Consider the following 42,075-nt stretch of genomic DNA (forward strand, 5'->3'; position numbering starts at 1 on the left):
ACCAGGTCACGGCGGAACAGACGAGGCTGCTCAGGGAGCGGGCTCGGCGGGACGATCCGGAGTCTGCCGTTCACGAGCGTGGGTACTCGGCGGCCATGGACCACGAATACTGGAACATCGCGCTCTCGAACGCCGCGCTCGGCACGCTCGGTGCCCTGCTGGGCGGGCTCGTCATCGTCGGGGCCCTGGTGTGGGCGGTGGGGCTGGGCATCCGGGCGCGCCGTCGCGAGCCGAGCCCGCCCACGGCTCATGAGCAGCCCAAGCTTCCGCAATCGGGGCCCGCGCACGAGACCTCGGAGATCAGGGAACCGAATGAGGTGCCCCGCGCCGCGAACGAAGGCGAGCGGCTCACCCCGCATCAGCTCGGCGGTTCCGGCAACAGGCGCAGTGACCGGCAGGAACGTCCACGCTGGGGCTCCGGATCGAGCGGGTCGTTCGGCGGCGGGGGTTCGGACTGATGCCCAACCTGCCGGACCGCCCTGATCTTCCGAATGCCTGGAGCACCTAGAGCGCCGACCGGCTTTCGTCGCGGAGCGCACGTCTGCGTGCACTCGATCCGGGTACTCGGCGCCCCTCCCCCGAGCGAGGTGATGAAAGTGGCATCGACTCCAAGCCGGTCGGCTCTGGCCGGCCTGTCCGCATTGGTCACGGGCGGATCCAGGGGCCTCGGCCTGCTGCTGTCCGCACGGCTCGCCCAGCGCGGCTGCCTGGTCACGATGGCGGCCCGAGACGAGGACGAACTGCGACGCGGCGCCGAATGGGCCGAGGAAAGGACCGGCAAGACGTTCTCCACCGCGGTGTGTGACGTCCGTGACCGCAACGCCGTGGAGTCGGTGGTCCGGCAGGCGGATGGCCGGCACGGCGGCCTCGACATCGTCGTCGCCAACGCCGGTGTCATCCAGGTTGCCCCGGTGGCGTCGCTCGACAGCGGTGCCTTCGAGGACGCCATGGACACCATCTTCGGTGGCGCCGTGAACACGGCCATGGCGGCGCTCCCCTCTCTGCGCGCGAGCGAGGCGGGAGGCCGGCTGTGTCTCATCGGCTCGGTCGGCGGGCTGCTCGCCGTTCCACATCTGCTGCCGTACTCGTGCGCCAAGGCCGCCGTCGGAGCGTTGGGCGAGGGACTGCGGGCCGAGACGGCCGGAGACAGCCTCAGCGTCACGACCGTCCATCCCGGACTGATGCGCACCGGCTCGCATCTTCAGGCCGAGTTCGGCGGACGCTCGTCCCAGGAGTTCGCCTGGTTCTCCGCGCTGTCGGGGGCGCCCGTCGTCTCGATGGACGCCGATCGTGCGGCGGAGCGCATCGTAGGGGCGCTGGAGAAGCCCAGGACCCGCCTGGTGCTGACTCCCGCCGCGCGTGCCGCGTCGGTGGCGCACGGCGTGGCACCGGCCACGGTCACCCGGCTCAGCGGACTCGCCGCCCGGCTCCTACCCACTCCCCCGGTCGCACCCGGCGACGCCGGGCACGGCATCGAGCAGGGCCACCGCGTCGACCGGACCGCCTCCACCTGGACGGAGAAGGTACGCCGACTGGGCAGCGGCCTCAACGATCGGGCCGCCCGCCGCTACAACCAGCAGATCCCGGGCCCACCGACCAGCGCCTGACCGTTCGGCCGCGGTCGAAGCCGGCCCTCGCGACAGAAGGAGCTCCGATGCGCGCACTGACCTGGCACGGCAAGAGGGACGTCCGTGTGGAGACCGTGCCGGATCCACGGATCGAGAAGCCCGACGATGTGATCGTACGGATCACATCGAGCGGCATCTGTGGATCCGACCTTCATCTCTACGAGTTGTTCGGTCCCTATCTGGACCCCGGGGACATCTTGGGACACGAGCCCATGGGCGTGGTCGAGTATGTCGGGTCCGAGGTTCACGCCCTCAAGCCGGACGATCGCGTCGTGATCCCCTTCAATGTGTCGTGCCGCGACTGCCACATGTGCGACCGCGGGCTGCACTCGCAGTGCGAGACGACACAGGTCCGGGAACGCGGCACCGGTGCCTCGCTCTTCGGGTACACCAAGCTCTACGGCCAGGTCCCGGGCGGCCAGGCCGAGCTGCTGCGGGTCCCCTTCGGCAACAGGCTGCCCATCAAGGTCCCGGACGGGCCGCCGGACGACCGCTACGTCTATCTGTCCGACGTCCTGCCGACCGCCTGGCAGGCGGTCGAGTACGCCGACATCCCCGAAGGCGGCACGGTGACCGTCCTCGGGCTCGGCCCGATCGGTGACATGGCAACTCGGATCGCGCAGCACCGCGGGGCCGGCCTGGTCATCGGGATCGATCCGGTCACCGAGCGGCTCTCCCGCGCCTCCGCACACGGCGTCACATGCTTCGACGCCCGACGCGATGGTGCCGAACTGACCGAGGCCGTACAGGAGTTGACCGAGGGACGAGGCACCGATGCGGTCATCGACGCCGTCGGGATGGAGGCTCACGGAGCGCCGTTCGCCAAGGCCGCCCAGTGGGTCACCACCCTGCTTCCGGACAGCGTCGCGCAGCCGCTCATGGAGCGGGCCGGCGTGGACCGGCTGACCGCCCTGCACACGGCCATAAGGCTGGTACGGCGCGGGGGCACGGTCTCCGTCTCCGGCGTGTACGGCGGGGCGGCGAGCCCCATGCCGCTGCTGACCATGTTCGACAAGCAGATCCAGCTACGGATGGGCCAGGCGAACGTGTGGCGCTGGGTCAAGGACATCCTGCCGCTGCTGACCGACGCCGATCCGCTCGGCGTGGACTCCTTCAAGACCCACGATATGCCGCTGGAGGATGCCCCCAAGGCCTACGCGATGTTCCAGGCCAAGGAGGACGCCATGGTCAAGACGCTCCTTCACCCGTGACCCCGGATTCCACGGCTCGATCCGAATTCGACCCTGTCCACATGTTTGTGACCGCACGAATGACCTGGAGTTACCTGATGGAGGAACGACAGACTTCTGGCCAGAGCCGACGCATGGGCGTGTGCAAGGCGTGCGGGAGCAGGCCGGCCGTCCCCTCCGAGGGCGAGACGATGCTGTGCGAGCGCTGCTCCCGTGTGCTTGAACTGCCAGGCCAGGCAGCATTGGTGGACGATGAGGGGGCCGGGGTCCGGCGCGATTTCGAAAACCGCGACGGCCGCCCAGAGACCTGAGGCCGAAGACAGCGCGTAGGACGCGACATCCACCCCGAGGGCCACGAGAACAGCACGGCCCATCGGACAGAAGCGGCGAGGACAGATCAGCCCTCGGCCACGACCCGCACGGTTCTGAGGTGCGGGTCGGCGGCATCGGGCAGGAACATTCCGGCCGCGACGCCCGGGGTCAGGTACCGCAGTACAGGCTCGGTCAGTCGTTCGCCGGGCAGAGCCGCTGGGATGCCCGGCGGGTACGGGGTGATCATTTCCGCGGCGATGTGGCCGGAGGTCTCGGCGACCGGTACCTTCTCGTGCCGGGCGAAGTAGGCGTCGCGGGGCAGGCTTGTCTGTTCCACGCGCAGTTCGGCCGGTGAAGGCACGACGACCTGTGGCGCGTCGCACAGGATGTCGGCGTGGTCGGCGAGATCACGCAGGGCGGTCAACAGACGGCCGGCGGTCTCCTCGTCGTCGGCGTGTGTCAGCTGGGCGCTGATCCGCCGGTGATCGGACAGGTGCGCGTCGACGTGATGGTGCTCGCGCAGCCAGTCCGCCGCGCGGTAGCCGGTGGTGCCCAGTTCGCGGATGTCCGTCACGACCGGCAAGGGATCGAAATCCGCAGCGAGACCGGGGCCGCAGAAGTCGGCCGCGTCGTTGACGTGGAAGCCGTCGATGGTCTCGATGGCCGTTCCGGTGCGGGACGCCAACTCCAGTGCCCCGCCGATGAGTTTGCGGCCTTCTTGAACCATCTGCCGACGCCAGGCGTCGATGCCGGCGTAGAGCAGGACATTGGGGCTGGTCGTGCCGAGAAGGTCTGCCCGGGAGGCGGGCTCCGCCGGATCGATGAGATCGCCTCGCAGGTGGAACACGGAGCCCTGCTCCAGGCCGTGCCCATCTTGTGGACGCTGGTCACGCAGATGTCCGCGCCCGCGTCCATGGCCCACGACGGCAGGTCGTCGTGGAAGGGCAGGTGAGCGCCCCACGCCTCGTCCACGATGAGCGGTTTGCCGCGGCGGTGTCAGACCTCGGCGATGCCGGCCAGGTGGGCCGCCGCCCCGTACGGCGTCGGGCTGGTGACCAGGGCGCCGTCGGCGTCGGGGTGCTCCGAGAACGCCTTGTCGTTGGCGGCCGCAGACGGCGGATGGGCGATGTGGAGCGAGGCGTCCCACTGGGGCTCCACCCACACCGGCTCGACGCCGGAGAGAATGAGGCCCGCGATCACCGACTTGTGCGCGTCCCGGCCCACCAAGAGCCGGCTGCTGGGACAGGCCACCACCAGCATGGCGGCCTTCACCGAAAGTGAGCTGCCGCAGGTGGAGAAGAACGTGTGCTCGGCGTGAACCGCGTCGGCCATGAGGCGTTCGGCCCGCTCCAGGACTCCGCCCCGCGTCAGCCGGTCGTCAAGACCCCCGCCGACCGGGACGTCACCGAAGAAGACGGCGCCCCCCCAGCACAGCTCGCGCCCGCGGATCCGCACCCCGGGCCTGTTTGTGCCCCGGAGGCGTGAAGCCCAGCTCGTCGACATCGTGATAGCGAGTGAGCGCCTCAAGGACGGGTGCCTCATCGTGGTTCAGATCCCTAGGGATGGAGCGCCCGGGTTGGACGGCTCGATGTCAGACGCCGCGACGGAAGCACCCGCAGGCGAAGACCCGTCGACCAGAATCCCTGAAAACAAGACGCCGTCTGGCAGAGCACCGCCCTGGGAACGGGTACTCGGACGAAACCGATGGCCGGCCACGGCTTCCTCCCGGGCAGGGACGGACGCGACGGAAGGGAGGTCTCTGATGACACGGCGCGACGAGGGCATGTTGCGGATGCTGAGGAGCCTGCTGGCCGGCAGCCACGTGATGTCCTTCGAGCAGTTGCCGTCGCGGGTAGCTGAACAGGCTTCGGCGGCCGACTTCGACGACGTGCGCATCTACCTCGGCGATCTTCAGCGCGACGTTCTGCGCCTGCTCACCGGCGAGGGGGCGGACGCCGCGCGGAAGACCGGAGATGCGCAGCCGGAAATGCCGGTCGAGGGCACAGTCGCCGGGCGCGCCTATCAGTACGGACACATCGTGGCCGCCGCCTGCAGCGAGAACGGGCGCCAGACCTGGTGGGTGCCACTCCTGGACGGCACCGAGCGCCTCGGCGTCCTGCGCGTGACCAGTGCCCACGACGGTGACAGACTCTACGAGGACATGCTGACGCTGGCGTCGGTGGTGGCCATGCTGGTCGTCAGCAGCCGGGACACCAGCGACTCCCACGCCCGTCTGACCCGCATCAAGGCGATGAACGTCGCGGCCGAGATGCAGTGGACGCTGATGCCGCCGCGCACCTACGCCGACGACCGGGTCATGATCGGCGCGGCCCTGGAACCGGCCTACGAGGTGGGCGGCGATGCCTACGACTACGCCGTCGCCGGAGACACCATCCACTTCTCGGTCTTCGACGCCATGGGACACGACACCTCCGCCGGCCTCACCGCCAACCTCGCCGTGGCCGCCTGCCGCAACCACCGCAGTCAAGGCACTCCGCTGGACCAGCTCGGTGACCGCATCGAGCAGGTTCTGATGGAGCAGTTCGGCCACAGCCGTTACGTGACCGGGGTCCTCGCCGATCTGGACGCCAAGAGCGGCATCCTGACCTGGGTCAACCGCGGCCATGATCCGCCCGTCCTGATCCGCGGCGGACGCTGGTCCACGCTCCTGAAGTGCCCGCCGTCCCATCCCATGGGCACCGACCTGCATCTGCCCACCACTCTCTGCCATGAGCAGCTCGAACCCGGCGACCGCCTCGTCTTCTACACCGACGGCATCACCGAAGCCCGCGTCGGAGGTGGGGAGTTCGGCCTCGCGCGCTTCATCGACTTCCTCGTCCGCCACCACAGCGACGGCCTGCCCGTCCCCGAGACCCTGCGCCGCCTCATCCGCGCCCTGCTCCAACACCACAACCAGCAATTGCAGGACGACGCCACCATCCTGGTGTGCGAATGGTTCGGCCCGCAGCGCCGGAGCATCAGCGTCGTCGCACCACAGGCCGGCGTGCCACTTCCTGCATACCCCAAGTGATCGCAGTGTCACGGTCGCCGTAAGATCGGCTCGCGCCTCATCTTTCGCCACTCCAGCCCGTACCCGCGAGAGGCGGCCTCGCGGCCGGACCTGCCAGGTAGGTGCGCGCGGTGGCCAGGGCGTCGGCGATGTCGCGGGTGCCGGTGGACACGCACAAGGTGTAGGTGAGGTCGCGCAGGCGCCGACCGGTCGGCGGCTCCTCCTCGGCAACGAGCGTTTCGTACTCCGTGACGAGTCGGCGCAGGGTGGCGCGGTGAGGCGTCAGCATGGGTGCGCAACTCCCTGATTTCAAGGCCTCGCCGCCTTGGGCGGACCCTCGGTCGCCGCGCGGAGTACGTCCGTCCCTCAGAAAGGAGAAACCACGGCCGGAAAGATCGAGATCCCTCGGGCGTGCGCCTTCGCTCCGAAGCACCGCCCTCCGATTTCCCCACCACTCCGTCCGCAAACGCCCCGTCGAAGTACCGTCTCGCACCTGGCGCCATCGGGTCCGCGACCATCGCCACTCGCCCGGATGTGTGTTTCAGCCTGATTTGGTAACCCGGTCAGAGCGTGGTACTTCGAACGGCGGAGGCGAGCATGGCCGTACGGCATCGTCTGATCCGGAAGTCCCCCGAAGCCGTCTGGGATGTCCTGTCCGACGCCGATCGGTTCGAGGAATGGGTGGTCGGCACCTCCCGGGTCGAAGCGGACGAGGGAAGCTGGCCCGACCTGGACGCGACCCTCCGCTACGAGATTGCCATCGGGCCGATCACCTTGCACAACCGGACCATCGTGCGCCGCAGCGAGCCGAACACCGTCCTCGAACTGGAAGCGGACAGCGGAGCTCTGGGGACCGCGAGGATCGCGCTGGAGCTGCGGCCCTGGGGCGAACACACGTTGCTGATCCTGGACGAACACCCCTTGCGCGGCCCAGGTGGCGCCCTGCACAACGGCCTCCTGGACGCGGCGCTGCAGGTGCGGCACCGAGCGATTCTGCGCCGCCTCGCCAGGCTCTGCGAGGCGGCCGATGAGCCATCCCGCACCCCGGTTGGACAGGGCGGGCACCCGCGCCGTGCCTAAAGCGCAGGCGGTCACGCCACCCGGGCGCGACCCACCCATCGAGCCAGGAGCACGTCATGGCGGACGCAGTAGTGATCGGGGCGGGTCCCAACGGCCTTGTCGCGGCCAACCTCCTGGTCGACGCCGGCTGGAGTGTGGAGCTGCTGGAAGCCCAGGACACGCCCGGCGGGGCGGTGCGGCACGACCATGGGGTCGACCCCGATTTCACCAGCGACGTCTTCAGCGCCTTCTATCCCCTGGCTGCGGCCTCACGGGTTCTCGACGACCTGCATCTGGAACACGAGGAGCTGGCGTGGAGCCACGCCCCGAAGGTCCTCGCCCACCCACTGCCCGACGGCCGGTGCGCGGTCTTGAGCCGTGACCTGGAGGAGACGGCCGCGAGTCTGGACGTGTTCGCTCCGGGCGACGGCCCGGCCTGGGAGAGCCTCTGGCGCGTCTGGGAGAGGCTGCGCAAGGGCATCCTCGACGCCTTGTTCACCCCCTTCCCGCCGATCCGCGCCGGCGCCGGTCTGGCCCTGCGGCTGCGGGGCGCGGGAGGACTGCGGTTGGCCAGGACGATGATGCTGCCGGTGCGCCGGCTGGGCGAAGAGGAGTTCCGCGGCGAGGGCGGCCGGCTCCTGCTCGCGGGCAACGCCCTGCACGCCGACCTGGCGCCGGAGGCCGCGGGCAGCGGCGGATTCGGATGGCTCATGTCCATGCTGGGCCAGACGTACGGCTTCCCCGTTCCGGTCGGCGGCTCGGGAGCCCTCAGCGGCGCCCTCGCCCGCCGCCTGACACGACGCGGCGGAACCATCCGCTGCGGGGAACAGGTCACCGAGGTCGCCATCCGTGGCGGCCGCGCCGTCGGCGTCCGCACGGCGTCCGGCGAGGGAGTCCCGGCCCGCAGGGCGGTCCTGGCCGATGTGTCCGCACCCGCTCTGTACAGCTCGCTCGTGGCCGAGGAGCACCTTCCCTCACGCCTGCTCGCCGACCTGAAACGCTTCCAGTGGGACTTCGCCACCTTCAAAGTCGACTGGGCTCTGAACGACCGGGTGCCCTGGAGCTGCCCGGAGGCCGCTCAGGCGGGAACCATCCACCTCGCCGACGGAATCGACGCCCTCACGCGTTTCGCCTCCCAGATCGCCATGGGCCGCGTCCCCGACCAACCCTTCTGCCTCTTCGGCCAGATGACCACCGCCGACCCCAACCGCTCCCCCCGCGGAACCGAGGCCGCCTGGGCCTATACGCACGTACCGCAACAGGTGCGGGGCGACGCAGGGGACGACACGCTGACGGGATCGTGGGACACCCGAGAGCAGGCAGCCTTCGCGGATCGCGTCGAAGCACACGTCGAGCGCTACGCCCCCCGGGTTCCGCGGCCTCGTCCGGGCCCGGCGCATCCTCGCCCCGCCCACGCTGGAGAGCCTGGACGCCAACCTGCACCGCGGCGCCATCAACGGTGGCACCACCGCCCTGCACCAACAGCTCGTCTTCCGGCCCAGTCCCGGCACCGGCCGCCCGGAGACACCCGTCCCTGGCCTGTATCTGGCCTCCGCCTCCGCGCACCCGGGCGGCGGAGTCCACGGCGCCCCTGGGGCCAATGCCGCACGGGCCGCCCTGCGTCGACACCGAACCGCGGCTCTCTCCCGCCTCCAGAGCCGCCTGCCCCACCGCGACCACGGGGGCCGGCGGTGACGATCGCCGGACCCGGCGGTCGCACTGCTCGCGGACGCCCGGTCGCGGTGAACACGGGCTCGAGGGCTCGTCACCGCAGTAGACGGCTGGCTTCCACACCCCACTGCGAGTGCGGACCTCAGGGAAGGGGCCAGTCGGGCGGATGCCCAGTCATACTGGTGATCATCTGCGTGCACAGGTCGCGGAGCTCGACGTTGCCGTGTTGCGGGGCGGAGCGCCGAATGCCGAAGGCGACATCGGCGGTGCAGCGGCGCTGCCCCATGATCACCTCCAGGGCCTGGTCGATGATCGGGACGGGAATCTCAGCAGGGCCAGTCCCTTGGAACATGCTTCCGCGCACCCCGCCCCGGGACCGCGGCGTGAAAATCGGTGGACCATGGGTACTCGCGGTGCAGGAGCACGCCGGTGTGCACGGTCAGACGTCTGCACGCGTTCGTACGCGCGGAACCCCACAGGCGCTCGCGACGCTCCGGCGAACACCACGGCACCGATCCCGGCACACCGGTCAGTGAGGCCGATCATGAGTGACATCCCGACCCCATCGCAAGCAGAAGGCGAACGCACCGACGACGAGATGGAAGCGGCCCTTCACGACGTCCCCCGAACGACTCCGTCACAGGCGGAAGGCGAGGACACCGAGGAAGCGAACACGGGGAACGAGCAGCGCAGACATTCATCCGAGTCGAAGCACTGACCCGGCCCCGCCCGGCAGCGCTTCGGCGCCCCTATGAGGAAATCCTGGTGACGAGAGGCTGATCAGCGAACGCTCGCTGTTGGGCCGGAGACCACCTCACTAAATCGACGACGCTGAAAGGCAGGCCCGAAGTTCCGGTCTGCGGGTTCGTGTGCCTCAGTCTGTGGCCGCTCTTCAGCGTCTCGCGAGGCTGCCCCGGCAGGCACCGGCCGACGCACCGGAACGCCCGCACACCTCCTACAGCCACCCGGGCACCCGCCCACCCCGCAGGAAGCCCAGCGCCTGGCCGACCGGGTCCCGATACCCGCATCACCGTCGAAGCCTCAGGGGGGAGCGGTCACCAGGCCGAGCGCGCGAGGGATCCCTCGAAAGACGGAACTGGGCGCGGACCTCGACGCCAGCCGCAGCGCACGCATGGGGTAAAACCGCCGAGGGCGCGTCGCGGGAAGTCGCGCGGCCCAGCAGACGATCTCGACATGAGTACCCCAGGGGCCCACTCGGCCGGGGGATGTCTTCCTGTGCTCGGACCTCGGCTCATACATCCCCGGCAGTCGGCCCAGCGGCTCCCGATTACCTGGCCGAGCATCGCCCGAGCCACGCGCGGCCAGCCCGGCGGCGTCAACAGGCTGGCGACGCTCGACGAGAAGGTCGGGGCCAGGCAGTACACCAAGCAGTCAAGCCCCTGCTGATCAGAGGTATGCGATCGCAGACTCGCAACCGGCGGGCACCCGGATCGGCAGGCGAAACCGCAGGCGTGGTCGGGGCGTTTGAGTTGGTGTGGTGCGCCGCCGGTGCGCACCCGCGCTGGTGGCGCGTGGATCATAGGCGGATGACGATCAGGGCGACGTCGTCGCGGGTGCTGCTGCTGACGCCGAGGTTCGCGAGCAGGGCGTCGGCGAGGCGTTCGGGTTCGCGGCGGGCATGGCGGCCGAGCGCGTTGGTGAGGCGTTGCAGGCTGTCGTCGATGTCCTCGCCGGGGCGTTCGATGAGACCGTCGGTGTAGAGCACGAAGGTGTCACCGCGGGAATAGGGCAGGGCGGCCTGGGGGTGGGGGACGGGTTCGGGGCGGGTTCCCAGCGGTGGGTCGGTGGCCTGGTCGAGAAGGTCGAAGGTGCCGTCGGGGTGGACCAGGATGGCGGGCAGGTGGCCAGCGCTGCTGTACACGATGCGGCGAGCACGGGTGTCGACGACGGCTTGGACGACCGTAGTGGCCAGCGCGCCCTCCACGTCGCGTGCATACAGGCCCAGAACATCCAGGGCCTGCGCGGGCCACTCCACGGCCCGGACGACGGCGGACAACGCGCTGCGGAGCATACCCATGACGGCGGCGGCCTCCAGGCCGTGGCCGACGACATCGCCGACCGCGACGGCAAATCTGTCCTCGGGCAGGTCGACCACGTCATACCAGTCGCCGCACACGTTCAGCGACCCGACGGCGGGCAAGTAGCGCACCGCGGTCCCCCGGTGCCGAGCCAGATGAGGCGAGTGGAGCATGGCCTCCTGCAAGGTGAGGGCGATCTTGCGTTCCCGGGCATGGGCTTGGCGCAGTTCCTCGTTCAGCCGCTTGAGCTCACGCGCCCGCGCGTACAGTTCGACCTCCATCGCCTCCACGTCGCTGAGCGCCCCGCCTTCTCTCAGGCGAGGGTGGGAGCGGATGAACGAGGTCACGTCCTCCCCTCGGTGGAGGATCCACTCCACCTGCCCATCCGGCCCGAGCACCGGGGTGTTGATCGCGGACCACCAACGTTCCTCGAACACGCCGGGCCGCTCGGCCACGGAAATGTCGTACTTCATCGGCGCCACCGTGTCCGGCTCCTTCGAGCGCAGGACCCGGTGCAGGGAGGCGTGCAGATTCCGCACCCCGTCAGCATCCGGGTCCGCCGGATTCTCAGGAAAGGCATCGAAGAGATACCTCCCGAGCAGATCCTCCCGAGTACGGCCGGTCACCCGGCAGGCCGCCTCATTGATGTCGGCGAGCACCAGATCCGGGCCCAGCACCATACAGGGGCTGGGGGTGACCGCGAACAGCGCCTGGTAGTCGATCGCCGGCCTCGCCACACGGTGCGGCCTCGCATCCTCATCAGGGCTGCCCTCGTCCTTCACCCTTACGTTCTACCGGTCGTCGGCGCCCTCAGCACCTGCGCAGATCGCTGCCCTCGGGACCGGTACCCGCCCGGGCACCGTCTTCGAAGCCCCCGAGACCGTCATCTGCCCGCCCGGTGTCCACCCCGCCACGGCACGATGGCCCGATCGATCCCGGGACATCTCATCCGGGATCCCGGGATGGGGAGAAGAAGTGACGAACGCGCTGACCAAGGCGTGTGCACGCCCTCAGGGCGAGGAGACGGCATGACCGAGTCCAGCGATCGCAAAATCGAGTCCGTGTGACTCCTCCCCCGGTTGAAGCCGGGGGCTTCTCGTTACGTCGGGTTGACGCTGCGATGGACCAGCCCGGCCCGTAGAACATTGGTGGCTCCCACTGTGTCGGCGTGCGCGTGGTGGCCGCACGAGAGGCAGTGAAACTTTTCCTGGGTGGGCCGGTTCTCCTTCGCGGTGTGCCCACAGTGGGGGCAGGTGCGGGAGGTGTTGCGGGGGTCCACGGCGATCACTTCCCGTCCGGCGCTTTCAGCCTTGGCGTGCAGGATCGTCAAGAACACCCCCCATCCGGCATCGTTGATCGACTTGTTGAGCCCAGCCTTGGTGGCGGCCCCGTTGGGCAGGAAGCTGCCCGGCCGGTCGGGGTCGGGTTTCGGTGCGGGGGCCTTGCTCATGTTGCGGATCTTGAGGTCTTCGTGCGCGATGACGTCATGCCTGCGGACCAGGTCCAGGGCGGTCTTGTGCGCGTGATCCAGCCGCCGGCGGCGGACCTTGCCGTGCAGCCGGGCGACCTTCTCCACGGCACGCCGGTGGTTGGCGGTGCGGTCCTTGGCCTTGCAGCGCGGGAACCGGGACAGAGCCTGCTGCGCGGCCTGGAGATTGGCGGCCGCACGACGGCCGTGGCGCGGGTTGGGCACGAAGACGCCGCCCGAGTCGGCGAGGAAGTTCGCGATGCCCAGGTCGATCCCGACCACGCTGCCGGTCGTCGGCAGCGGCTGTGGCTGTTCCTGCTCGGCAGTGAGCACGACGAACCACGTGCGGCCCTCGCGCTTGACCGAGATCGTCTTGACCCTGCCGAGCACCGGCCGGTGCCGGTTGGCCTTCACGTGCCCGATGCCCTGCAGGCGGACGCGGGTGACGGCCTCGTGCGGGGTGGAGTCCCACCGGCAGCCGTCCCCGTCCTTCGGGAATTCCACCGTGTCGAACCGGTTCACCCCACGAAAGCGCGGGTAGCCCGGGGTGTCGCCGGACTTGATCCGGCGGAAGAACGCGGCGAACGCTTTGTCCAGACGGCGCAGGGTGGCCTGCTGCGAGCTGAAGGACCAGCGGCCCTGACGCTCCGGGTCGAACGCCCGGATCTCCTTGAGCTGCCCGGACTGCATCCCGTACTGGACGCTGGTCCTCGAGACGTGCCGCCAGGCATCGCGGCGCTCTTGCAGGGCCCCGTTGTAGAGAGAGCAGTGATCCCGCAGCATCTCCGACAATGCCTGCGCCTGACGGACGGTGGGCCGCAGAAGGAACTTATAAGCACGGATCATCCAGCCCACCCCCTCCAGCCGATTTCACTCGACCCTAACCACCCATGGCCCATGTCACCACGCTGGGAACCAGAACCGGACAACAGCCGAGGACATCATGTTGTCCACTTGTCCACCACCTCCACGCACACTTGGTGTTTGTCACGAAGTACCGGCGTGAGATCTTCAACGGCGAGATGCTGACCCGCTGCGAGGCGATCATGTGGGACGTGTGCGAGAGCTTCGGCGCGGAGTTGCGGGAGTTCAGCGGTGAAGGCGATCACGTCCACCTGCTCGTGCACCACCCGCCGAAAATCGCCTGTCCAAGCTCGTCAACTCCCTCAAGGGCGTCAGCTCCCGCTACCTGCGCGCGCAGCGCACCGGCCGGATCAACCGGATCGGGACCGGCTCGGCGTTCTGGTCCCCGCCCCGGCCGTGACCGCTGTGGCACCGGTGCCACAGGGGGTCACCCGTCTCTGCGGTCCAGGACACGACGGGCCGCCTCTGCTTCCGCCGCAGCGGGCGACAACTCGTCGAGCGTGTCGAGTTCGGCGTCCGCCTCCAACTCGCTTTCCCAGGCCGCAGCGAGGCGCTCCTGCTCATCACGTGGTGCGGCGTCGACAGTCTGCCGGTCCTCCGGGTTCAGAGCCGCCAGAAATCTAGTCACCGAGTCCATCGGCATGCCGTACTCCTCTTCGCTGGGCAGCGTGTTGATTCCCGCCCAGCATGGTCAGTCGGCCTTCGGTCGGTCGCCTGACACGGCTTCAGCACACTCGGATGGCCGCAGCCCGGACGAGCAGCTCTGACGGGCGCCCGTCAGACCGCCACGGGCCGAACCACAAACAGCCTGTCGGTCCAACCGCCAGGGTCCGGTGATGACAGCGCGGGCGCCGCGGCGCCCGCGCCTGTGGCGACAACGGGAAATCGGTGGTCATAGCCATCCACCCATCCGCCAGGCTGAAGAACGACAGCGCCGCCGCCGGCCGCACGGCTTCCACCACCGCCTGGTGCTGTCGCCTGCTGTCCTGCTCAGACTGGTACGGTGCCGGGCTCTCGGTGAGGGTGAACCACTTCGCGGTGCTGATACCGCGCGTCGCGACATCGGTCTGTCCGTTTCAGGCGGTGCGTACGGTCAGATCACCGGTCACGATCCCGGTCCCCGTCCGTGCGGGCACCTCCTCGCCCGGCGGACACACTTTTCGTCGTCCGCGCCGCTGGCCATGATGTCTTGGCTCCGGGTCATGACCGATGCGGCCCAGTCGATCAGCGGTCGGCCCCCTCGGAGTCGCTCTGCTCGTAGTTGGCCAGCGCCAGCCCGAGGGCGAAGAAGGTCGGCGCCCACTCCCCCACGAAGATGCCCCAACGGTCGGCCCGCTCCAGGTTCTCCTGTTTGTTGGAGGCCAGCCAGGAGACGAGCGAAAGGCCGATGGAGCCGAAGGCCGCGGCGTAGGCGTGTTCACTCTGGACGCCCGCATCGTGCAGCTTCTTCACGATCATTGCTTTCCCTCTCATCACGGACCAGTGACCCATTTTGGAACGCTTTCACCTCTTTTTCCGGTGTCATGGCGTCCGCGGATGCGGGGCTGGCCGCACGCACTCTTCTCCGCGACGGAGCCCGGCCGCATCGCGAAGGAGCAGGCGCGCCGCTGTCTGCCGCCGCCGCGCGGTCCTGCGCGCTTGTGTGAACTGGGCTCCACGAGGCGGGACATGACGGGGGTGGGTCGGGATGACGGGGCCGGACTGCGCGGTCCCAGGCGCGAATGTCGGCCGGTCGCCACAGCCGGCGGGCGCAGCTCACGGGTCACACGCTCGTGGGCCGGAACGAAGGGCGGGCGTGAATTGCCTGCGGCCGGTCCACTGCCGCATCCAGGGATCGATCACCTGCCGAAGAAGGGAGGCGAGTCGTCCGATGCCCCGGGGCCATCCGGGGCGCGGGAGGTGTGGCATGGTCATCAGCCGTGCGGGGATCCTGGTTCCCGGCGCAACGGGAGTCCTCGGCACTGCCCTGGCTCTGCGGCTGCACGAGCGGGGCGCCGCCGTGGCCGTTGCAGGCCGCGACCACGAAGGCCTCACCCGCGTGTCCCGGGCCTGCGGCGACGCCCCCGCCCGCGCTTTCGACGCATACGACCTCGAACAGTGCGCACGCACGGCGACCTGGGCCGCCGGTGAACTCGGTGGGCTGGACGCGGTCGTCGTCTGCGTCGGCGTTGCCGCATTCGGACCGGCCGAGTCGGTGAGCGACGCCGTGGCCGAGCGTCTGTTCACCGTCAATACGCTGGCCCCCCTGGCGTTCCTGCGAGCCGCCCTTCCCGTCGTCAAGCCGGGCGGCGTGATCGCGGCGATCACGGGCGTCGTCGCCGACTCACCCTCGGCGGGCATGGCCGACTACTCCGCGTCGAAGGCGGGCCTCGCCGCGTGGCTGCGGGGGGTCCGGCGCGAGCAGCGGACGTCCGGGGTCACGGTGCTGGAGATCCGTCTGCCCCATGTGGAGACGGGATTCGCCGGCCGAGCCGTTCTCGGAACACCTCCTGTGCTGCCGCCAGGACTGGCTGTCGCCGAGGCGGTGGACGCGATCGTCGCCGCGCTCTCGGCCGGCGCCCCTCTGGTGAAGCCGGGCCGTGACGCCCCGCTCGACGTCGAGCGGTAGGGCGGGCGGCCGAGGAGCAACCGTGCCCGACAGTGGATCGCCCCGCCGGTACCACCGGACCATGCACCCCGTGGAGCCGGTGACCCCTCGCGCGCCGCGGGAATTGCGGCGGATGCTGTTCCGGCAGAACTGGCGCGACCTGGTGTTCTTGCACTGGCCCGCGGACCCGTTCCAGGTGGCCGGGCTTCTGCCGCCCGGAACCGTCCCCGACCTTCACAACGGCCGCGCGTACGTCGGCCTGGTCTTCTTCCGTATGCGCGATCTCGCCTTCGGCGGTACCCCGGCGATCCCGTATTTCGGGTCCTTCGACGAGGTCAACGTCCGTCTCTACAGCCGGGACGCGCTGGGGCGCCGCGGAGTGGTGTTCCGCTCGCTGGAATGCGACCGCCTGGTGCCCGTCCTGGCCGCCGACGCGTCCTTCCGCCTCCCGTACCGGTGGTCCCGCATCCATAGCCAGTGGTTCGACAACCGCCTGCTGTACCGGACCAGCCGCCGCGGAACGCCGAACGCCGGGGCTCGCGTGTGGCTCGAGGTAACCAGCACCCCCATGGCTCCGGACCCCGTCGAGGAGTTCCTCACGAACCGCTGGGGACTGCACGGACACGCATTCGGACGCTCCTACTACCTCCCCAACACCCACCCCGAGTGGTCCTTCCGCCGCTGCTCCCTGCTCGGCTGGGACGACTCGCTCATCGCAGCCGCAGGTCTGTCCCGGCCCAAGGAGGCGCCGGTCAGCGTGTTGTACGCGCCCGGTGTGCCAGTGCGGTTCGGAACACCAGTGTCATTGCCCGGCACCTGATGCGTCTGTGCCTGAGGCCGTTGGGCCTGCCGTGCCGGTGCCCGCTCCCGCATGACCGTGAGCAGGCGCGCGGCTCCCCATCGGGGCCCGCGCTCACGGACCCGGTCGGCCAGCTCGGCGACCCGTGGACCGGCCGTGACCGACAAGGCCTCCAGAGCGTCACCGATCTCGGCCGGCCCTGCGGCGTTCGGGTCGGCGACAATACCCGCGCCCGAGCGCTCCGCGTCGCGCGCGACGGAGAACTGATCGCTGGAAAAGGGCAGGACCAGGGCGGGGACACCCGCCCTGACACACTCCGTGAAAGAAGTGCGCGGCAGAGCTCGGCCAGGGGTCGGGCATGGGACAGGAAGGGTGGACTGACGACCAGGATGCGCGGCATGGAATCCCTTCAGTCCCCCGCCGCGCCGGGCAGGCCCGGGTGCGAAGCACGAGCATCTTGAATTGCTCCTCGGGCTGAATCCCGAGGATTCTGGCCTTCTCAATCGTTGCTGTGCCGCTATGCGGCAGGGGGTTCGGTCGGGAATCCGTGGCTTCCTGTTTCTTCGCGTCGTGCCGGGATTGCTCCTGGTCTTACCGGCGCCCCGCTCGCTATGGTCAGGCAGTCCATCGAACAGCAGAACCGGCCAGTGTGAGCACCGCCCGGCTCTGAAGCTGCTGCGGTCGTTGCGCGCGCTGGAGTTCATGGACGGCCGGGGATCGCAGCTGAACCACCGCCCCTGCGCCGCCCGTTCGCCCGGTCCTCTACGTCGCCGGCCTGGACGGATATGCGGGGTACTGGGCGCCGAACGTGTCGTGGCCAGGCCCGGACGCCTCAGTGGCTGGGTCGCGAGCCAGGAGACCTGGTCGCTCCCCCCAGGGTCGTCCGGCCCGTGCCGGTCGGCAGCGCCGCTGCGGGGGCCGACTGCCGGCGCCGGGCGAGGGATTCCCTGGCGGCCTGGCGTGGGTGGCGGTGCTGCCAGTACGGATTGTCGTGGGACAGCTTGCTCGACACGCGCCCGTACATGCCGAACGTCAGGATCACCAGCCCCATGACGAAGCTGAAGATGACGTTCGTCATCCCGAAGCCGAGGATGTTGGCGGGCCGGTCGAGGATGAAGATGTGGACGAATCCGCTGAGCAGGAACAGCGTTCCCACCGCCATGTTGAGCATGGAGGTGATGTTCCCGCCGATGAAGGCACCGGCGATCAGGACCAGGCCGACGGTCACCGAGACCAGGCTGAGGGCGCCGTTGCTCGACATCCCCGCGACGCTCCCGTTCGTGTCGAACGGGCTGAGTTCGTCGGCGAAGCCGAGACTGCCGAAGACGAGCAGGACCACCCCGCAGAAGGCGGCCCCCCAGCGGTACACGGCGGCCAGGTGGTGGTCGAGGGGGAGTTCGTCCTGGAGCTTCATCGACCCGAAGTCGCTGTCAGCATGTGCGAGGAGACGCTCGGCGCGAGCAACGCCGTGGAAGCGGCGGACGCTTGAGCGCGATGGGGTGAGGATGGTCCGGAAGGGCGGGTCCCCCGCCTCCCCTGCTACCGCGAGAAGTCGGGGCATCGGCTGGTCACGGGATCGGAGACCTGTATCGCCCGAGAGAACCAGCGGAGGGGGCTCAGCAACGGCTGTTCCCCCCCGCGTCTTGGAGGCAACGGTTCAGCCCGTGCAGCCCGCGACGGGTGTGGCTCTTGACCGTTCCCAACGGCAAGCCGGTGACCTGGGCGATCTGGGTCTGTGTGAGGTCGTTGTAGTAGGCGAGGCTGAGCACGCGCCTCTGAGCCGCAGGGAGCTTCGACAACTCGTGGCTGATGAGGACGCGGTCCAGCACCCCATCGGGCTCACCGGCACGACCCTGCGTGGATACGACGGCCCCCGCTGCCGCCACCAGGTCGGCCCGGCGTGTCCGGGCGTGCAACGCGTCGGCGATCTTGCGCCGGGTGATTCCGACGATCCACGCTGCCAGGGCGCCACGCTCGGGTGTGAAGCCGGCCCGTCCCCGCCAGGCGGCGAGGAATACCACCTGCGTGACGTCCTCCGCCTCAGCCGCGTCCCCCAAAGAGCGTCGGGCCAGGGTGTACACGAGCCGGCCCCATCGGTGATAGGCCCCGGAAAGGGCCTGCTCGTCGCCTTCGGCGAACGCGGTGGCGAGTTCCTCCTCGCCAAGAGACTCCTGAACGGGAGCCGTGAGCGGAGCACCCTTGAGGGGCTGCTCGGTCAGCTGCTGTGAGGTCATGGCGACTGCTCCTCGAACAGGGCGGGCTGCGCCATGTCTCCAAAGTGGGCGACCACTGCAGGGTCGTACCGTCCGCGGTGTCTGGCGCATCGGATCGCGCGGGGCGATTCCGGCTCTGCCACCATCCGAAATATCGATGCAGCGGGCAACTTGCATCGACTGTGCGTCGTATTGACTGGCCGTTCCGCGGGCGGTCCGCATACCGGTCGTCGGCGGCGGGCACGGCCGACCAGTACCATGGTGGTCGTCATGTACACACCGGAGGCCAGCCAGGCTCGGACCAGAAGGCCCTGCTGCTTCACCGGATGTAGCCGGCCCACGCTGACCAGCAACGGGAGGCCGCGGTCCGCAGGGTCCAGGGCGTGCAACCGATGCCCCCCGCCGAACAGCGCGGACAAAAGCGCGTCACGCTGCTTGTCCTCGTCGGGAGCAGGGCGGTAGGGGGTGATGCCCTCGGGGATCGCGGAGGGTCCCGCACCGTCGTTCAGCCCTGCCAGCACCGGAAAATGGCGTACGAGCTCCTGCGTGCCGCCCTGCCCGGGGATGGCCACGACCGTATCCGCGCGGTCGACCAGCCGGGGGCCTCCGGCAGAACGCCGATGACCACGCCTGGGACATCCGCCTCTACCCGACGACCGCCGCCCTCCACGATGCGGTCGAGGACCGGGACATAGCCGGCGGTCTCGACATCACTCCTCACCGCATCGACGTGTACACGCCCACCGCGGGCGGCCCCTCCGCCACCAGCGCCCTCACCGCACTGGGCGACCGCGTCGCCGCACGGCAGTCCATCCGGGCCGCCGTCCACGACCTGGTGCCCTTCACCACGGACGACCCCCGCGGCGCCGGAATGACCGCCGCACTCCTGCCCATGATCTTCGGCGGCATCTTCCCCGCCCTCATCCTCAGCAGTGTCTTCCCCGGGCACCGCGGACTGCGCACCCGCATCGCGGGAGCTCTCCTGTTCTCCCTCGCGGCAGGCGCCTCCAACGCCGCCGTCCTCCAGTTCGCCACCCACTCCGTCGACGGAAACTACTGGCTCACCGCCCTCGGCCTCAGCCTCGGCACGGCCGCCCTGTCCACCACCCTCCTGGGCCTCCAAGCCCTTCTCGGCACGGCCGGATTCGCTTTCGGCGGCGCGCTGATGAAGCTCCTGGGCAACCCGCTGTCGGGACTCGCCACCGGACCCCACTGGCTCCCACCGGCTGGGCCACTCTCGACCAGCTCCGTCCCCCGGGCGCCTCCGGCAGCCTCCTGCGCGCCAACGCCTTCTTCGACGGCTCCGGCGGCGGACTCCCGACCCTCACCCTGGCAGTCGGCATCGGCATCGCCCTTGCGCTTCTTCTGGGTGTGGTGGGCCGGGAGTTGTCCGGTGGTGGGGTGTTGGTGGCGATGTTCAGGACGCCAAGTCCTTGCCTGCCGCTCCTCAGCCGGTGGGACGGGCTGTCTCGGGGGTGCGGCAGAAGCGGCGGTCGCGGGCCGCCATCCGGATACGCGGGCCGCCGGCGCGGAGGACGACGTCCAGGGCCCGGTCGGGGTCGGCGGCGTAGGTGTTGCTGAACCACGCCATGTTCGCCTCGACCACCGCCCATTGGTCGGCGGCGGCGTGCTCGGGTGGGGTCACGAGTCCGACGTCCACCACCACTGCGCTGGGCAGGTCGTCGCCGCAGGTGGCCAGAAAGTCCTTCGCGAACGCCAGGACGGCGTCCTCGTGGCGGTGGCCGTCGAGGGGCTGGGCGTCGAGACGGCCGAAGGTGGCGTACTGCGAACCCGTGCGGACCTCGCCGTCCAGGACGTAGAGGCGGAACTCCGTCGCCCAGGTCACCACGTCGCTGATCTGCACCGGGACGTCGGGCTGCAGCTCGGGCCCTGTCGGGAGCCGGCCACCGTCGGCGTAGACGGCGGCCGGGAAGATCTTGCCGGTCGGCGGCTTGACGAAGGCCGGTCGGGTCAGGCGACGGGCCTCGCCCAGGGTCGCCATGGCGATGTGCCGTCCGGTGTACGCGGGGGGCACGGTGACCAGCCAGTCGTCGGAGGGCTCCAGGAGCGCGAGCTCAAGCTCGTCCACGATGCCTGCCGCGAAGACGGGGCCGCCGTAGTAGTGGCCGCCGCGCCTCCCCGCGGCGGTGCCCGCCCCGCCCTGGGCGGGGAGGACTTCGATGTCCATGCCCCGCCGACGTGCCGACGTCGAGAGCAGCTCGGAGGTCGTGGTGTACTGCGGCGCCAATGCCAGGAAACCGTGCTTCGTCACGATCGATGACCATGCCATCGGTCCGGTCGGGCAGTCCACCGGATTCGGGTCCGCGCCCCGGGACCCGACCGGATCGGGAGGGCCCTCGTGGGCCGGTCTCGCCGAGACCAATAGGGAATGCCTTCAATAGAATTGGCAACTATGTGAATCAGTGACGCGCATTCCCTAAAAAGCGCCCTGGATCCTCTGACCGGCACGTCATCTACTCAGTGATCACTACCGGATTTGTCACACAAGCCGATCGGTGGGCCACCCACCTTGCCGCTGCCCGCCAGTTCCACGCCCGTGAAGGCCATCTCCGTGTCCCGAGGAAGCACGTCGAGGAGCTGCCCAGTGATGGCAGCGGGGACGGTACGTCCGTCAGGCTTGGCGGGTGCTCAACAACATCCGGCGCAGGAACTCCTACGCGGCTCGACGGGTGTGGAGGTGGGCGATCTGGCGGTCAGCAGCAGCTGCTGGTGGTGGCCTGCTCGTCCGCCCGGGTAGTGGTGGCCGGGTTGGAACAGCAGGGTCTGGTCGGCTGCTTGGCCAGGGGATGGTCCACGGGGATTTCGTAACGCTCCTCCCGTACCCTCTCAGATCGGTCGACGGCGCACCCGATAGCGCAGGTGAAGCACCCGTTTGCCCTGAATCACCACGTCAGGATCCTCCAACAGGTGTTGCGTGTGGACCGACCCGAAGTAGCGCTTGCCGGACCCGAACACGACGGGTACGACGTCCATGCGCACCTCGTCGATCAGGCCCGCGGCAAGCACTTGGCCACCGACGTCGCCAGCGGCGACCTCGACGATGCGGTCACCCGCAAGCTCCTGCGCCTTGGCCACGGCTGCCTCGACGCCGTCGACGAAGTGAAACGGCGCCTCGGGGTCCCAGCCCTCGGGCTCCGGCCGGTGCGTCACGACGACCACGTGATCGATGCCGCCCGGAGGCTTGCCGTCCCAGCCGTCCGTCAGGTCGAAGACGTGGCGGCCGACGATTGTCGCCCCGACCTGGTCCCAGTACGGCCGGGTGTAGTCGTAGGACGTCTGCGACACCTTCAGCTCGCCGCTCTCATCCAACGGGACGTCACCGCTGGACAGCCAGTCGAACAGCGGTCCGGGCTGGTCGCTCTCGTCCGCGACGAATCCGTCCACCGACACCGAGCTGTACATGACCACCCTGCCCACGGGGCTCTCCTCTGCTTTGGGGTGCCCCCAAATTAGCGTGCCGTGAGCTGTCGCTCTTGTAAGAAATCAACCGGCCGGCAGCGGCCGGCTGTCCAGCACGTGGCCGGGATGTTCACGCAGGAACCACCGCCGGAATTCGACGTACCGGGTCGGCGTGAGCCCGGTGAACGCCCAGAACTCGCGGCCGAGGTGGGCCTGGTCGAAGTAGCCTGCGCCACCGGCGAGGTCGCCCCACCGCAACCTGAGCAGCGTGTCGTGTCCTGGGACAGGTGATCTTGACCGTTTGCCGCTGAGCTGTGACCGATCGCGAACGCCCGCGCGTTGGCCGCTGCTACTCGGCACCAACACCGGCGAAGACCGCCTGGCCGACAGCCGATAGGACTGCCACGTCCCGCATGTAGAGTCCGCCCGAAATTCACAGGTAGCTGCTGAAGGAGCACGAGTGTCGAGAACAACCCCACCCCGGCCTGTTGACATCGCGTCCATATTCCCGGAACTGGCGCCGTTAGCCCGGCAAGCTGTCCGCCTGCACCCCCGCGCCGGCCTGCCGTCCGTTCACGACAGCTCCGTCGGCGGACCACTCCTGTGGCCGGCCGACGAACAATGGCCGACCTGCGTGAAGGAACACGACAACGCGCACCCGCCCGTCTCTCTCGACGACATCCGCCAACGGCGGGCGCTGCTCGACGCCGCCTGCCTTCGCCCCCGCGATCCTCGCGAGCACCTTCTCAACCCCGACGAGCGCGCGTACTTCGCCACGCTCCAAGCCGGGCATCCGGCTCACTCCGAGCCGAATGCCCTGCTGCCGGTCTCCCAGCTCTACCTCCGCGACGTCCCGGGACTCGCGGGCCCCGAGGGAGCCGACCTACTGCAAGTCTTGTGGTGCCCCCTTGACCACCACCACGGGCTTCCCGCGGCCCGCCTCGTCTGGCGGAACGCCTCAAGCGTCGGCAACCTGCTCACCGATCCCCCGGAACCCGCGGACCTCGAGCACTACGGCAACTACGTTCCCGAGCCCTGTGTCCTGCACCCCGAGGTCGTCACCGAGTACCCGGCACCGCACGAACTCCCGGAGGAACTCGCTGACCGTCTCTACGACTGGGGAGAAGAGCAGGAGGAGGACACCGAGTACCCGGCACCGCACAATCACCCGGAGGAACTCGCCGACCGTCTCTACATCAGGGGAGAAGAGCAGGAGGAGGACCCGGAAGAAGGCCCCGGCGGCACCTACTACCAGTACTACCTCTCGGTCGCTCCCGGCTGGAAGGTCGGCGGTTGGGGCCCGTGGAGCTTCTGCGACCCCAGCCCCATGCACTGCGAGACCTGCAACGCCCAGTACCAACCCCTGTTCACCATCGACTCTGGCGAAGGCAACGGCGGAAGCGACAGCTGGACCCCTCTGAAAGACCTCGAGAAGCCGTCAGGCCCCACCGGACTGCGCAGTCCTGCCGACGCGGCCATGGTGAAGATCGGCAGGGGCTACAGCATGCAGATCTATGTCTGCCCGACGTCGCTCGACCATCCGCATCTCGAAGTCATGCAGTGAGCGCGTCCGTGTGTCCGCCCGCCGGGCGGACAGTTGTTGCCGATCGGTACGAAGCCCGAGCGCGACCGCTCTAGTGCCCGGCCAGAAGGCTCGCCACGGGGGTCTCTCCGCGTTGAAAGTGATGTCCGAGCACCTGCGTCCTGTCGCCGACCGACCGGTCCGGGTGCTGAGCCGGCTTGACCTTCGAGTCGGGTCGAAGGTTTACCGTCGGCGGTGTGACGACCTACCGCATCTCGCAGTTGGCTGCGCGCTCCGGCGTTCCGGCCACGACACTGCGCTTCTACGAGAACGCAGGGCTCCTGCCCGCAAACCGCGCACCGTCCGGGTACCGGGTATACGGCGAGGACGCGGTGGAGCGCCTGGCCTTCATCGCCTCGGCCAAGCTCCTGGGCCTGGCCCTGGAGGAGATCCGCGAACTCCTCGCGGTCCGCGAGGAAGGGGTGTGCGCCTCCGTCCGGGCCCGGATGCTGCCGCTGGTCGCGGACCGTATCGAAGAGACGGACGGCCGGATCGCAGAGCTGCGCGCATTCTCCGCGCACCTCACCGGTGTCCACGCCGATCTCTCGGGCCCGGCGCCCTCGGGGGCGTGCGGCCCGGACTGCGGCTGCACCACGACCAGACCGGCGGCCGCGGCCGGGCCCGTGCCGATCACGCTGTCACCGACCCGCCTCTCCGCGGAGTCCGAGCCGTGGCGGGACGCCCCGGTCGCCTGCACTCTGGGCGCCACCCGGCTGGGCGAGCGCACCGAACAGTGGCGCCGGCTGGTCGGCGAGGCGAAGGGGCGCGAGGAGATCCCCGACGGCGTCCGTCTGATCTTCCCCACCGGGGCCGAGCTGGCCGGCGAGGTGGCCGCGCTCGCTGCGGCGGAGCAAGACTGCTGCGCGTTCTTCGACTTCACCCTGCATCTGACCCCGACCGCCCTCTGGCTTGAGGTGCGGGCGCCCGAGTCCGCCGCCGGGATGCTGGCCGACCTCTTCGGAGCAACCGCATGACCGCCTCCTCTCCCCGGCGGTTCCGGCCCTGGGGCACGCTCGGCGCCGGCGCGGCCGCCGCCTGCGCGGTGTGCTGTGCGGGCCCGCTCCTGGCCGTCCTCGGCGGCATGGGTCTCACCTCCGCGGTCGGCGCCCTGTGGATGCCCGCCCTGGCGATCCTGACCGTGGCCGCCGGGCTCGGCGTCCTCGTCGTACGGCACCGGCGCCGCAGAGCCTCCTGCCGCGCGGAAGCCGCACCGGCCGACCTCGGCATGCCCACCCTTGGCCCGCCTCCGGAGACGAGCGGCAGCCAGGACACCCGCTGAGCGGGCGCCGCCGCAGGCCGGGCACGGCGGCCTGCGAGGACGGACAGAACGCGGCCACCGCGCGGCGGCCGCAGAGCACGAAGAGGCGTTCTCCGCCCTCACGGGGGGGATGCCCAGGCGCTCTGCCATCGGTTCCACCGACGTGCGCCTGCCGTCCGACATCAGCCCGCGCGGGTAGTGCCGGCCGTAACCACGCCGGCCTGCGTAGGCCAGGTACGCGAAGACATCGTCCGTGAACTCGGCGAGGTCCGCGTTCAGTTCATCAACTGCCTGTCGCTCCATCCCTCTACCGTCCTCGCCACAGACATGGTCAAGCAGCTGCTTCGCGAACTGATCGAGGACCATGACCAAGCCCTGTCAGAGGGAGATATCATGACGTTTCCTCCACCCAGGAAACCGCATGGTTGGGTCAGCACACCTCCATCGTCACGCCGCCTGGCCCCGTTTCGCCTGGGGCCATCTGGCCCTGTTTCACCGGGGGGATGGAGGTTTGCGGCGTTGGTGACCTCCCGCGCGGACAGAGCTTCCCTGCCCCGGCCCGATGAACAGCCACACAGTCCAGGAACTCTTGTGCTACGGGGACTCAGACACCGTCACGCGATTCCGAGGCCATGATCGTGGCGCCTCGATCCGTACGGCCGTCGCTGCACAGCATGGGCGCCCAGGCCGCCGCGGCGGCTGCCAGGTCGTCTCCGCACGTGCTGCCGGGGCGTGGCCGGGCCGCGGTGCCGAGGACGACGCGGTCGGGGCGGAGCAGCACGGCACCCGCGCTGCCCATCCAACGCACCAGGGCACCGGTGCCCGGATCGCCGCCGGGCGCGGCGCCGCCCGTGCTGGGCCGGTGTCGCCGGGGGTCGTGCAGGTGGATGACGCGGGCGTCCAGCGCTCGCACCAAGGCGTGCAGGGCAGGGCCGAGCGGCGCGGTGGCCAGGAGCGCGAAGTGTGCGCCGAGAAGGTCGTCCAGCAGGCGGGGAGTGCCGTCCGAGTCGGGGACCAGGGGCTGGGGGCACAGCGTCCCGGGGCGCGGATGGCCGAGGCGGCGGGAGCCGACCAGGGGGCCCGGTCCCAGCGGCGGGTTGACGGCGGACAGTACGAGATGGGAGGCACCCGGCAGCCGGGAGAGGCCGGGCAGGACGGCCTTGCGGGCCAGTGCGATGCCCGTTCCGCCTCCGGTCATGACTGCGCCGACGGCCACAGCGGTGCGGATCAACTGCCGTGCGTGGCGTTGGCGTTCGGCCTGGTAGCTGTCGAGCAGGGCCTCGCTCGCGCGGCCGGTGAGGACGCGGGCGAGCTTCCAGGCGAGGTTGTGGGCGTCACGGATGCCCGCGCACATCCCTTGCCCGATGAAGGGCGGGGTGAGGTGGGCGGCGTCACCGAGCAGGAAGACGCGGTCCTTGCGCCATCGGTCGGCGACCTGGGCGCGGAAGGTGTAAGAGGTGGTGCGCAGTACGTGCAGTTCGTCTTCGGGGATGCCCGGCGTCCAGGCGGCGATCAGCGCCAGCAGACGCCCCCGGTCGGTGAGCTCCTCCGGCTGCTCGCCGGGGCCCAGGCGGAACTCCCAGCGGTAGCGGTCCTCGCCGACCCGCATGTAGGTGGCCGCCCGTTGCGGATCGCAGATCTGGTGGACGCCGTCCCAGGCGGGCAGCGGCAGGCGGCAGCGGACGTCGACGACCAGCCACTGCTGGGCGGTGGCGAGGTCCTGCATCCGGGAGCCGATGGAGGCGCGGACCAGACTGTTGGCGCCGTCGCACCCCAGGACGGCGTCGGCCAGGAGCGTGCGGGAGGCACCGGTGTCCTCGTCCCGGAAGGAGACCTCCACCGGAGAGCCGCCGCGCGGGGGCGGTGTCACCGCGGTGACCTCGACGCCTCCGCGCAGCGTTACCGAGGGGTGCTTCTTGAGAGTGTCCCGAAGCAGCTGTTCGAGTTCGGGCTGGTCGAACATGTTGGCCTGGGGAAAACCGTGCCGGCCGTAGGGGCCGTCGCGCAGGAACTCGGCCAGCACCCGGTGGGCGCCGTCCAGCAGCCGCATGCCGCGGGCCGGACGGGAGATCGCGCTGAACGTCTCATGGATGCCCACGGCCTGGAGGATGCGGTGGACCTCGTCGTCCAGGTGGACGGCGCGCGGCAGCGGATACGGCGCACGGTGACGCTCCAGGACCAGGGCGGGCACGCCGTGACGGGCGAGGAGGGCGGCGGCACTCAGCCCGGTGGGCCCGGCACCGAGCACCGCGACGGGAACATGCTCGGGGGCGGTGGCGGTCACTTGCTCAGCGCCTTCATCAGACCCAGCAGACGGGCACGGTCGATTTCGTTGTCCTCACGCAGTGCGCAGACCGCCTGGAGGAGCGCCCCCGGCGCAGGCGTGGTGCCGAGGAAGTCCCGGGTGGCCGGCGGGCCCCACTGGGCCAGGCCGGAGGCGGACATGGCTGCCCAGCCCGGGGCCAGCGTGTTGTCGAAGGCGTCGCCGTCGGTGAAGTGCTCCAGCATGAAGCGGTCGGGATCACGCCAGTAGTCGAAGATCTGGCTGCCCTGGATGTGTCGGCCGATGCCCCAGGAGTGGCGGTAGCCGCGCTCGCGCAGATACTCGCCGCCGGCGGCCAGCACGTCGAGGTCGGCGACCTGATAAGCGGAGTGGACATAACCCGTGTCGGGACCCAGGTGCATGGCCAGGGTGTGGTGGTCGGCGGGCTCGCTGCCGCGGTCGCAGCGCATGAAGGCCATGGTGGGGCCGCGGTCCCGCTGCCCGTCCAGGTAGAGGAAGTCGCTGACGATCAGGCCGAGGTGCTGCAAGTACCACTCGAGGGCGCGCCGGAAGACCCGGGTGGAAAGCACCAGGTGGCCCAGGCGCTGCACCTGAGAGGGCTTGCGGGGCGGGCGCTGGGTGGCATTGATGCGGACAGCGGCGGTGGAGGTGCCCGTGTTGAGGACGAAGGGTTGTTGCAGCGGCTGTGCCGGCTCCTCGGTGACGCCGTGTACGACGCGGACCGGTATGCCGGAGGGGTCGAGCAGGTCCACGGCGCGGCCTGCGCCGTACTCGGTGAGCGTGCGGACCTTGTGACCGGTGGCCCGGGCCAGCCGGTCGAGGTCGGCGGCGTCGGCAGCCTGGAAGGCGGGGCCGATGAACCGGGAGGCAGGGCCGCGGCGGATCACCAGGCAGTGGGAGCCGGTCAGGGCACCGCGCAGATACAGGGCCTCATCGCTGCGGGCTGCGGTGGTCAGGCCGAAGTCGTGGGCGAATGTCTCGGCGCGGTCCAGGTCGGGTTTGGTGAACTCCAGCCAGGCCAGATCGACCACCTTGATGACGGGCTGGGCCGCGCGGCCCGGGTGCTCCCCGCGCAGCGCGCCCTGTTCGCTGTGCAGTCCCTGGTGGGCGTCGGCGGTGGAGACGGGGATGGATGTCGGGTCGTTCATGGGAATTCCCTTCCTGTGGCTCCACGACCTGCGGTGGCGATCGGCGGCCGGGTGGCACGTCAGGTGAGCGGTTCCTACCGTGCGAGCAGGGTGTCGAGTGCGGTGGTGAGTTCGGCGGCCGGGTCGGTGGCCGAAGCCGTGGGCGCGCCAGCCGATAAAGCGGGTCCGGGCGTACCAGGACGGCGCCTCGCGGGGTGCGCCCGCGGGCGGCTGTCCAGGTGGAACGCAGCTCGCGGTAGCCGCCGTCGACGTGGCCGGGACGGATCGCCTCCAGCGGCAGCCTCCTCCGGGTGGCGGTCTTCTCGGCGGCTTCGCGCCAGGCCTGGCCCGTCCTCCCGGCGATCAGCAGGAAGCAGCCGGGGCGGACGTGGGACTGCTAGCCGCCGGCCAGCAGGACGAGAAGGGCTGCGGCCAGGGCGCCGACGACGGCGGCCGGCAGGCAGCTGGCGGCTGGGTCGCCGCTGCGGAGGTGGACGACGACGGCTCCGGTCATGAGCAGGATCAGGCCCGTTGCGGCGGCGACGCCGAACGCGGTGATCCGCAAGCCGGCCAGCAGCCCGACCGCTGCCGCCACTTCCGAAGCGCCCAGCAGGCGGTAATGGGTGGTGCTCATGCCGACATGGGCTGCGGCCTGTCGCATCGTGGCAACTGCCGCGAGCTTGGCCGCTCCCAGTGGGAGGAAGACCGTGGCGAGGAGGACGGCCATGACGACGGTGAGGGTGCTCATGAGGTACTCCCTGTGCGAAGAGGGGATGGCTCGGGGCCGTCCGGAAGCGGGTCGCTGCGACCCGCTTCAGGAGACGGGCCGGGGGCGTACTGCCAGTTGAGGACGTATCGGTCGAGGGCCGCGGCGGCCCTGCGCCGTACCGCCTCGTCGGCAGGTGCGGGCACCGTGACATTGACCCCGCCGTCGTGCGGCCGGCACACGATCCGTTCGGGGTCGCAGTCCGCGCCCTGGGCGGCCAGTTCGGCGTGGACTGCGCGGCGGGTGGCGTCCAGGCGCAGGCCGAGTTTGTAGGGCTTGCCGACGGCGGTGAGCGGGATGGCGTCGATCACGAGCACCTCCCGCGGGGCGGCGGCGCGCTCGCCGACCCGTTCGGTGGCCCAGGTGAGCAGTTCGACGGGGTCGGCCTCGGCGCCGGGTGTGAGGGTGACGTAGACGACGGGCACCTCGCCGGCGTGCGGGTCGGGGCGGCCGACCGCCGCGGCGGCGGTGACTTCGGGATGGGTGAGGAGGGCGTCCTCGATCGCTGCGGGGTCGATGTTGTGGCCCCCGCGGATGATCAGGTCCTTGGCGCGGCCGGCGAGATGGATGAAGCCGTCGGCGTCGATGCGGGCCAGGTCGCCCGTGTCCAGCCAGCCGTCACGGATCTTCCCTGCGGTCTCCAGGCGCGGCCCGTGGGCGGAGTGCTCGGCGACGTAACCGGCGAAGACAACCGGGCCGCTGATGGCGAGCACCCCGGTGACGCCCTGCGGCAGGTCGTGCCACTGGCCGGTGTCCGGGTCGATGCGCACGGTCTTGAGCTGCTGGTAGGACAGGCGTCGGCCGACGGCGCCGGGCCGGGTGTGACCGGGCAGGCCGAGGGCTGAGGCGCAGGTCGCCTCCGTCAGCCCGTAGCCCTCGCACAGCGGGATGCCGGTGTGCTTCTCGAACGACTCCCGAACGGCCGGCGGCAGCGGGGAGGCGCCGACGGCGGCGAACCGCATGCTGGAGATGTCCGCGTCGACGGGGACGCGGGCGAGGACGGAGTACACGGTGGGCACGCCCGACATCGCGGCGATGCGGTAGTGCTCCACCAGCTTCCAGAACACGGCGCACAGCTCGGGATCGCGGTAGCCCAGCGGTCCGGCCCACACCACCTGCTGACCACGCAGCAGCGGGCCGAGCAGAGTCACGATCAGGGCATTGACGTGGAACAACGGCAGCGCCGCGAACATCACCGAGTTCTCGTCCAGGGGGATGCTCGCGGCCACCATCCAGGCATCGACGACCTCGTTGGCGTGCGTGTGCGCGGCGAGCTTGGGCGTGCCGGTGGTGCCGCCGGTGTGGAGGTAGGCGGCCAGGTCGTCGGCGGTCGGAGGCTCGATGTCCACCAGCTTGTCGGCGCGATGGGAGGCGGCCAGCTCCGTGAGGTAGCCCACGGGTACGCCCACGACGGGTTCCAGAGCAGTGACGGGGCCCTCGGCCTTGGTGGGGGCCAGGGCCAGCAGCGCGTCCAGGCGCAGGGCGGCGGCAACGTGCCGGGCCGTGGCCCACACCTGCGCATCCAGCTGCGGACCGGCGGCGATGAGCACCCGCGCCCCGCCGCGCCGCAGCAGCTGCTCGACGTGTTCCGACGCCAAGTCCGGGTTCACCGGGGCGGCGATACCCGCGGTCTGCGCGGCCAGCAGGGCGGCGGGCAGCTCGGCGGTGTTCGGGGCGAGCAGGCCCACGGCGGCGTGGCGGGTGACGCCGAGCGAGCGCAGCAGGTTGGCCGTGCGGTGCACCTGATCGCGCAGCTGCGCGAAGGTCGTGGTGACGGGGCGCAGGAAGCGTGCGGCATCGGGCAGCACCGTCAGGGCGGGGCGGTCGGGCCACAACCGGGCAGCGCGGAGCACGGTGTCGTAGGTGGTGGCGGGCAGGTCGCGCTGATCCAGCGGAACGGCCTCGATCGCGGACAGGTCCGCGGGGGTGTCGTGGGCGGGCCACAGCAGGTCGATGGGGGTGAGTGTCACCGGTGCGCCTTTGCAAGGTGAGGGATGGGGTCAAGTGGCCGGCCCGGTACGGGGATGCCGGGCCGGCCGGTCCCGGGCGGGGGTCCCGGGAGTCGTCAGCGAGCGCGCACCACCGTGCGCTGCTCGCCGAGCTCGAGTACGCCGTCGTCGGTCGCGATATGGGCCGTGACGACGTCTCCGTCCTTGAGGTAGTCGGGGTTCGCCTGCTGGCGGGCGAAGAACTTCTGCCAGCGCTTGTGCGGGGGCAGCAGGGCGGCGAGCGTGGTCAGGAGCCTGCCGGGGGATTTCAGGGCGGTGCCGCCGGGCGTTCCGGTGAGCAGGACGTCACCGGGCTCCAAGGTCTGGAAGCGGGCCAGCAGGCTGAGGGCGCGGGCGGGCCGGACGATCATGTCCCTGGTGGTGCGGTCCTGCCGGGTGGCCCCGTTGACCTTCAGCGTGAGCCGCAGGTCCGGCAGGCGGGCCAGATCGTCGGCATCGACCAGGAGGAGCCGGGGGCCCAGCGGGGTGAAGGTGGGGTACGACTTCGACTCGTAGAACTGGGTCTTGGGCAACTGCAGGTCGCGGGCGCTGACGTCGTCGGCGACGACCAGCGCGGCGACATACTCCGGCAGGGTGGAGTCGGTGACCTCGGCACCGACCGGCAGGTCCGCGCCCATCACCAGCCCGAGTTCCACCTCGTAGTCCAGGAAGCGCACGTGCGGGGGACGCACGATGTCCTGGTACGGGCCGCTGACGGACCCCGATGCCTTGCGGAAGAACGCGGGCGGGACGGTGTCCGGGTCGAACCCGGAATCCACCGCGTGGGAACGATAGTTGACCATCTGCGCCACCACCCTGCAGGGCGTCGTGACGGGCGACAGCAGCTCTGTCTTTCCGGCAGAAAGCCCGGCGTCGGGGTCGGCTGCGGCACGGGCGGCCGCCTGCTGCACGGCGGAGCGGTCGGCGAGCAGGCCGGCGGTGGTCTCCGCATCGGTGTCGACGCGGTGCAGCCGTCCTGTGCCGCTCTCCACCCACCAGCCGTCTTTCGTGCGGACGACCTGGATACTCATCGGCTCTCCTGAGTCCTGGACAGGCGTCGACCGGACCACTCCGATGAGTAGCTCCGGTCAGTAGTGATGAAAGCATCAGTACAGATGCTGGAATCGTCAATGGACATCAGGACTGATGAAAACATCAGAACTGATTCGTTGGGTAAGGTGGAGGGATGAGAGCCGCCGAACAGGGCAGGACAGACAGCCGGACGCCCAGCCACGCACCCAATCGCCTGGACCGCCGCAAGGCGCGCACGCGAGCCGCGCTGGTCGCCGCCGCGCAGCGGTTTCTCGCCGAACAGGGGCGAGCAGACGTGAGCATCCAGGAGCTCACCGAGGCGGCGGACGTCGGCTTCGGCTCCTTCTACAACCACTTCACCAGCAAAGACGAGCTGTTCGACGCCGCCGTCGCCCTTACTCTGGAGCAACACGGCACACTTCTGGACTCCGTCGTAGGAGACCTGAAGGACCCGGCGGAGATCTTCGCAGCCAGCGTCCGCCTAACTGGCCGCTTGCAGCGTAACCACCCGCAAATCGCCAGAATCCTGGTGCGAACCGGAATGCCCTACCTGAGCTCCGACGGTGGCCTCGCCCCGCGAGCGATGCGGGACCTGCAGGCTGCCTCCGACAGCGGGCGGCTGGACATCGACGATCCCCACACCGCCGTCGCCATGGTCGGCGGCGCCCTGCTCGGAGTGCTGCACCTTCTGGAGACCCGCCCCGACCTCGACACCGAGCGCGTCACCGATCAACTGGCCTTCCGTCTCCTGTGCATGTTCGGCATGACGCGCGCCGAAGCACAGGAGATCGCCACCCGGCCCCTGCCATCGCCGCCACCGGCCTGACCTGTCTACTACCGCACCAATCTCACGATGCGGCAGCTCGCACCCTTCTTCGCGGTCTCCCCCGGCCACAGCGCGCGGGACTGTCCAATCAACGGCCCTGTCTCGCTTTCAGTGGTGACGGGGCGTGCTGCTATCCGAGGAGGATGCGGTGCCGAAGCAGGGTGAAGCCTGCTCGTCCGTGCATCTGGCGTGCGATCCGTTCGGTCTTGGTGTTGACGCCCTCGGTGGGGCCGTTGCTGTACGGAAGCGTGAGCCCGGCGATCACGGCGTCGACGTCCCGGTCCAGGCCCAGGGTGAAGGAACGTAGATGGGGCAGGTCGGCTGCTCGGACTTGGGTGATCCAGCGCGTGAGCGCGTCGGCATTGTCGGCGTGCGGCGTAAGGAGTGGGGCGAAGTCCCTGATTATCCGTGGCCAGTTGAGTCATCTCGGGGCAGGCGGTGGTGAGCTTGGCCAAGAGCTCGTGCTGCTCGGCCTTGAGATTGTCGGGCCTGGTCAGCAGCATCGGGCGAGCCTGCGCGGGAAGATATGACTGCGGTCGGTGTCCGCGCGGCCCTGGTTGATGTACTTGTGCGGGAGGTTCAGCAGCCCGTGAAGCCGAGGGCTTTGATCGCTTCGAAGAGGTGCTAGACGGGGACGCCGAGGTCATCGGCTCGGCGTTCGCGCAGGTGCTCGTTGTAGGGGTCGACGAGGCCGGCGCGGTACTTGGGGACGCGGAGCATGCGCTCGGGCCGATCGGTGCGGGCGTAGCCTTTGACGGTGTTCAGAGCCAGTTGGAGACGGCGGGCGCATTCGAGCGAGCCGACGCCCTGGTCGAGCAGCCCGTGGACCTGGTGCCGGCGTTCCAGGGTGGTCCGGGCGCGGGGCCCGTCGTAGATCGGCGCGTCCAGCACGGTGGCCCAACAGGCGCTGTGCGCCTTGACCTCGCTCAGAGCGGCTTCGCACAGGTTGTGCCACACATGCCACCGGTCCGCGACCTGCACTGCGTCAGGCAGGGCGCGCCGGATCGCCTCAGCGTAGGTCGCCGAGCCGTCACGGCACACGATCTCGATGCCTGGGTGCTCGCGCAGCCACGCCTCCAGGGTGTCGGGCGTGCGGCCGGGCAGCACGTCGATCCGCTCATGAGTCTCGGCATCGATGATCACGGTGGCGTAGCGGTGCCTCCGGCGCAGTGCGAAGTCGTCGACGCCGATCGCGCGGGGCACCCGCCCGATGGGCAACGGGATCCGCAGCAGAGCGCGCAGGGCCGTGTGACGCGACAGGCTCACCGCCAATATCGCCAGCAGACGAGCCCCGGCCCGGCCCGCCAACTCCTGGACCACGGCCTTTACTTGCCTGGTCCGGCGGGTCGCACGCTGCTGGTACCGGTCCAGGACGCCGGGCACCTGTTCGCGGAAGGTGTGGCGGCAGCCGCGCGTGGGACACACCGGACGCCGCACCCGCACACGGACCACCGCCCGTCGTTCATCGACCGGCACGTCCGCGACTGTCCGCCGGTGATAGCCGTGCACGCGTTCCGAGGGGGCCTCGCACACCGGGCAGACCTCAGTGTCCCGCGGAGTCCGTGCCCGCACCACGATCCGCTGACCTTCGTCGACCGCATCCTCGATGACCAGCGGGACAAGCCCGAAGAGACCGTCTGCACAGGCTCGTTGACATCCTTCACGTGAATGCCAACGACCCTCACGACTCCCCGTCACCACCGAAAGCGAGACAGGGCCGTTGATTGGACAGTCCCCGATGCGGCAGGCGAGGCTGGAGATCTTCCACTGGCTCACGTACTACAACGCCCGCAGGTGCCACAGCGCCCTCAACTGCCCTTCGTCTGCCGAGTTCGAACGGCAGTAGCAGCAAGAACGTAGACTTACCCTCGCGGCATCGGGGTCACCCCACCCGTCCGGGACACCGTCAGTAGGCACCGTGCCGACGCAGGGAGCGCGGGCGGCCGTCGGGATCGGCGACGACCCGGTAGAGCGGATCGGTCAGGGCCCGCGTGATGCGGGACAGGTGCGGCGGGTGATAGGTGCGCAGCCGTCCCGACGGTCGCGGACCGTGGCCGCCGCCGTCGTGCCACGCGTCCAGAGCGGCGGCCGAGTCGGCGTAGGCCGCAAAGGCGCGGCCCGGTTCGCAGAGTGCAGCCGCTTCCCCGTCCCCGTCGCGGTCGAGGTGTTCGAGATTCAACGACAACCGCAGCTCGCGCGCGAAGACGCGGGCGCCGTCACCCAGGCCGCCGGGGTCCATCGGTTCACGGGAGTCACGGGTCTCGTCGAGGACAGCGCAGCTGAGTTCCGAATCGTGCGTCCAGGAGCGCCGGTTGACGTTGTCGGAACCGACCGAGGCCCAGACATCGTCGATGACACAGACCTTGGCATGGACGTACACGGGCGTCCCGGCGTGATTCTCCAGGCTGTAGACGGCCACCCGGTCGCCGCCGGCCCGGCGCAGGACTTCCAGGGCGCGAATCCGGCCCAGCAGATTCATCGGTGTACTGATCCGCCCTTCCTGGTCCGGTAGCGGCGGCAGGACGGCGATCATTCGCAGGCCCGGATGATCCGCGAGAGCCTGAGCGAACGGCTGGACGGCACTCTCCGACCACAAGTACTGGTCCTCCAGGTAGATCAGCCGGCGTGCCCGCCGCAGGGACTTCGTGTAGGCGCGGGCGATGCTGCGTTCACCGTCGGGAGCGAACGGATAGCCCCTGAGGCGGTTCGGGTAGGTGCGCAGGATCTGGACCGTGTGGGAACCGCGGGGGCCCGGGTCGGGTTGCTGTACCGGGAGCGGATCCGCCCGTGTGTCCTCGCCCCGGAGTGCCGCCCGAAGCCGGCTGCGCGGGCTGCGACTGAGCGGAGCCGGGTCCGTCCACCGCTCACGGAACGTGGCCTCGACATCCCCGACGGCGGGCCCGCGCACCGCCAGCTGGACGTCATGCCAGGGCGGACGGGAACCGTAGGCGTCGGCGATGGGTTGCGCCAGCGGGTCACCCTGATGAGCGGCGTCGTCCCGACGGCTGTGGCACAGATCGATCCCGCCGACGAAGGCGACGTCCTGCTCGGGCCGACCCGGGTGGCGCAGCACCACGAACTTTTGATGGTGCGAGCCGCCCGGCCGCACCCGCATGTCGAGCAGGCACTCCCCTCCCGCCTCCTCGATCTCCTCACCCAGGTGGTAGTTCTCCTGTTCGCTGAACTGGAACCGGTCCAGGTGCGAGCGCCACACCAACCCCTTGACGACGACACCGCGGCGTGCGGCGTCGCACAACACGTCGCCGATAGCGCTGCCCGGACCGTCCAGCAGCTCGTCAGGGTCACCCCGCCAGTCCGTGAACATCAATATGTCGCCGGCCCGCTGCGCCCGCACGGCCGCGAGCAGCTCGGCGAAGTACACCGCCCCGTGTACCAGGGGGCGGACGTCGTTGCCCGTGGACCACGCGGCACCGTCGGCATGACGGCGGTCCACACGTGATGCGGGATTCCCCCGCTGAGCGGGGGTGAGCAGCCAGTCGGCGCGTTCCACGTGGCAGTCCTTCCAGCCGACGGCCCTTCCGGGATCTCCTGGTAGATCCGTTACCCCCTGAGCGCGTGACCACGCGGTTCCTGGTCCGCCAGTCCTGCGAAGCCCTCTTCCGTGTCGTTCACACCCACACTCTGGCAAAGAGCGGCAAGCGCCGCGCAGCCCTCGCCGAGGCCGACATGCCTGCACCCTGCTGACTGGTGCGCCCGGCGACGAGGTGCCCTTCTGGGCGCTGGCCTGGGGCCGCCAGCCGCGTCGGTGTACTCCCGCACCGCCAAGGTCCACGAGACCTCAGGAGACCATCACTGACCTTTTCGAGTTGCCTTCGGGTGGTGACGGTGGGTGATCCCTGCGGTATGCCGGTGTGATGCGGTATGCGGATGGTGGGGGCCTGACTGCTGAGCGGCGGGCTGCACGTGAGGGGATCCGGCTGGAGGCCGGGCGGAGGTTCGCACGGGGTGACAGGTCCTCGGACATCGCCAAGGACCTGCGGGTGAGCGAGCGTTCGGTGGAGCTCTGGCGTCGGGCCTGGCGTGAGGGCGGCATGGCGGGTCTGAAATCGAAGGGACCCGCGAATCTGCCGAAGCTGTCGGACGAACGGTTCGCCCTGCTGGAAGAAGAGCTGGCCAAAGGGCCGGCCGCGCATGGCTGGGAGGATCAGCGGTGGACGCTGGAACGCGTCAGAACGCTGATCGGCCGCCAGTTCCAGGTCAGTTGCTCCATCGCGGGAGTGTGGCGACTGCTGCACCGTCACGGCTGGTCCTGGCAGAGCCCGGCCCGTCGCGCGCTGGAACGTGACGAGCATGCGGTCGGGCTCTGGAAGAAGGACGTGTGGCCGCAGGTGGAAGCACCGCGGCGGCGCTCGGAGCCTACATCGTCTTCGAGGACGAGGCCGGGTTCGCGATGACGCCGCCACGAGGGCGCACCTGGGGCCGGCGCGGACAGACTCCCGTGGTGAGAGTGCGGGGACGCTCCCGGCGCCGGATCTCGGTCGCCGCGATGTGCTGCTACCGGCCCGGCGAAAGGTCCCGGCTGATCTACCGGCCCCGTTTCCACCTGCTCCTCAAAGGAGCACGCAAGTTTTTCCTGGCAGGACTACCGCGACCTCCTGGTCCGAGCTCACCTGCAGCTCGGCGCCCCGATCGTTGTCATCTGGGACTGTGAGGATGGGGTGTCCCGTTCGGGACCGCGGCCTGACCCGGTCTGGGACTGACCATCGTGTCCGGAGTATTGATCTGTCGGCCGTGGTCCTGAACGGGTTTGCCGGCACCGGGTCGGCGGATGTGTCCCGATAGGGGCTTCGCGGCCAGCACCTTCACAGTCTTGACCACTCGTCCGCCCGGTGCCGGTCCTCCGCCATCGGCTCGGACGAGGAGAGACATGACAGCCCTGAGCAAGTTGCAGGATGAGAGCGCAGAGAACTTGCCGGCTGGAAGGCCGGAGGTTGTCCTGGGTGTCGATACCCACAAGGACGTGCACGTAGCCGCGGTGGTCACCCAGCTGGGCGCATTACTGGGGACGTGCCCCTTCCCCGCCACCGCAGCCGGTTACCGCGAGCTGCTGGACTGGGCTCGTTCCTTCGGCTCAGTACGCCGAGCCGGCGTGGAAGGCACTGGTTCCTACGGCGCGGCCCTGTGCCGTTACCTTAACGCCGAGAACCTGCAGGTGATCGAGGTCAATCGGCCAGACCGTGCCGCGCGCCGCCGGTCGGGCAAGAGCGACGCGGTCGACGCGGAGGCAGCGGCCCGTGCCGTGCTGGGAGGCCGGGCCACGGCCAGCCCCAAGCACACCGGCGGGACGGTGGAGGACCTACGCGTGTCCAAGACCGTCAAAGACTCCGCCGTCAGGGCCCGGACCCAGGCGATCAACCAGCTCAAGGCGATTTTGGTGAGCGCCGACCCGGAACTAGGAGAGTCCCTGGCGCCATTGAGTAACGTCGCACTCTTCGATGTGTGCGCCCGCCTTGATCCGGAGACCACCGCCGTCCATCAGGCCCTGAACCTGCTCGCCGTGCGGATCCAGCAACTGTCCGACCAGGTCAACGCCCTCACCCGACGCATCGCCGCCGCCATCAAAGACCATAATCCCGCGCTCCTACAGATTCAGGGCGTGGGACCCGACAGCGCGGCCGCACTCTTGGTCGCGGCCGGCGAAAACCACGACCGCCTGGGCAACGAGGCCTCCTTCGCGGCCCTCTGCGGCGTCAATCCCGTCGAGCACTCCTCGGGACGGCGCAGGCGAGTGATGACGATGCGGTAGAGGGCAGCGTTGGCCTGCCGGTTACCTCCGCGGTTCAGCCTCCGTCGCTGGGTCTTTCCAGAAGACTGCTCGACCGGGCTGACGCCGCATAGCGCGGCGAACGACGCCTCGCTGGCCAGCCGTTCCGGATTGTCGCCTGCGGCAATCAACAGGGCAGCTGCGCTGTCGGGCCCAACCCCGATGATGTCTAGCAACTCCGGACGGCATCGACGAACGGCCTTGGTGACCCGGCAGACGAGTTCCTTCACCTCAGCGGTCAGTTGCTGGATGCGCCGGGCCAGCAGCCGGAGCGTGAAGACGGCGGCGTCGCCTGAGTCGGGCAGGTCTGCGCAGGTGGCGATCAGGGCCGTATTGCTGAGGTCGGACAGCGTCTCGCGTAGTTCGGGATCGATGCCGAGGCGCCAAGTGGCCGATCGCCTCGACGACTTGGGCGATGCGCTGTGGATCCGTTGCAGTGAAGATGGACTGGCCGTGGACCGGCTCGAGAGCGGCAAGCGTCTCGTTCAGGTGCAGCAGGGCGCGCGTCCTGGGCGCTGCTGCTTCCAGTGTGCTTGTTCGGTCCGGCTCGCCGACGCTGTTTTGGCCCGCCCAGTCCTGTACAGCCCGTGCCCCGGCGGCTGCGGTTGCGGCGATGGATAGGTGGCCTTGACGATCGAGCTCAACGAGGTGGCCCTCGTCGACTGAGGCGCCGGGGTGGTCCCGACTGGGAATCACTGCGGCGACCGAGGCCAGGAGTGGTTGAGCGTAGATGATGCTGGCGTAGACCTGCGCTGCGGCGCCCATCCAGTCGTGGTCATCGGCGTCGGCGACCCGCGCGGTGAGCAGTTCCAGCACGTCTCGGGCGTGCCCGGCGGCTTCGGGAAGTTCGGGCCCGCAGGCGACGAGCAGGTTCCAGTCTCCGATGAGGACCTCCTCACCGGCGCTGTCGTACGGGCTGAGCAGGTCAGCTCGGATGTATGCGGCGTCGGTACTTCGAGCCTGCTTGAGAATCTCGTCTGCGGCACGCATGGAAATCCCCGTCCGCGCAGCCACCTCGGTCAGCACTTCCTGATCGGGAAGGACTTCGGTGCCCGCGGTGACCAGAACCCCCAGGCACGGCCCGCTTGCTGCGCGCTGTCCAGCGCCGGCGGGTTGTGGTGAGGTGACCCCCGGAGTGTGGACACAGGGGTTCATGCTGCGAGTGAGAGTTTAGTTGTCTTGTGGTGCTGTTGTTCGAACTCCATCGGGGAGAGGTAGTCCAAGGCGCTGTGGCGTCGGCGGGCGTTGTAGTAAGTGAGCCACTGAAAGATCTCCAGCCTCGCCTGTCGCATCGTCAAGAACAGTTTCCCGTGCATCGTTTCTCGCTTCAGTCCCTGCCAGAAGCTCTCGGCCAGAGCGTTGTCGTAACTCGAGCCAACCCTGCCCATGCTCCTGCGGATGCCATAGCGGTCACAGACCTGAGCGAACGCGGCTGAGGTGTACTGCGCCCCGCGGTCCGCGTGGAAGATCACTCCGGCCACGTGGCCGCCGCGGGCGGCGACCGCGTTGTGGAGCGCGTCGATGACGAGTTCGGCCCGCATGTGCGGGGCCATCGACCAGCCGAGCACCCGGCGGGACCGGATGTCCACGACACAGGCCAGGTAGAGCCAGGCCGCTCCGACCTGCACGTATGTAATGTCGCCGCACCACTTCTCGTCCAGAGCGTCGGCGGTGAAGTCCCGCCGGACCAGGTCCGCAACAGGCGGCGCGAGGCGGTCCGGGAGCGTGGTGCGCTTCTTCTTCCGCAGGTGGCGGCCGACGATCTCGTGCTTACGCATCAGGCGCGCGACCCGCTTGCGGTTGACCGTGTGGCCGAAGCCGCGCAGCTCGGCATGGACTCGCAACGCGCCGTAGTTCCCGCAGTGTTCGGCGTGGATCTCGCGGATCTCGGCGACCAGCACGTCATCGGCGGCCTGCCGCTCCGCCCGCGCTCCGGTGCCGGCGATCCACCGGTAGTAGCCCGAGCGGGAGACCTCCAACACCCGGCATATCCGCTTGACGCCGAACACCTCGGCATGGGCGGAGACGAAGTCCCAAGCGGCGGTCTTCACTTCATCTCCCGGGCAAAATACGCCGCTGCTCGGCGCAGGATCTCCCGCTCCAGCTGCCATTCCTTCTCGTTCTTCTGCAGCCGGGCGTTCTCCGCCCGCAGCCGGGCCAGCTCCGCCTCGGTGTCCTGCGACGAGCCGGCGGCGGCCGGCGGTGCGTCCGCGTCGCGCACCCAGGTCCGCAGCGTCTCGGGGTTGACGTTCAAATCGATGGCGACGTCCTTGAACGTCCGCCTGCCGGCCGAAGCCCGCCACAACGCAATGGCGTCGGACCGAAACTCCGCACTGTACTTCGAGGGCCGTGCCACAGAGATCTACACCTTCCAGGATCAACAAGATCCATTGTCAGGTGTGTCCACACCACGGGGATCACCTCACGCGGGGTTCAGCCCGAGGAGGTAGGCGATGCGCGCCGGTCCCCAGCGGCGCAGGACACGGACCTTGATGATCCGCCGCTCGGTACGGGTCGGTGTCCGGCGCGGGCTCGCGTGCGGGCGTGAGGAGCGGTCGGCCATGCCCGCCTCGCCCAGCTCGCGGTAGCGGCCGGCCCACCGCTGAGCCGTCGTGGGCGAGACCTGGAAGCGTTCGGCGGCCCGGCGCAGCGGCCAGGCCGCCTCGACGACGCAGCGGGCCAGACGCAGCCGTCCGGTCTCGGTCAGCGGTGCATTACGGTGGGGCACGAGGGCCTTTCGGTCGGTGTAGACGTCGCAATCCACACCGAACCCGGAAGGCCCTCATCCGTTCAAGATCCCCCAGCCGAGATCTCGCTCACCTGTCCACAACCTCCCGGGACAGAACATCTAGGGCGCCCCACCCCAGTACATCGCTGATTCACCTGATCACCCGCCTCGTCGTATATTTTCCGCAGTTGTGCTGCTCTCCGCAGCCGAATCGGTGATCCTCGCCGAGACACGTTTTGCTCCTGCCGAGTGCTTGACGGGGCGTAGTCTCCACGGCCCAAGCCACACTGGCGGTGAAACTGGGCAAGCTCTGAACACCAAGCGTGGGAAAGCCCGCGGGGTTAAGAAGTCATCTCATTTGGTTCGATAGGCTGTCGATCGTGGTTTCGATCGTTGAGCGGCTGGTGCCGGATGAGTTGTGGGAGTTGTTCCAGCGGGT

At 69.6% G+C, this 42,075-nt stretch carries 32 protein-coding genes and 8 pseudogenes; 17 read left to right on the forward strand and 23 right to left on the reverse strand.

Annotated features, from left to right (window positions below; genetic code table 11):
* Positions 1-95: 95 nt before the first annotated feature.
* From ABZV42_RS28270 to ABZV42_RS28280, 3 genes are all read left to right on the forward strand, one after another.
* Complete coding sequence (locus ABZV42_RS28270) at positions 96-458, forward strand: DUF6479 family protein (protein WP_355989476.1); 363 nt, start codon at positions 96-98, stop codon at positions 456-458.
* Positions 459-590: 132 nt separating this feature from the next.
* Positions 591-1,607, forward strand: coding sequence for an SDR family NAD(P)-dependent oxidoreductase (locus tag ABZV42_RS28275; RefSeq protein ID WP_356054145.1), 1,017 nt, complete (start codon positions 591-593; stop codon positions 1,605-1,607).
* 47 nt (positions 1,608-1,654) lie between these two features.
* Positions 1,655-2,839 carry an alcohol dehydrogenase catalytic domain-containing protein gene (locus tag ABZV42_RS28280; RefSeq protein WP_355989472.1) on the forward strand — a complete coding sequence of 395 codons (1,185 nt, stop codon included), beginning with the start codon at positions 1,655-1,657 and terminating at the stop codon, positions 2,837-2,839.
* 376 nt (positions 2,840-3,215) lie between these two features.
* On the opposite strand, the pseudogene ABZV42_RS28285 reads toward ABZV42_RS28280, so the two are convergent.
* Positions 3,216-4,682: pseudogene (locus ABZV42_RS28285) on the reverse strand (ornithine decarboxylase).
* A gap of 210 nt (positions 4,683-4,892) precedes the next feature.
* Here ABZV42_RS28285 and ABZV42_RS28290 point away from each other — a divergent pair.
* Positions 4,893-6,161, forward strand: coding sequence for a PP2C family protein-serine/threonine phosphatase (locus tag ABZV42_RS28290; RefSeq protein WP_355989470.1), 1,269 nt, complete (start codon positions 4,893-4,895; stop codon positions 6,159-6,161).
* A gap of 37 nt (positions 6,162-6,198) precedes the next feature.
* Here ABZV42_RS28290 and ABZV42_RS28295 read toward each other — a convergent pair whose 3' ends face one another.
* Positions 6,199-6,429 (reverse strand): DUF5133 domain-containing protein, encoded by a 231-nt coding sequence (locus ABZV42_RS28295; protein WP_355989468.1) that lies wholly within the window; start codon positions 6,427-6,429, stop codon positions 6,199-6,201.
* A gap of 308 nt (positions 6,430-6,737) precedes the next feature.
* On the opposite strand from ABZV42_RS28295, the gene ABZV42_RS28300 reads away from it, so the two are divergent.
* Entirely contained in the window at positions 6,738-7,220 is a 483-nt protein-coding gene (locus tag ABZV42_RS28300; protein ID WP_355989466.1) for an SRPBCC family protein, read from the forward strand.
* 56 nt (positions 7,221-7,276) lie between these two features.
* A pseudogene (locus ABZV42_RS28305) lies at positions 7,277-8,894 on the forward strand (NAD(P)/FAD-dependent oxidoreductase).
* A 118-nt stretch (positions 8,895-9,012) separates the two neighbouring features.
* Here the strand turns inward: ABZV42_RS28305 and ABZV42_RS28310 are convergent.
* From ABZV42_RS28310 to ABZV42_RS28320, 3 genes are all read right to left on the reverse strand, one after another.
* Positions 9,013-9,222, reverse strand: coding sequence for an ANTAR domain-containing protein (locus ABZV42_RS28310; RefSeq protein WP_356054147.1), 210 nt, complete (start codon positions 9,220-9,222; stop codon positions 9,013-9,015).
* A gap of 1,185 nt (positions 9,223-10,407) precedes the next feature.
* Entirely contained in the window at positions 10,408-11,646 is a 1,239-nt protein-coding gene (locus tag ABZV42_RS28315; RefSeq protein WP_355989463.1) for a SpoIIE family protein phosphatase, read from the reverse strand.
* Positions 11,647-12,008: 362 nt separating this feature from the next.
* On the reverse strand, positions 12,009-13,223 hold the full coding sequence (locus tag ABZV42_RS28320; protein ID WP_355989460.1) for a transposase: 1,215 nt from the start codon (positions 13,221-13,223) through the stop codon (positions 12,009-12,011).
* 62 nt (positions 13,224-13,285) lie between these two features.
* On the opposite strand from ABZV42_RS28320, the pseudogene tnpA reads away from it, so the two are divergent.
* A pseudogene (tnpA, locus tag ABZV42_RS28325) lies at positions 13,286-13,599 on the forward strand (IS200/IS605 family transposase); the annotation flags it as partial.
* 69 nt (positions 13,600-13,668) lie between these two features.
* Here tnpA and ABZV42_RS28330 read toward each other — a convergent pair.
* Positions 13,669-13,884: a hypothetical protein gene (locus ABZV42_RS28330; RefSeq protein WP_355989458.1), complete on the reverse strand. Its 216-nt coding sequence runs from the start codon at positions 13,882-13,884 to the stop codon at positions 13,669-13,671.
* A gap of 581 nt (positions 13,885-14,465) precedes the next feature.
* On the reverse strand, positions 14,466-14,699 hold the full coding sequence (locus ABZV42_RS28335) for a hypothetical protein (protein WP_356054149.1): 234 nt from the start codon (positions 14,697-14,699) through the stop codon (positions 14,466-14,468).
* Positions 14,700-15,147: 448 nt separating this feature from the next.
* On the opposite strand from ABZV42_RS28335, the gene ABZV42_RS28340 reads away from it, so the two are divergent.
* Both ABZV42_RS28340 and ABZV42_RS28345 read left to right on the forward strand, forming a co-directional pair.
* The gene (locus tag ABZV42_RS28340) at positions 15,148-15,849 is read left to right on the forward strand and encodes an SDR family oxidoreductase (protein WP_356054151.1); all 702 of its coding nucleotides are present in this window, start codon (positions 15,148-15,150) and stop codon (positions 15,847-15,849) included.
* Between the two features lie 22 nt (positions 15,850-15,871).
* Positions 15,872-16,648, forward strand: coding sequence for a DUF2071 domain-containing protein (locus ABZV42_RS28345; protein WP_356054153.1), 777 nt, complete (start codon positions 15,872-15,874; stop codon positions 16,646-16,648).
* A gap of 811 nt (positions 16,649-17,459) precedes the next feature.
* Here the strand turns inward: ABZV42_RS28345 and ABZV42_RS28350 are convergent.
* From ABZV42_RS28350 to ABZV42_RS28360, 3 genes are all read right to left on the reverse strand, one after another.
* Positions 17,460-18,041 (reverse strand): DUF4383 domain-containing protein, encoded by a 582-nt coding sequence (locus ABZV42_RS28350; RefSeq protein ID WP_356054155.1) that lies wholly within the window; start codon positions 18,039-18,041, stop codon positions 17,460-17,462.
* Positions 18,042-18,243: 202 nt separating this feature from the next.
* Complete coding sequence (locus ABZV42_RS28355; protein WP_356054157.1) at positions 18,244-18,861, reverse strand: sigma-70 family RNA polymerase sigma factor; 618 nt, start codon at positions 18,859-18,861, stop codon at positions 18,244-18,246.
* A 1,426-nt stretch (positions 18,862-20,287) separates the two neighbouring features.
* Positions 20,288-21,112: an ATP-grasp domain-containing protein gene (locus ABZV42_RS28360; RefSeq protein WP_356054159.1), complete on the reverse strand. Its 825-nt coding sequence runs from the start codon at positions 21,110-21,112 to the stop codon at positions 20,288-20,290.
* Positions 21,113-21,342: 230 nt separating this feature from the next.
* On the opposite strand from ABZV42_RS28360, the pseudogene ABZV42_RS28365 reads away from it, so the two are divergent.
* A pseudogene (locus tag ABZV42_RS28365) lies at positions 21,343-21,441 on the forward strand (helicase associated domain-containing protein); the annotation flags it as partial.
* Between the two features lie 246 nt (positions 21,442-21,687).
* On the opposite strand, the gene ABZV42_RS28370 reads toward ABZV42_RS28365, so the two are convergent.
* Entirely contained in the window at positions 21,688-22,278 is a 591-nt protein-coding gene (locus tag ABZV42_RS28370; RefSeq protein ID WP_356054161.1) for a dihydrofolate reductase family protein, read from the reverse strand.
* A gap of 66 nt (positions 22,279-22,344) precedes the next feature.
* Positions 22,345-22,518, reverse strand: a complete 174-nt coding sequence (locus ABZV42_RS28375; protein ID WP_356054163.1) for a hypothetical protein — start codon at positions 22,516-22,518, stop codon at positions 22,345-22,347.
* A gap of 376 nt (positions 22,519-22,894) precedes the next feature.
* On the opposite strand from ABZV42_RS28375, the gene ABZV42_RS28380 reads away from it, so the two are divergent.
* The 3 genes from ABZV42_RS28380 to ABZV42_RS28390 all read left to right on the forward strand — a co-directional run bounded on the left by ABZV42_RS28380 (position 22,895) and on the right by ABZV42_RS28390 (position 25,121).
* Positions 22,895-23,824, forward strand: coding sequence for a hypothetical protein (locus ABZV42_RS28380; RefSeq protein ID WP_356054165.1), 930 nt, complete (start codon positions 22,895-22,897; stop codon positions 23,822-23,824).
* Positions 23,825-24,039: 215 nt separating this feature from the next.
* Complete coding sequence (locus ABZV42_RS28385) at positions 24,040-24,816, forward strand: heavy metal-responsive transcriptional regulator (RefSeq protein WP_356054167.1); 777 nt, start codon at positions 24,040-24,042, stop codon at positions 24,814-24,816.
* Entirely contained in the window at positions 24,813-25,121 is a 309-nt protein-coding gene (locus ABZV42_RS28390) for a hypothetical protein (protein ID WP_356054169.1), read from the forward strand. Before ABZV42_RS28385 ends, ABZV42_RS28390 begins: the two co-directional genes overlap by 4 nt.
* Before the next feature lie 583 nt (positions 25,122-25,704).
* On the opposite strand, the gene ABZV42_RS28395 is transcribed toward ABZV42_RS28390, so the two are convergent.
* The 5 genes from ABZV42_RS28395 to ABZV42_RS28415 form a co-directional block, all read right to left on the reverse strand.
* Positions 25,705-27,384, reverse strand: coding sequence for a bifunctional 3-(3-hydroxy-phenyl)propionate/3-hydroxycinnamic acid hydroxylase (locus tag ABZV42_RS28395; RefSeq protein ID WP_356054171.1), 1,680 nt, complete (start codon positions 27,382-27,384; stop codon positions 25,705-25,707).
* Positions 27,381-28,532 carry a VOC family protein gene (locus ABZV42_RS28400; protein WP_356054173.1) on the reverse strand — a complete coding sequence of 384 codons (1,152 nt, stop codon included), beginning with the start codon at positions 28,530-28,532 and terminating at the stop codon, positions 27,381-27,383. The genes ABZV42_RS28395 and ABZV42_RS28400 overlap by 4 nt, the downstream gene beginning before the upstream one ends.
* 376 nt (positions 28,533-28,908) lie before the next feature.
* Positions 28,909-29,259, reverse strand: coding sequence for a DoxX family protein (locus ABZV42_RS28405; protein WP_356054175.1), 351 nt, complete (start codon positions 29,257-29,259; stop codon positions 28,909-28,911).
* Positions 29,256-31,247, reverse strand: a complete 1,992-nt coding sequence (locus ABZV42_RS28410) for an acyl-CoA synthetase (RefSeq protein WP_356054177.1) — start codon at positions 31,245-31,247, stop codon at positions 29,256-29,258. The genes ABZV42_RS28405 and ABZV42_RS28410 overlap by 4 nt, the downstream gene beginning before the upstream one ends.
* Positions 31,248-31,342: 95 nt before the next feature.
* Positions 31,343-32,296, reverse strand: a complete 954-nt coding sequence (locus tag ABZV42_RS28415) for a fumarylacetoacetate hydrolase family protein (RefSeq protein WP_356054179.1) — start codon at positions 32,294-32,296, stop codon at positions 31,343-31,345.
* Between the two features lie 155 nt (positions 32,297-32,451).
* On the opposite strand from ABZV42_RS28415, the gene ABZV42_RS28420 reads away from it, so the two are divergent.
* Positions 32,452-33,123, forward strand: coding sequence for a TetR/AcrR family transcriptional regulator (locus ABZV42_RS28420; protein WP_355990240.1), 672 nt, complete (start codon positions 32,452-32,454; stop codon positions 33,121-33,123).
* A 130-nt stretch (positions 33,124-33,253) separates the two neighbouring features.
* Here ABZV42_RS28420 and ABZV42_RS28425 read toward each other — a convergent pair.
* A pseudogene (locus ABZV42_RS28425) lies at positions 33,254-34,737 on the reverse strand (ISL3 family transposase).
* A 292-nt stretch (positions 34,738-35,029) separates the two neighbouring features.
* Positions 35,030-36,634 (reverse strand): phospholipase D family protein, encoded by a 1,605-nt coding sequence (locus ABZV42_RS28430; RefSeq protein WP_355990238.1) that lies wholly within the window; start codon positions 36,632-36,634, stop codon positions 35,030-35,032.
* A 364-nt stretch (positions 36,635-36,998) separates the two neighbouring features.
* On the opposite strand from ABZV42_RS28430, the gene ABZV42_RS28435 reads away from it, so the two are divergent.
* The 3 genes and pseudogenes from ABZV42_RS28435 (at position 36,999) to ABZV42_RS28445 (ending at position 38,890) form a co-directional block, all read left to right on the forward strand.
* A complete protein-coding gene (locus ABZV42_RS28435; RefSeq protein WP_355990271.1) occupies positions 36,999-37,538 on the forward strand; it encodes a winged helix-turn-helix domain-containing protein in 540 nt (179 codons plus the stop codon).
* Positions 37,535-37,790 (forward strand): annotated as a pseudogene (locus tag ABZV42_RS28440) (DDE endonuclease); the annotation flags it as partial. The gene ABZV42_RS28435 and the pseudogene ABZV42_RS28440, both read left to right, overlap by 4 nt.
* 221 nt (positions 37,791-38,011) lie before the next feature.
* A complete protein-coding gene (locus ABZV42_RS28445) occupies positions 38,012-38,890 on the forward strand; it encodes an IS110 family transposase (RefSeq protein WP_356054181.1) in 879 nt (292 codons plus the stop codon).
* Here the strand turns inward: ABZV42_RS28445 and ABZV42_RS28450 are convergent.
* From ABZV42_RS28450 to ABZV42_RS28465, 4 genes and pseudogenes are all read right to left on the reverse strand, one after another.
* Positions 38,863-39,090: pseudogene (locus ABZV42_RS28450) on the reverse strand (transposase); the annotation flags it as partial. The gene ABZV42_RS28445 and the pseudogene ABZV42_RS28450 sit on opposite strands and share 28 nt — an antisense overlap.
* 49 nt (positions 39,091-39,139) lie before the next feature.
* Positions 39,140-39,934, reverse strand: a complete 795-nt coding sequence (locus ABZV42_RS28455) for a hypothetical protein (RefSeq protein WP_355991654.1) — start codon at positions 39,932-39,934, stop codon at positions 39,140-39,142.
* A 125-nt stretch (positions 39,935-40,059) separates the two neighbouring features.
* A protein-coding gene (locus tag ABZV42_RS28460; protein ID WP_356054183.1) for an IS3 family transposase occupies positions 40,060-41,264 on the reverse strand; the annotation gives its coding sequence in 2 pieces (ribosomal slippage) (positions 40,060-41,024 and positions 41,024-41,264; 1,206 coding nt in all).
* A gap of 69 nt (positions 41,265-41,333) precedes the next feature.
* Positions 41,334-41,636 (reverse strand): annotated as a pseudogene (locus tag ABZV42_RS28465) (leucine zipper domain-containing protein); the annotation flags it as partial.
* Between the last annotated feature and the right edge of the window lie 439 nt (positions 41,637-42,075).

It is taken from the genome of Streptomyces sp. NPDC005281 (assembly GCF_040607495.1).
GTDB lineage: Bacteria > Actinomycetota > Actinomycetes > Streptomycetales > Streptomycetaceae > Streptomyces.

Excerpts from the sequence above, each read along its gene's own strand:
- ABZV42_RS28270 (WP_355989476.1), top strand. The coding sequence starts at position 96 with ATGGACCACGAATACTGGAACATCGCGCTCTCGAACGCCGCGCTCGGC.
- ABZV42_RS28275 (WP_356054145.1), top strand. The coding sequence starts at position 591 with ATGAAAGTGGCATCGACTCCAAGCCGGTCGGCTCTGGCCGGCCTGTCC.
- ABZV42_RS28280 (WP_355989472.1), top strand. The coding sequence starts at position 1,655 with ATGCGCGCACTGACCTGGCACGGCAAGAGGGACGTCCGTGTGGAGACC.
- ABZV42_RS28290 (WP_355989470.1), top strand. The coding sequence starts at position 4,893 with ATGACACGGCGCGACGAGGGCATGTTGCGGATGCTGAGGAGCCTGCTG.
- ABZV42_RS28295 (WP_355989468.1), bottom strand. The coding sequence starts at position 6,429 with ATGCTGACGCCTCACCGCGCCACCCTGCGCCGACTCGTCACGGAGTAC.
- ABZV42_RS28300 (WP_355989466.1), top strand. The coding sequence starts at position 6,738 with ATGGCCGTACGGCATCGTCTGATCCGGAAGTCCCCCGAAGCCGTCTGG.
- ABZV42_RS28310 (WP_356054147.1), bottom strand. The coding sequence starts at position 9,222 with ATGTTCCAAGGGACTGGCCCTGCTGAGATTCCCGTCCCGATCATCGAC.
- ABZV42_RS28320 (WP_355989460.1), bottom strand. The coding sequence starts at position 13,223 with ATGATCCGTGCTTATAAGTTCCTTCTGCGGCCCACCGTCCGTCAGGCG.
- ABZV42_RS28330 (WP_355989458.1), bottom strand. The coding sequence starts at position 13,884 with ATGCCGATGGACTCGGTGACTAGATTTCTGGCGGCTCTGAACCCGGAG.
- ABZV42_RS28335 (WP_356054149.1), bottom strand. The coding sequence starts at position 14,699 with ATGATCGTGAAGAAGCTGCACGATGCGGGCGTCCAGAGTGAACACGCC.
- ABZV42_RS28340 (WP_356054151.1), top strand. The coding sequence starts at position 15,148 with ATGGTCATCAGCCGTGCGGGGATCCTGGTTCCCGGCGCAACGGGAGTC.
- ABZV42_RS28350 (WP_356054155.1), bottom strand. The coding sequence starts at position 18,041 with ATGAAGCTCCAGGACGAACTCCCCCTCGACCACCACCTGGCCGCCGTG.
- ABZV42_RS28355 (WP_356054157.1), bottom strand. The coding sequence starts at position 18,861 with ATGACCTCACAGCAGCTGACCGAGCAGCCCCTCAAGGGTGCTCCGCTC.
- ABZV42_RS28390 (WP_356054169.1), top strand. The coding sequence starts at position 24,813 with ATGACCGCCTCCTCTCCCCGGCGGTTCCGGCCCTGGGGCACGCTCGGC.
- ABZV42_RS28400 (WP_356054173.1), bottom strand. The coding sequence starts at position 28,532 with ATGAACGACCCGACATCCATCCCCGTCTCCACCGCCGACGCCCACCAG.
- ABZV42_RS28405 (WP_356054175.1), bottom strand. The coding sequence starts at position 29,259 with ATGAGCACCCTCACCGTCGTCATGGCCGTCCTCCTCGCCACGGTCTTC.
- ABZV42_RS28415 (WP_356054179.1), bottom strand. The coding sequence starts at position 32,296 with ATGAGTATCCAGGTCGTCCGCACGAAAGACGGCTGGTGGGTGGAGAGC.
- ABZV42_RS28420 (WP_355990240.1), top strand. The coding sequence starts at position 32,452 with ATGAGAGCCGCCGAACAGGGCAGGACAGACAGCCGGACGCCCAGCCAC.
- ABZV42_RS28435 (WP_355990271.1), top strand. The coding sequence starts at position 36,999 with ATGCGGTATGCGGATGGTGGGGGCCTGACTGCTGAGCGGCGGGCTGCA.
- ABZV42_RS28445 (WP_356054181.1), top strand. The coding sequence starts at position 38,012 with ATGACAGCCCTGAGCAAGTTGCAGGATGAGAGCGCAGAGAACTTGCCG.